General features: G+C 72.0%; 57 protein-coding genes (2 of these 57 running past the window's edge). 33 read left to right on the top strand and 24 right to left on the bottom strand.

Going from position 1 to position 55,860, the window contains the following annotated elements; translation table 11 throughout:
- The 3 genes from BXA11_RS33575 to BXA11_RS33565 all read right to left on the bottom strand — a co-directional run.
- Positions 1-129, bottom strand: partial view of a cellulose-binding domain-containing protein gene (locus BXA11_RS33575; RefSeq protein ID WP_083744768.1) — the 5' portion only. The gene continues 1,206 nt to the left of window position 1, outside the view; only the first 129 of its 1,335 coding nucleotides appear in the window; it begins with the start codon at positions 127-129; its stop codon lies beyond the left edge, outside the window.
- Between the two features lie 407 nt (positions 130-536).
- The gene (locus BXA11_RS45010; protein WP_076441046.1) at positions 537-2,795 is read right to left on the bottom strand and encodes a serine/threonine-protein kinase; all 2,259 of its coding nucleotides are present in this window, start codon (positions 2,793-2,795) and stop codon (positions 537-539) included.
- A gap of 173 nt (positions 2,796-2,968) precedes the next feature.
- A complete protein-coding gene (locus tag BXA11_RS33565; protein WP_076441044.1) occupies positions 2,969-4,252 on the bottom strand; it encodes an amidohydrolase family protein in 1,284 nt (427 codons plus the stop codon).
- Positions 4,253-4,328: 76 nt separating this feature from the next.
- On the opposite strand from BXA11_RS33565, the gene BXA11_RS33560 reads away from it, so the two are divergent.
- Positions 4,329-4,835 (top strand): MarR family winged helix-turn-helix transcriptional regulator, encoded by a 507-nt coding sequence (locus BXA11_RS33560; protein WP_076441042.1) that lies wholly within the window; start codon positions 4,329-4,331, stop codon positions 4,833-4,835.
- Between the two features lie 99 nt (positions 4,836-4,934).
- Here the strand turns inward: BXA11_RS33560 and BXA11_RS33555 are convergent, their stop codons facing one another.
- Entirely contained in the window at positions 4,935-6,368 is a 1,434-nt protein-coding gene (locus tag BXA11_RS33555; RefSeq protein WP_076441040.1) for an MFS transporter, read from the bottom strand.
- 29 nt (positions 6,369-6,397) lie between these two features.
- Entirely contained in the window at positions 6,398-7,075 is a 678-nt protein-coding gene (gene wrbA / locus BXA11_RS33550; RefSeq protein WP_076441038.1) for an NAD(P)H:quinone oxidoreductase, read from the bottom strand.
- Between the two features lie 77 nt (positions 7,076-7,152).
- Between wrbA and BXA11_RS33545 the strand changes: the two genes are divergently transcribed.
- Complete coding sequence (locus BXA11_RS33545) at positions 7,153-7,617, top strand: MarR family winged helix-turn-helix transcriptional regulator (RefSeq protein WP_076441036.1); 465 nt, start codon at positions 7,153-7,155, stop codon at positions 7,615-7,617.
- 211 nt (positions 7,618-7,828) lie between these two features.
- Here BXA11_RS33545 and BXA11_RS33540 read toward each other — a convergent pair whose 3' ends face one another.
- Entirely contained in the window at positions 7,829-8,248 is a 420-nt protein-coding gene (locus BXA11_RS33540) for an NAD(P)-dependent oxidoreductase (RefSeq protein WP_076441034.1), read from the bottom strand.
- Between the two features lie 83 nt (positions 8,249-8,331).
- Here BXA11_RS33540 and BXA11_RS33535 point away from each other — a divergent pair, with 83 nt between their 5' ends.
- On the top strand, positions 8,332-8,679 hold the full coding sequence (locus tag BXA11_RS33535) for a hypothetical protein (protein WP_076441032.1): 348 nt from the start codon (positions 8,332-8,334) through the stop codon (positions 8,677-8,679).
- A gap of 142 nt (positions 8,680-8,821) precedes the next feature.
- A complete protein-coding gene (locus BXA11_RS33530; RefSeq protein WP_076441030.1) occupies positions 8,822-9,478 on the top strand; it encodes a ThuA domain-containing protein in 657 nt (218 codons plus the stop codon).
- Between the two features lie 4 nt (positions 9,479-9,482).
- Here the strand turns inward: BXA11_RS33530 and BXA11_RS33525 are convergent, their stop codons facing one another.
- Together BXA11_RS33525 and BXA11_RS33520 are read right to left on the bottom strand one after the other, a co-directional pair.
- Positions 9,483-10,163, bottom strand: coding sequence for a DNA alkylation repair protein (locus BXA11_RS33525; RefSeq protein ID WP_076441028.1), 681 nt, complete (start codon positions 10,161-10,163; stop codon positions 9,483-9,485).
- Positions 10,160-10,840, bottom strand: coding sequence for a TetR/AcrR family transcriptional regulator (locus BXA11_RS33520; protein WP_036408200.1), 681 nt, complete (start codon positions 10,838-10,840; stop codon positions 10,160-10,162). The genes BXA11_RS33525 and BXA11_RS33520 overlap by 4 nt, the downstream gene beginning before the upstream one ends.
- An 86-nt stretch (positions 10,841-10,926) precedes the next feature.
- Between BXA11_RS33520 and BXA11_RS33515 the strand changes: the two genes are divergently transcribed.
- The 3 genes from BXA11_RS33515 (at position 10,927) to BXA11_RS33505 (ending at position 14,754) form a co-directional block, all read left to right on the top strand.
- Complete coding sequence (locus BXA11_RS33515) at positions 10,927-12,303, top strand: alkaline phosphatase D family protein (RefSeq protein ID WP_083744767.1); 1,377 nt, start codon at positions 10,927-10,929, stop codon at positions 12,301-12,303.
- A 92-nt stretch (positions 12,304-12,395) separates the two neighbouring features.
- On the top strand, positions 12,396-13,883 hold the full coding sequence (locus BXA11_RS33510) for a glycoside hydrolase family 3 protein (protein WP_076441024.1): 1,488 nt from the start codon (positions 12,396-12,398) through the stop codon (positions 13,881-13,883).
- 46 nt (positions 13,884-13,929) lie between these two features.
- On the top strand, positions 13,930-14,754 hold the full coding sequence (locus BXA11_RS33505) for an ATP-grasp domain-containing protein (protein ID WP_076441021.1): 825 nt from the start codon (positions 13,930-13,932) through the stop codon (positions 14,752-14,754).
- On the opposite strand, the gene BXA11_RS33500 is transcribed toward BXA11_RS33505, so the two are convergent.
- The 3 genes from BXA11_RS33500 to BXA11_RS33490 are packed head-to-tail and all read right to left on the bottom strand — an operon-like array spanning position 14,744 to position 16,566.
- Complete coding sequence (locus tag BXA11_RS33500; protein ID WP_076441019.1) at positions 14,744-15,235, bottom strand: TIGR00725 family protein; 492 nt, start codon at positions 15,233-15,235, stop codon at positions 14,744-14,746. The two genes, BXA11_RS33505 and BXA11_RS33500, sit on opposite strands and share 11 nt — an antisense overlap.
- 10 nt (positions 15,236-15,245) lie before the next feature.
- A complete protein-coding gene (locus BXA11_RS33495) occupies positions 15,246-16,001 on the bottom strand; it encodes an SDR family oxidoreductase (RefSeq protein WP_076441017.1) in 756 nt (251 codons plus the stop codon).
- 31 nt (positions 16,002-16,032) lie between these two features.
- Complete coding sequence (locus BXA11_RS33490) at positions 16,033-16,566, bottom strand: flavin reductase family protein (RefSeq protein ID WP_076441015.1); 534 nt, start codon at positions 16,564-16,566, stop codon at positions 16,033-16,035.
- Positions 16,567-17,095: 529 nt separating this feature from the next.
- Between BXA11_RS33490 and BXA11_RS33485 the strand changes: the two genes are divergently transcribed.
- From BXA11_RS33485 to BXA11_RS33475, 3 genes are all read left to right on the top strand, one after another.
- A complete protein-coding gene (locus tag BXA11_RS33485) occupies positions 17,096-17,848 on the top strand; it encodes a GntR family transcriptional regulator (RefSeq protein ID WP_030510734.1) in 753 nt (250 codons plus the stop codon).
- Positions 17,849-18,064: 216 nt separating this feature from the next.
- Positions 18,065-18,718 (top strand): GNAT family N-acetyltransferase, encoded by a 654-nt coding sequence (locus tag BXA11_RS33480; RefSeq protein ID WP_083744766.1) that lies wholly within the window; start codon positions 18,065-18,067, stop codon positions 18,716-18,718.
- Positions 18,719-18,769: 51 nt separating this feature from the next.
- Positions 18,770-19,450 (top strand): copper homeostasis protein CutC, encoded by a 681-nt coding sequence (locus BXA11_RS33475; protein ID WP_030510732.1) that lies wholly within the window; start codon positions 18,770-18,772, stop codon positions 19,448-19,450.
- Between the two features lie 35 nt (positions 19,451-19,485).
- Here BXA11_RS33475 and BXA11_RS33470 read toward each other — a convergent pair whose 3' ends face one another.
- Positions 19,486-21,072: an FAD-dependent oxidoreductase gene (locus tag BXA11_RS33470; protein WP_239104942.1), complete on the bottom strand. Its 1,587-nt coding sequence runs from the start codon at positions 21,070-21,072 to the stop codon at positions 19,486-19,488.
- Positions 21,073-21,192: 120 nt separating this feature from the next.
- Positions 21,193-22,383: a DUF6986 family protein gene (locus BXA11_RS33465; RefSeq protein ID WP_076441012.1), complete on the bottom strand. Its 1,191-nt coding sequence runs from the start codon at positions 22,381-22,383 to the stop codon at positions 21,193-21,195.
- A gap of 210 nt (positions 22,384-22,593) precedes the next feature.
- On the opposite strand from BXA11_RS33465, the gene BXA11_RS33460 reads away from it, so the two are divergent.
- Entirely contained in the window at positions 22,594-23,238 is a 645-nt protein-coding gene (locus tag BXA11_RS33460) for an NYN domain-containing protein (RefSeq protein ID WP_159454889.1), read from the top strand.
- Between the two features lie 55 nt (positions 23,239-23,293).
- Here BXA11_RS33460 and BXA11_RS33455 read toward each other — a convergent pair whose 3' ends face one another.
- Complete coding sequence (locus tag BXA11_RS33455) at positions 23,294-24,616, bottom strand: FAD-dependent oxidoreductase (RefSeq protein WP_076441010.1); 1,323 nt, start codon at positions 24,614-24,616, stop codon at positions 23,294-23,296.
- A 250-nt stretch (positions 24,617-24,866) separates the two neighbouring features.
- On the opposite strand from BXA11_RS33455, the gene BXA11_RS44085 reads away from it, so the two are divergent.
- Both BXA11_RS44085 and BXA11_RS33445 read left to right on the top strand, forming a co-directional pair.
- Positions 24,867-25,394: a hypothetical protein gene (locus BXA11_RS44085; protein WP_204053597.1), complete on the top strand. Its 528-nt coding sequence runs from the start codon at positions 24,867-24,869 to the stop codon at positions 25,392-25,394.
- A 188-nt stretch (positions 25,395-25,582) separates the two neighbouring features.
- Positions 25,583-27,325 carry a proline--tRNA ligase gene (locus BXA11_RS33445; RefSeq protein WP_204053598.1) on the top strand — a complete coding sequence of 581 codons (1,743 nt, stop codon included), beginning with the start codon at positions 25,583-25,585 and terminating at the stop codon, positions 27,323-27,325.
- Between the two features lie 131 nt (positions 27,326-27,456).
- On the opposite strand, the gene BXA11_RS33440 is transcribed toward BXA11_RS33445, so the two are convergent.
- Positions 27,457-28,053, bottom strand: coding sequence for a ferritin-like domain-containing protein (locus tag BXA11_RS33440; protein ID WP_239104943.1), 597 nt, complete (start codon positions 28,051-28,053; stop codon positions 27,457-27,459).
- On the bottom strand, positions 28,046-28,570 hold the full coding sequence (locus BXA11_RS42645; RefSeq protein WP_159454888.1) for a hypothetical protein: 525 nt from the start codon (positions 28,568-28,570) through the stop codon (positions 28,046-28,048). Before BXA11_RS42645 ends, BXA11_RS33440 begins: the two co-directional genes overlap by 8 nt.
- Positions 28,571-28,746: 176 nt before the next feature.
- On the opposite strand from BXA11_RS42645, the gene rimP reads away from it, so the two are divergent.
- The 13 genes from rimP to dapB all read left to right on the top strand — a co-directional run bounded on the left by rimP (position 28,747) and on the right by dapB (position 43,037).
- Positions 28,747-29,274 (top strand): ribosome maturation factor RimP, encoded by a 528-nt coding sequence (gene rimP, locus BXA11_RS33430; RefSeq protein ID WP_076441006.1) that lies wholly within the window; start codon positions 28,747-28,749, stop codon positions 29,272-29,274.
- A gap of 22 nt (positions 29,275-29,296) precedes the next feature.
- Positions 29,297-30,286: a transcription termination factor NusA gene (gene nusA, locus BXA11_RS33425; RefSeq protein WP_204053599.1), complete on the top strand. Its 990-nt coding sequence runs from the start codon at positions 29,297-29,299 to the stop codon at positions 30,284-30,286.
- A complete protein-coding gene (locus tag BXA11_RS33420; protein WP_076441002.1) occupies positions 30,270-30,572 on the top strand; it encodes a YlxR family protein in 303 nt (100 codons plus the stop codon). The genes nusA and BXA11_RS33420 overlap by 17 nt, the downstream gene beginning before the upstream one ends.
- 187 nt (positions 30,573-30,759) lie before the next feature.
- The gene (gene infB / locus BXA11_RS33415; RefSeq protein WP_076441000.1) at positions 30,760-33,843 is read left to right on the top strand and encodes a translation initiation factor IF-2; all 3,084 of its coding nucleotides are present in this window, start codon (positions 30,760-30,762) and stop codon (positions 33,841-33,843) included.
- A gap of 68 nt (positions 33,844-33,911) precedes the next feature.
- Positions 33,912-34,211: a DUF503 domain-containing protein gene (locus BXA11_RS33410; RefSeq protein ID WP_030510720.1), complete on the top strand. Its 300-nt coding sequence runs from the start codon at positions 33,912-33,914 to the stop codon at positions 34,209-34,211.
- Between the two features lie 48 nt (positions 34,212-34,259).
- Positions 34,260-34,745 (top strand): 30S ribosome-binding factor RbfA, encoded by a 486-nt coding sequence (gene rbfA, locus BXA11_RS33405; RefSeq protein ID WP_076440997.1) that lies wholly within the window; start codon positions 34,260-34,262, stop codon positions 34,743-34,745.
- Positions 34,742-35,758: a DHH family phosphoesterase gene (locus BXA11_RS33400; protein ID WP_076440995.1), complete on the top strand. Its 1,017-nt coding sequence runs from the start codon at positions 34,742-34,744 to the stop codon at positions 35,756-35,758. The genes rbfA and BXA11_RS33400 overlap by 4 nt, the downstream gene beginning before the upstream one ends.
- A complete protein-coding gene (gene truB / locus BXA11_RS33395; protein ID WP_076440993.1) occupies positions 35,755-36,657 on the top strand; it encodes a tRNA pseudouridine(55) synthase TruB in 903 nt (300 codons plus the stop codon). The genes BXA11_RS33400 and truB overlap by 4 nt, the downstream gene beginning before the upstream one ends.
- Before the next feature lie 125 nt (positions 36,658-36,782).
- On the top strand, positions 36,783-37,727 hold the full coding sequence (locus BXA11_RS33390) for a bifunctional riboflavin kinase/FAD synthetase (RefSeq protein WP_030510716.1): 945 nt from the start codon (positions 36,783-36,785) through the stop codon (positions 37,725-37,727).
- 192 nt (positions 37,728-37,919) lie between these two features.
- Positions 37,920-38,189 carry a 30S ribosomal protein S15 gene (gene rpsO, locus BXA11_RS33385; RefSeq protein ID WP_030510715.1) on the top strand — a complete coding sequence of 90 codons (270 nt, stop codon included), beginning with the start codon at positions 37,920-37,922 and terminating at the stop codon, positions 38,187-38,189.
- Positions 38,190-38,502: 313 nt separating this feature from the next.
- Complete coding sequence (locus BXA11_RS33380; protein WP_030510714.1) at positions 38,503-40,824, top strand: polyribonucleotide nucleotidyltransferase; 2,322 nt, start codon at positions 38,503-38,505, stop codon at positions 40,822-40,824.
- Positions 40,821-42,131, top strand: a complete 1,311-nt coding sequence (locus BXA11_RS33375) for a M16 family metallopeptidase (RefSeq protein WP_076440991.1) — start codon at positions 40,821-40,823, stop codon at positions 42,129-42,131. Before BXA11_RS33380 ends, BXA11_RS33375 begins: the two co-directional genes overlap by 4 nt.
- Positions 42,132-42,296: 165 nt before the next feature.
- Positions 42,297-43,037, top strand: a complete 741-nt coding sequence (gene dapB / locus BXA11_RS33370; RefSeq protein WP_076440989.1) for a 4-hydroxy-tetrahydrodipicolinate reductase — start codon at positions 42,297-42,299, stop codon at positions 43,035-43,037.
- A gap of 83 nt (positions 43,038-43,120) precedes the next feature.
- On the opposite strand, the gene BXA11_RS33365 is transcribed toward dapB, so the two are convergent.
- From BXA11_RS33365 to BXA11_RS33335, 7 genes are all read right to left on the bottom strand, one after another.
- Entirely contained in the window at positions 43,121-43,579 is a 459-nt protein-coding gene (locus BXA11_RS33365; protein WP_076440987.1) for a GNAT family N-acetyltransferase, read from the bottom strand.
- Between the two features lie 94 nt (positions 43,580-43,673).
- Complete coding sequence (locus BXA11_RS33360) at positions 43,674-44,519, bottom strand: hypothetical protein (protein ID WP_076440985.1); 846 nt, start codon at positions 44,517-44,519, stop codon at positions 43,674-43,676.
- A 17-nt stretch (positions 44,520-44,536) separates the two neighbouring features.
- Positions 44,537-45,409 (bottom strand): 1,4-dihydroxy-2-naphthoate polyprenyltransferase, encoded by an 873-nt coding sequence (locus tag BXA11_RS33355; RefSeq protein WP_076440983.1) that lies wholly within the window; start codon positions 45,407-45,409, stop codon positions 44,537-44,539.
- 143 nt (positions 45,410-45,552) lie between these two features.
- On the bottom strand, positions 45,553-46,155 hold the full coding sequence (locus BXA11_RS33350) for a GNAT family N-acetyltransferase (protein ID WP_030510708.1): 603 nt from the start codon (positions 46,153-46,155) through the stop codon (positions 45,553-45,555).
- A gap of 38 nt (positions 46,156-46,193) precedes the next feature.
- On the bottom strand, positions 46,194-46,739 hold the full coding sequence (locus tag BXA11_RS33345) for a CGNR zinc finger domain-containing protein (RefSeq protein ID WP_076440981.1): 546 nt from the start codon (positions 46,737-46,739) through the stop codon (positions 46,194-46,196).
- Between the two features lie 220 nt (positions 46,740-46,959).
- Positions 46,960-47,730, bottom strand: coding sequence for a hypothetical protein (locus BXA11_RS33340; protein ID WP_143734672.1), 771 nt, complete (start codon positions 47,728-47,730; stop codon positions 46,960-46,962).
- 64 nt (positions 47,731-47,794) lie between these two features.
- A complete protein-coding gene (locus BXA11_RS33335; protein WP_076440976.1) occupies positions 47,795-49,210 on the bottom strand; it encodes an aminotransferase-like domain-containing protein in 1,416 nt (471 codons plus the stop codon).
- On the opposite strand from BXA11_RS33335, the gene BXA11_RS33330 reads away from it, so the two are divergent.
- Together BXA11_RS33330 and BXA11_RS33325 are read left to right on the top strand one after the other, a co-directional pair.
- The gene (locus tag BXA11_RS33330) at positions 49,209-50,147 is read left to right on the top strand and encodes a DMT family transporter (protein ID WP_076440973.1); all 939 of its coding nucleotides are present in this window, start codon (positions 49,209-49,211) and stop codon (positions 50,145-50,147) included. The genes BXA11_RS33335 and BXA11_RS33330 overlap by 2 nt on opposite strands.
- Before the next feature lie 81 nt (positions 50,148-50,228).
- A complete protein-coding gene (locus BXA11_RS33325) occupies positions 50,229-51,251 on the top strand; it encodes a hypothetical protein (RefSeq protein ID WP_030510703.1) in 1,023 nt (340 codons plus the stop codon).
- Here BXA11_RS33325 and BXA11_RS33320 read toward each other — a convergent pair.
- Positions 51,235-52,161 (bottom strand): LysR family transcriptional regulator, encoded by a 927-nt coding sequence (locus tag BXA11_RS33320; RefSeq protein WP_239104944.1) that lies wholly within the window; start codon positions 52,159-52,161, stop codon positions 51,235-51,237. The two genes, BXA11_RS33325 and BXA11_RS33320, sit on opposite strands and share 17 nt — an antisense overlap.
- A 78-nt stretch (positions 52,162-52,239) precedes the next feature.
- Here BXA11_RS33320 and BXA11_RS33315 point away from each other — a divergent pair, with 78 nt between their 5' ends.
- From BXA11_RS33315 to BXA11_RS45530, 5 genes are all read left to right on the top strand, one after another.
- Positions 52,240-53,106, top strand: a complete 867-nt coding sequence (locus BXA11_RS33315) for a 4-hydroxy-tetrahydrodipicolinate synthase family protein (RefSeq protein ID WP_030510701.1) — start codon at positions 52,240-52,242, stop codon at positions 53,104-53,106.
- A 53-nt stretch (positions 53,107-53,159) separates the two neighbouring features.
- Entirely contained in the window at positions 53,160-53,645 is a 486-nt protein-coding gene (locus tag BXA11_RS33310) for a MarR family winged helix-turn-helix transcriptional regulator (RefSeq protein WP_030510700.1), read from the top strand.
- A 75-nt stretch (positions 53,646-53,720) separates the two neighbouring features.
- Positions 53,721-55,151 carry an MFS transporter gene (locus BXA11_RS33305; protein WP_076440967.1) on the top strand — a complete coding sequence of 477 codons (1,431 nt, stop codon included), beginning with the start codon at positions 53,721-53,723 and terminating at the stop codon, positions 55,149-55,151.
- 114 nt (positions 55,152-55,265) lie between these two features.
- The gene (locus tag BXA11_RS42640; RefSeq protein WP_143734671.1) at positions 55,266-55,643 is read left to right on the top strand and encodes a hypothetical protein; all 378 of its coding nucleotides are present in this window, start codon (positions 55,266-55,268) and stop codon (positions 55,641-55,643) included.
- 120 nt (positions 55,644-55,763) lie between these two features.
- Positions 55,764-55,860, top strand: the beginning of a protein-coding gene (locus BXA11_RS45530; protein ID WP_076440961.1) for a ClpX C4-type zinc finger protein. 269 nt of this gene lie beyond the right edge of the window; the window shows 97 of its 366 coding nt (coding positions 1-97); it begins with the start codon at positions 55,764-55,766; the stop codon falls past the right edge of the window.

Here is a 55,860-nt window from a genome sequence, read left to right as displayed (position 1 = left end):
GTCGACGTCGCATCCGGCCGTGGCCGCCGACGCGACATGGGCCGCCGTCACCGTGACGCCGGCCGTCAGCAGCACGGCGGCGGCAGCCGCCAGCCTCGGCCGCCGGCGGAAAGAACTGTCAAGTCGCACGGGCTTTTCCCTTTCGACATGGTGTTATCGCTAACATCTTCAGGACGCCGATGTCGACGGGTGGTGCGTTCCTGGAGTCGGGAGTCAATCCCGGCACAAAAGCTATGTCAAGTAACTTGATATAATGGCTGTTTTCCTCGTGCTGCGGAATCTCCGGGTGAGCAGGCGCTTCGGGGACGCGCCCGAAAGACCGGCCGTCAGGGCGGCGGTGAATATTTCACTCTCCTGCTCGTGGTCGCAGGCTCAGGAGCTCACCGGCCGTCCTGCGGATCGGGGCTCTTCGACCCTGGGGCCGAGCGGCCCGGGAACGCGGATCATGAGTTCCTCGTCGCCGGAGACGCCTACGGTTCGGGACTGTCTGATCCGGCGCTGTCTGATCCGGCGCTGTGTGATCCGGCGCTGTGTGATCAGGCGCTGTGCGCTCCGGCACTGCGCAACTCAGGACTGCGCAAGTCGGAACTGTGCGATTCGGAACTGTGCGATTCGGGACTGCGCGGTTCGGGACTGTGCGGCTCCGGATCCTTCGGTTCGGGACTGCGGGACGCGGGCGGCTCGGGGCTCGTCGCCGGGCCCGGGTCCTTCGCCGGCCCCGGACTCTCCTTCGCCGGGCCCGGACTCTCCTCCGCCGGCTCCGAGGGCGATTCCTGCGGCTTCGGGCACCGGGGACCGGCGACCCGCACCTCGGCCCGGCGGGGCCCGCCGGGATCGGCCGGCTCGGTCGTGACGCGCACCCCGAATACGGCCCTCTTCCCGCACTCCACGACGCCGAGGCCGGCGGCAACCGTGAACGAGTAGGACGTGCGGCCCGAGAGCGTGCGGGTGTCGGCCGTCGCCTCGCGGCCGTCGCGGGTGAAGACGCTGGAGACCCTGACCGGGCCCCTGCCGGAGGTCCGCACCGTCAGGGCCGCCGTCCTGCCGTCCCAGTCGTCGATCGCCACGCTCTCGACCGCGGGGGCCGGGCAGGGCGGCCCGGTGAGCCTCCGCGTGCGCGTACGGGTGCCTCCCTGTGCGGCGGGGACCGTGGACACCTCGACCCGCCGATAGACGACGGTGCCGCAGGCCGGGGAGGGGAAGGGCTGCTGCAGCCCGATGTGATAGGACGTCGCGCCCCGCAACCCGACGGTCTGCGCGGGCGCGGCGGCCAGCGCGTCCGGCGACGGCCCGGAGGCGAAACGCGCGGTGAGCAGGACCCTGGCCGTGGTGCTCGCCCGTACGTCGGCCGTGACCGCCTGGCCGTCGAACTCCGCGATGCCGAGATCGGTCACCCGCGCCGGCGACGGCGACGCGGTCGCGCCCATGTGGGAGGGAGTGGCGCTCCCCGGCCCGGAAGGTCCCGGCGGCACGGCCGGCCCGGTGGACACCGACGACACCGGCGTGCCGGACAGGTCGGGCGGGGTCGTCCCGGCGTTCTCGTCCGGACCCGCACCGGAGGATCCCGCAGTGTCCGGTCCCGCATCGGACGGCCCCGCATCGGACGGCCCCGCATCGGACGGCCCCGCATCGGACGGCCCCGCATCGGACGGTCCCGCATCCGACGACTCGTCCGGCGCCGTCTCGCCGGGTGCTGCCTCGCCGGGTACGGCAGGCGGGGGAAGCGCCGCCGGGGCGCTGTGCGGCGGCGGGGTGAGCAGGGTGTCCCGAGCCATCGGGGTCTGCCGGTTGGCCGCGACCACCGCCGCGATCACGACGGCCGACAGCACGGCCGCGCCGATGGCGAACCGGGGCGCGAAGCGCGACAGCCGCTCGGACAGCACGGTCTTGGCCAGGGACGTGGACGCCTCGACCGGCTCGGCCGGGGCGGCCAGGGGAAACGTCAGGGCCAGCAGGGTGGCGAGTTCGGCCAGGTGCCGGCGGCCCCGCTGCTCCCAGTCGGACCCGTACGCGGCGGTCGCGGCGGTCTCCAGGTCGGCGATGAACGCCCGTGCGGTGGGCGGCCGGTCCGCCGGGTTCTTGGCCATGCCGCGCGTGACGAGGCTCCGCACCGAGCCGGGCACGTCGGTCGCGGGGATGGGGGCGCTGCGGTGCAGCATGCGCAGCGCCGTCAGGTCGTCGGCCCGATATGGCCGGCGCCCGGTGAGGCACTCGTAGAAGACGCAGGTGGCGGCGTAGACGTCGGCGGCCGGACCGGCGGGCCCGCCGTACCACTGCTCGGGGGCCATGTAGGGAGGCGTGCCTGCGGGGGTCTCCGGCGAGCCGCTGGGCGTCGCGATGCCGAAGTCCGACAGTTTGCTGTTGCCGTCGGCCTGGATCAGCACGTTCTCCGGTTTGTAGTCCCGGTGCACGATGCCCGCGGCGTGCGCGGCCGACAGGCCCGCCAGCGAGCCCTTCAGCACGACCAGCGCCGCCTCCGGGCTGGTCGAGCCGTGCTCGCCGAGGATCCTGCGCAGCGAGACCCCGTCGACGAGTTCCATGACGATCGCCGCGCCCTCGCGGGCCTCGACGTACTCGTACAGGCGCACGATGCTGGGATCGTTCAGCTCCACCATGATCCGGGCCTCGTGCCGGAACCCGGCGAGGAAACGCCGATCCTGCCGCAGCTCCTCGCGCAGGTACTTGATCGCGACGTAGGCGCCGGTGGTCACGTAGGTCGCCAGCACGACCCGCCCGGCGCCGCCCGCGCCGAGTTCACGCACCTCGCGGTAGCCCGGTACCGACCAGGCGTTCATGCCGCCGCCCCCTCGGATCAGGTCGTCTCTGACCACTCAAGCCCTGCCGCGCAGGCGGCGCCTCGCTGCGTTGCCGCCCCACCCGTCGCTCGCGACGGCGGCATCTGCCAGACACTTCCTGGCCCTGACTCAAGGTCTCATCCGAAAGGGCGGTTGTCACCGGAGCAAAAAAGTCACCTTGCGGATGTAGTCCTGGCCTGCGTGGTCACGTGGCGGGCCGCGCGTACGGCGAGGTCGCGGGCGCGGTCCACGTCGACGCTCACCAGGCGGCCCCCGCGCTTGACGATCCGCCCGCCGACCAGCACCGTGTCCACGGTGGCGGTGCCGGCCGCCGTGACGACCGCGGCGACCGGGTCGTGCACGGGCGCGAGGCCGGGGGCTCCGGCGTCCAGGATCACGATGTCGGCCTGCTTGCCGGGGCGCAGCGAGCCGATCCTGTGGTCCATCCCGATCGCGGCCGCGCCCTCGATCGTCGCCATGCCGAGCACGTCGGACGCGGTGAGCTCCGGCGCCGCCTGCCCGGCGCGTCCGGCGGCGAACGCCGCGCGCATCACCGAGAACATGTCGCCGGGGACGTCGGTGACCGTGTCCACGCCGAGTCCCGTCGCGATGCCGGACGAGCGCAGCCTGCCGGTCTCGGGGTGGCCGTGCCCCATCTGCGACTCCACCGCCGGGGCCACCGAGGCCGTGCCGCCGCTGCCGGCGACCAGCTTCAGCGACTCGTCCGGTATGCCGTTGCAGTGCACGAACAGCACGTCGGGGCCGAGCAGGCCGGCGTCGTGCAGCCGTTCGACCGGGCCCGCGCCGGTGGCGTGCAGGCTGATGCGCAGGCCGAGGTCGCGGGCGAGTGCCCAGTCGGCCCGCGCCGCCTCGACCGAGCCGTAGACCGGGCCCCAGGCGGCCAAGGCGGGGGTGACCAGGCCGTCGTCGGACGGCAGGAGCGCCGAGCGGACCCGCCGCACCTCGTCCTCGGCGCGGTCGGCGTCGCCCGTTCCCCGATGGGCGTACCCGAAGACCGCCCGTACGCCGGACTCGCGTAAGGCCGCCACGGCCGCGTCGGTGTGGCCGGGGGTGAGCTGGATGTGCGACCAGTCGTAGACGGTGGTGACACCGGCGTCGAGCGCCTCTATCGCGCCCCAGAGGTTGGCGGCGTACACGTCCTCCGCGCGGAACGCCGGGGTGAGGGCGCCGAGGACGAGGTCGAGGTAGGCGCTGAGCGTCGCGTCGGCCGCGATGCCGCGCAGCACGCTCTGCCAGACATGACGGTGGGTGTCCACGAAGCCGGGGAGCACGATGCCGCCCCTTGCGTCGATGATCTCGGTGCCCTTCGCCAGGTCGTCCGGCTGCGGGCCGACCGACACGATGACGCCGTCCTCGACGACGACGGCCGCGTCCGGCACGACCTGCGGACGCGGTTCCGTGTCGACGACGGTGCCGTTGACGATGATCGTTTTCATGGGCGAACCTCTTTCCCGAATGCTTTTAATAAAGCTTTTTGGAAAGCTATCAGAGTGAGGGACTAGGCTCAACCCCATGCGACAGCGGGACCGGGTCGACGAGATGATCGACGGGTGGCGGGCCGAACTGCCGGAGGCGGCCACCGTCCAGTTGGAGATCGTCAAGCGCGTCAGCCGGCTCAAGGCCCGCATCGAGGAGGTCACGCAGGCGGTGCTCGGCCGTCACGGCCTGACGTACGCGGAGTTCGACGTGCTCGCCACCCTCCGCAGGGCCGGCCGGCCGTACCGGCTCAAGCCGAGCAGGCTCGCCTCCCATCTGATGCTCACGACCGGGGGGACGAGCAACATCCTGCAGCGGCTGGTCGCCGCGGGGCTGGTGGAGCGGGAGCCCGATCCGGCGGACGGGCGCAGCTCCTGGGTCCGGCTCACGCCGCTCGGCGTCGAGAAGGCCGAGGAGCTGTCGCTGGCCACGACAGAGGCGCACCGGGAACTGCTGGCCGACGTGCCGGAACCGGCCGCGCGTGCCCTGGCCGACCAGCTCAGGGACGTCCTGCTCGCGCTGGGCGACCGCGCCCGGCCCTGACCGCCGTGGCCGTCGCGGGCGCGGTGTTCCGGTGTGCGCTGCCGGTGGCGGCGGGCCGGTGACCGCAGGACGATGTCCGTGGGGCGCTCGACCACATCATCACTGTCGGTCGCGGCGGTGCCGCGGCAGCAGCATGCCGACCACCGCGATGGCGAGGCCGAGTCCGGCCGCTGTGAGGAAGACCAGATCGTAGCCGGTGGCGAGGGCGGCGGGCGAGGAACTCCCGCCGGCCTGCGACGCGGCTCTGGCACCGGCGGCCGTCGCGAGCACCGCCAGGCCTGCCGACCCGCCCACCTGGCTCGCGGTGGTGGCCAGACCGCCGGCGATCCCCGCGTCACCCTCGGCGACGTCCGCGGTGGCCGCCGCCATGAGGGTGGGGAAGGTGAGCCCGATGCCGGTCGCGATGAGCAGCGTAGGCCCGAGCACGCCGGTGGGGTAGCCGCTGCCGGCGTGGGCCTGGGCGAGCCAGCCGAAACCGGCCAGGAAGCAGGCGCTGCCGGCCAGCACCAGCGGTCGCGCACCGGTTCGCGGCAGCAGTGGGGCGGCCCACCGCGCGATCACCAGGAACGTCATCGCCGCGGGCGTCTGCCCGAGCCCGGCCCGCAGGGCGCTGTAGCCGAGGACGTTCTGCAGGAAGAGCGAGGTGAAGTACCACATCGCGATGGGAATCGCGCCGAACAGCAGCAGCATGCCGTTGCCGACGGCCACCCCGCGCGTTCGGAACAGCCGCAGGGGCATCATCGGCCGGGTGGCGAAACGCGCCTCCACCACGGTGAAGACGACGAGGAGGAGCAGGCCCGCCACGATCGGCCCGACGACCGGCACCGACCTCCAGCCGTGATCGGCGCTCTGCATGACCCCGTAGATCAGCGCGGCCAGCCCCGCCGTCCCGGTGACCGCGCCCGCGAGGTCGAGCGATTCCCTCCGGCCGGTACGCGTGCCGGCCAGCGCCGTCATGGCCACGACGATCAGCACGGCGCCGATCGGCACGTTGATGAGGAAGACCCACCGCCACGACAGGCCGGTGGTGATGGCACCGCCCGCGATCGCGCCGGCCGTCCCGCCCACTCCTCCCGCGGCGGACCATGCGCCGAACGCCTTGGCGCGGGCGTTCGGTTCGGCGAAGGAAGTGTTGATCACGGACAGCGTCGCCGGGGCCATCAGGGCGGCTCCGACGCCCTGCGCGACGCGGGCCGCCACCAGGACCTGCGGAGTGCTCGCCAGGCCACCGGCCAGACTCGAGGCGGAGAACAACGACAGCCCGGCGACCAGCATCCGCCGCGGGCCGAACAGATCGGCCGCGCGACCACCCGGCAGCATGAAGCCGGCGAAGGTGAGCAAGTAGCCGTTCACCACCCAGGCCAGGCCGGTAGATGTGAAGCCGAGTTCTTCGCCGATCGAGGGAAGGGCGAGATTGACGATGGACGAGTCCAGGATGACCATGAACTGGCAGGCGCACACCAGCGCCATGATCATCAGCGTGGGGGCGGTGCGGGGCCTGGCCGGCTGAGGTGCGGCATCGACGCTCGTCATGACCTTTTTCCCCTGCCGGACGCCGCCGCTCACGCGCTCGGCGAGGTCGTCGCGGCCAGGTCGTCGCGGGCGTTCCCGTCCGGTGCGATGGCATCGGCGGGGCGGTCGCCCTTGAGCAGCCGGATCGCGATCCGGGCCAGCCTCCGTCCCTGATACCTGGCCGCTTCCAGCGCCGCGGTGTCCGGGCCGTCCGAGGCCGGGCCGGTCATCGACGTGCCGTAGGGGTTGCCGCCGGCGGCGTACACGGCCGGGTCGGTGAACCCGGTCGGTACGATCAGCGCTCCCCAGTGGTAGAAGACGTTGGCTAGAGAAAGGATCGTGGCCTCGCTGCCGCCGTGCCGGTTGTAGGCCGAGGTGAAGGCCGTTACCGGCTTGTCCGCCAGTCTTCCTTCCCGCCAGAGCCCGCCGGCCTGGTCGATGAACTGCTTGAGCTGCGCGGCCGGCGCGCCGAACCGGGTCGGCGTACCGAACGCGAACGCGTCGGCCCACGCCAGGTCCTCGACCGACGCCTCGGTGATCGAAGCGGTGGCATCGGCGTGCTGCCGCCACGACGGGTTCCGGTCGATCGCGCTGTCGGGCGCCAGTTCGGCGACCCGCCGCAGCCGCACTTCGGCTCCGGCCGAGACGGCGCCCTCGGCGACGGCCTGCGCGAGTGAGTGAACACTGCCTGTCGCGCTGTAGTAGACGACGGCGACCTTCACGGTCATGTCTGAGCTCCTCGATGTCCTAGGATTAGTTATGCGGATAATAGTTATGCGCATAACTGATCTGTCAAGGAGAGCCCATGGACTTCGAGCAAGCCGACGCCCTCAACCAGGCAATCCGCCTGCTGAGCCTGCGCCACCGGGCCAGGGCCGCCGCGCTGCTGGCTCCGCTCGGCCTGCATCCCGGCCAGGAGGCGCTCCTGCTCGAACTCGCACGGACCGGCCCGGCGATCCAGTCCCAACTCAGCGAGGCGCTCGGCTGCGAGCCGCCCAGCGTCACGCTCATGACCCGCAAGCTCGAAGCCGGCGGCCACATCCGCCGCAGACCCGCCCCCTCCGACCGGCGTGCCAGCATCGTGGAACTCACCGATAGCGGCAGAGCGCTGGCCGACCAGGTCAAGCACCTGTGGTGCGCCCTCGCGGAGGAGACCGTGGCCGGCCTTCCCGCCGAGACTGTGGCGGAGCTACCCGGCATCCTCACAACCTTGACCGGCAACGTGGACACCAGGCGCTCCCGCCGCCTACAGGGCGACAGCGCGGTTTAGCGCGCCGTACGCTCACCGAGGTCTTCCCGGATGACCGCGGCTATCCGGCACGATGGTGATCATGCAGACGCGACCTGGACCGCCGTCGTCCAGCGTGGAGCGGTTCGTCTGCCGGCTGTCGGCAGCGCGCGTCAGCCGAAGGCGGAACGGCGGCTTTCCACACGTCAGGACGCATGAGCGTGGGACGCCCGGCCGCGGCGGCGCCGAGAGGTCAGTAGGCGATGCCGATCATGCTGTGGACGGTGCCGGGGTCCTCCAGCGCCTTCAGCATGTATCCGGCCAGGTCCGCCCTGGAGATGCGCACACCGCCGCGGACGGCGTCCCCGGCGGCGGTGCGGTAGGCGCCGGTCGCTGCTCCGTTCGTGAGGCGGGGCGGCTGTACGACGGTCCAGTCGAGGTCGCGGGTGCGGATCTCCCGCTCAAGCAGCCGGGCGTCCCGGCACGCCGCCTCCAGGAAGATCCTCCGTACGAGCCGCTTGAGCAGCCGCTGCGGCGTCGTGTCCGAGGGCTGGTCGCCCAGCGCGTTCGTCACGACGACGATGCGGCGCACGCCCTGCCGGGCCATCGCGTCCATGACGTTGCGACCGCACTCCGAATAGAGGTTCGTGGGACCGCCCCCGCTGGGGCCCACGACGTAGACGACGGCCCCGCCATGTCCCGGTTGCGCGCGACCGCGGGGAGGGGGATCCGGCCGCGAGCCTGGAGGAGTTCGCCGTGGCCGCGATCCGCTTCTTCGGCAGGTCGCTGCCCCTCATCGCCGGCCTGCTCGCGGAGGCCACGCTGCGGGAGGGCTTCCGGCAGATGCTCGCCGGCAACGGCGGCGGCCCGCATGTGCCGGTCGCGGTCCTCGGCCGTCACCTCGCCGAGGAGCAGCGGCTGGGCAGGTTCCCGGCGGGGACGAAGCCCCACGCGGCGGCGGCGCTCTTGCTGGGAGCCTGCTTCCACCGCGCGTTCGTCGTGAGCCTCGTCGGCGGCTCCACCGACCTCGGCACGGACGAGGACGCCGCCGCCGACCTGGTGGCGGCGGTCCTGGGCGGCACGGGCGGAGGGCCCGCGACCTGACCGGCCGCGTGCGGGCGCCGCGCACGCCTGCGCACGGGGAACCCCGAGGCGTCGCGGGGCAGGGCCCGAGGGCGGCACAGGGCCCAAGACAGGGCCCAAGACGGGGGAGGGCCTGAGGGCGCCCAGGGCCTAGGGTGCTTCCATGCCGCGCAACCTCATCGTGTCCGGAGGAGTGGCCCACGACTTCCCGGCCACCTCGGCCGCCCTGGCGGACGTGCTCGCCGAGATCGGCGTCGAGTCGGAGATCACCGAGGACGTCTCCGGAGCCCTGGCGGCGCCTCCGCCGGTCGGCCTGATCACGGTCAACGCGTTCCGATGGAGGATGGACGGCGGCGACTTCGCGGAGGAGCGGGACCGCTGGCGTTTCGAGACGCCGGACTCCGTCAGGCGGACGGTGCTCGATCACCTCGCGAGGGGCGGCGGGCTGCTGGCCGTGCACACCGCCTCGCTGTGCTTCGACGACTGGCCCGAGTGGGCCGAGATCCTGGGTGGCGCCTGGAGGTGGGGCCGGTCGTACCACCCCCCGATCGGCCCGGCCAAGATCCGGCTCGGCGACGGTCACCCGATCGTCGAGGGCCTGAGCGGCTTCGAGGTGACCGACGAGGTCTACACCGACCTCGACGTCCTGCCCGGCGTGGAGCCGCTGGCGTACTGCGGAGACCAGCCGCTGTTGTGGGCGAGAACCGTGGCGGGCGGCAGGGTCGTGTACGACGCGCTCGGCCACGACACCCGGTCGTACGAGAACCCGGTGCGCCGCGCCCTGCTCCGGCGGGCGGCGCGGTGGCTCCTGGGGGACTGACTCCCTACGCGCCGGGGATGTTGCGCAGCGCCTCGCGGCGGCTCAGCCCGCTGATGCCCTGGTGCTTCACGTAACGGAGCACCTCCTGCGGGTTGGTCTTCGCGTACTCCCGCAGCGCCCAGCCGATCGCCTTGCGGGCGAAGAAGTCGGTGTCCGACAGGCTCGGCTCGATGCAGGCGTAGAGCAGGTGGACGTCGGTGCGGTCCTTGAAGGAGTTCTGGCACAGGATGGCGGTGCGCCGCTTCCACAGGTCAGGGTCGTGCGCCCACTCCAGCACCATGCGGCGCATGCTCTCGGGATACAGCCGCAGCAGCGTGCCGATCCGGTGCACGGCGATGTCGTCCACCAGGTCCCACCACGCCCCGGTGACGATCATCTCCTCGTACATGGGGATCGTGTAGAGCGTCTGCCAGGACCGGTAGAAGCGGTGCGCGGACAGCTCGATGGCGGCGTAGCGCTCCTCGCGGTATTCCGCCTCGCGCCACAGCACCAGCACCGCCCTGCGCCACTCGGGGGCGCTGTCGAGCCGGTGCTCGGCGAAGACCTTGCGCAGCGCGGCCCGCCGCGGCACGGCCGTCACCCCGAGGAAGGGCATCTCCGACTTCATGTACGAACGCATGCCCTCGGCGCGCGCGGGGTCGGCCAGCTCGGTCAGCGCGAGCCGTACGGCCTTGAGTAGCGTCATGACGGCTGGCTCGCCCGCTCGCCGGTCGCCAAGCCGTCGAACAGCAGCTTGACGAAGTGGTCGGCCAGGGCGTCGGTGTCGAGCCTGCCGCCGGGGCGGAACCAGCGCACGGTCACCCAGATCGTGTCGCGGATCATCCGGTAGGTGAGCTTGGGATCGACGTCGGGGCGGAACTGGCCGGCCGCCTGGCCGCTCGTGATCTGCTCCACCCACATGCGCTCGACCTCGTCCTCGGCCCGCACCAGGTAGTCGAACCGGTCGCCGGGCAGCGAGCGCAGGTAGTTCCAGTCGTTCTGCATGACGGTGATGGCCGCCCGATGGTCCTCCAGCGTGCCGAAGCCGATGCGGACCATCTCCGCCAGGATCGAGCGCGGGTCGGGGTGCGTGCCCAGCGCCGCGCGGTAGCGGGTGATCAGATCCTCGAGGAAGGTGCGCAGCACCTCGTCGACGATCGTCTCCTTGGAGTCGAAGTGGTGGTAGAGGCTGCCGGACAGGATGCCGGCCTCCAGCGCGATCTCCCGCACGGTGGTGGCCTGGAAGCCCTTGCGTGCGAACAACTCGGCGGCGAGCTTGACGAGGTGGTCGCGCCGTTCGGACGCCGAACCCGCCGTCCCCCGCTTCGCCTTGACCGGCGCGGCCGTACCGCCGGAGTCCTTACGCTGGTTCACGGCTCCCATTATGGCCGTCGAGCAAGAGCTTGTTCACATTCTCGCGTCGCCCGACCTTCCCGCATGGATCGGATCGGTAGGGCAGGATCGAACTCATGGCGAAAATGGGGTATCCGTTCACCTTGGGGGTGGCGTCAGGCGAGCCGTTACCCGACGGCGTGATCCTGTGGACCCGTCTGGCCCCCGAGCCGCTGCATCCGACACAGCCCGGCGGCATGCCCAACCGGGCGATGAGCGTACGGTGGGAGCTCGCCGAGGACGAGGCGTTCACGAAGGTGATCCAGTCGGGCGCCGCCCCCGCGCAGCCGGACTGGGCGCACAGCGTGCACGTGCGAGTCTCCGGGCTGCGGCCCGCGGCCGACTACTTCTACCGCTTCTCCATCGAGGGGCACGTCAGCCCGGTGGGCCGCACCAGGACCGCGCCCGGCGCGGACTCGACCGCCCCCGTCCGGTTCTGCTTCGTCTCCTGCCAGCGTTACGAGCACGGCTACTTCACCGCGCTGCGCCACCTCGCCGCCGAACGCCCCGACCTGGTCCTCCACCTCGGCGACTACATCTACGAGTACGGCAAGCCGAAGAACCCCAAGCCGGGCCGCTGGGTGCGCCCGCTCGAGTCGACGGCCGAGTGCACGACGCTCGGCGCCTACCGCAACCGCTACGCCCGCTACAAGATGGACCCGGACCTGCAGGCCGCCCACGCCGCCGCGCCGTGGGTCGCCATCCCCGACGACCACGAGGTCCGCGACAACTGGGCGGGCGCGCTGCCCGGCGACGGCGGCAGCCCCGCCGCCTTCCTCAAGCGCAGGACCGCCGCGTTCAAGGCCTACTACGAGCACCAGCCGCTGCGCGTCCACCCGTCCGGCTCCGCCCTGCAGAACTACCGCCGGCGGCCGTACGGCCGGGTGGCCGACTTCATGCTCGCCGACACCCGCCAGTATCGCGAGGGGCGCGACATGCTCGGCGCCGAGCAGGAGAAGTGGCTGAAGGAACGGCTGCACGGATCGACGGCCCGGTGGAAGGTGCTCGCGCAGGCGGTCTTCTTCTCCCGGCGCACGTTCCCCCTCGAACCCGTCAGCGCCGACGCCTGGGACGGCTACCCGGACTCGCGCGCCCGCGTGCTCGCCGCCGCCCCCGACGGGCTGGTCGTGCTGAGCGGCGACGTGCACAGCGCGTACGCCTGCGACGTGCGCGAGGACTGGGCGGATCCGGCCTCCCGCGCCCTCGGGGTCGAGTTCGTCGGGCCGTCGGTGACGAGCATGCCGGGCATCACCGACGGCAGCGGAATCCTCTCGCTGAACCCGCACATCGCGTTCTTCGACAGCCGCCACGGCTACGTGTCCTGCGTGGCGGACATGGAGAACTTCCGCGCGGACTACCGGGCCGTGGCCTTCGTCGACCGTCCCGGCGCGCCGCTGACGACCATCGCCGGCTTCGAGGTGAAGGAGAACAGGCTCCACCGCACGGACGTGTGATCGGGGCGACAACCGAGGTCTGCCCCCTAGCAAATAGGAAACTTTCCTATTAGATTGCGGGGCATGCCTGAGCGATGCCCTGCGGGCGCAGCATGAAGCGAAGCCCTGACCTGCTCCGTCTGGCCGACACGGTCCTGTTGCCCGGCTTCATCGGGACCACCGCTCCCGACTGGGTGCGGCGGCGGCTCGCCTGCGGGCTCGCCGGTGTGGTGCTGTTCTCCCGGAACGTCGACACCCCCGCCCAGCTCGCCGCGCTCACCTCGGCCCTGCGCGCGGACAATCCCGAGATCCTGATCGGCATCGACGAGGAGGCGGGGGAGGTGACGAGGCTGGAGGCCCGCACGGGCAGCTCGCGGCCGGGCAACTACGCCCTCGGCGTCGTGGACGACGTGGAGCTGACCGAGCGGGTGGCCCGCGACATCGGGCGCGACCTGCGGGCGGCGGGGGTGAGCATCGACTTCGCCCCGGCCGCCGACGTCAACTCCAATCCGGACAACCCGGTCATCGGCCTGCGGTCCTTCGGGGCCGATCCAGTGCTTGTCGCGCGGCACACGGCCGCCTGGATCCGCGGCCTGCAGTCCACCGGCGTGGCGGCCTGCGCCAAGCACTTCCCCGGGCACGGCGACACGTCGGTCGACTCCCACCACGGCGTGCCGCGCGTCACGGCCTCCCGCGACGAGCTGGCCGAGGTCGAGCTGGAGCCGTTCCGGGTGGCCATCGGCGAGGGCGTGCGCTCGATCATGACCGGCCACCTGCTGGTCACGGCGTACGACGAGGAGTTGCCAGCGACGCTCAGCCCCCGCGTCCTCACCGGCCTGCTGCGGGAGGAGCTGGGCTTCGACGGCCTCGTCGTCACCGACGGCATCGAGATGGCCGCCGTCTCGGGCCGGTACGGTCTGGGCGGCGCGAGCGCGATGGCGGTGGCGGCCGGGGCCGACGCGGTCTGCGTGGGCGGGGAGAACGCCGACGAGGCGACCTACGAGCACATCCGCGACGCGGTGGCGGACGCGGTGACCGAGGGCAGGCTGCCGGAGGAGCGGCTCGCCGACGCCGCCGCGCGGGTGCGCGCGCTGACCGCCTGGCAGGCCCAGGCCCCGCCCGTGGACGACGTACGGGACGAGGTCGGGCTGGTCGCCGCCCGCCGGGCCGTACGGGTGACCCGGCGCGGCGCGGACGGCCTGCTGCCGCTGGCGGCCGCCCCGCACGTGCTGGAGCTGGCGCCGGAGACCAACCTCGCGATCGACAAGGGCATGCCGTGGGGTGCGGGGGAGCCGCTGAGCAAGCTGCTGCCCGGCACCACGGTCGCCCGGCTGCGGCAGGACGACGTCCACAACGAGGTCGCCGGCATGGTGCTGCGCCAGGCCGCCGACCGGCCGCTCGTGATCGTGGTGCGGGACGCCCACCGGCACCCGTGGCAGACGGACCTGCTGGAGCGCCTGCTGGCCGCCCGGCCGGACGGCGTCGTGGTCGAGATGGGGCTGCCGGGCCGCACGGACCTGGGCGCGGTGCACATCGCCACGCACGGCGCCGCCCGGGTCTGCGGTCAGGCGGCGGCCGAGGTGCTCGCCGGCCTCGCCTGACACTGCCCATAGCATTGGTCACTGCTGACATGCGAACGGGAGCGTAATGAAGGTCGCCTACGTCACCACGGACCATCCTGCCGCCGAGCAGGACGACGAGCGGGAGATCGCCCTCACCGCCTGGCTCGGGGCCGGCATCGAGGGCTCGCCGGTGAACTGGAAGGATCCCCACGTCGACTGGTCGGACTTCGACGCGGCCGTGGTCCGCTCCCCCTGGGACTACATCCTGCACCGTGACGAGTTCGTCGCCTGGGCCCACCGGGTGGAGTCGGCGACGCGGTTGTTCAACCCGGCGAGGGTGATCGAGCGGAACACCGACAAGACCTACCTGCGCACACTCGGTGTGCCCACCGTCCCCACCCACTGGGCGGAGCCGGGCACTGACCTGCCCGAATGGGACGAGTACGTGGTGAAGCCCGCCATCTCGGCGGGGGCGCGCGACACCATCCGCACCGCGGACCGGACCGCCGCCCAGAGCCACGCGGCGACGCTGCTCGCCGCGGGCCGCACGGTCATGGTGCAGCCGTACATCCCGTCGGTCGAGCAGGAGGGGGAGCTGTCGCTGCTGTACTTCGGCGGCCAGTTCAGCCACGCCGTACGGCGGCACCCGATGCTCACCGGGGTGGCGGAGACCGCGGACAACCGCGCCACGCTGCGCGACCCGGACGACGACCAGTTCGCCCTCGCCGAGCGGGTCCTGGCCGCCGTGCCGGAGACCCTGCTGTACGCCCGGGTGGACCTGGTGCGGATGCCGGACGGCGAGCCGGTCCTGATCGAGCTGGAGCTCACCGAGCCCTACCTGTTCCTGCGGGAGGAACTGGCCGCGCCCGACCTGTTCGCCGAGACCCTCGCCGAGATGCTCAAGGGCTGAGCGGGCCCGCCCGTCCCGCGGCGTCCAGCGCCAGCCGTACGGCGTCGGCCGGATCGGCGGCGGCCACCGGACCGGGCACGGGACGGCCCTCGGCGTCGAGGACCCGCCACCCGCCAAGGGCGATCACGGGCGTGCCGCCTCGCTGGGCGAGCGCCAGCTCGGAAAGCGTGCCCCAGGAGCCGCCGACGACGACCACCGCGTCGGCGGCCCGCACGATCAGCGCGTTGCGGGCCTCGCCCAGGCCGGTGGGCAGGGCCACGGTGAGGTCCGGGCTCGCCCCGGCGCGGTCCCGGCCGGACAGGACGCCGACCACGACGCCTCCGGCCTCCCGCGCGCCCGCCGCCGCGGCGGCCATCACCCCGCCGTACCCGCCGCACAGCACGACCGCGCCGCGCTCGGCCAGCAGGCGGCCCACGGCGCGGGCCGCCTCGGCCTCCTGCGGGGTGCACTCGCCCGGCCCGCACACCGCCACCTGCCACATACGCATGAATCTAGGCGGAGATGCCTCCGTCGACCGGGATCACGGCGCCGGTCAGGTAGGAGCCGGCGCGGGAGGCCAGGAAAACGGCCGCGCCGGCCATGTCATCGGGCCTGCCGATGCGGCCCAGTGGGACGTTGCTCTCGATCGCGCCGCGCGTCTGGGGGTCGTCGAGCGCGAAGGCCATCATCTTCGACTCGAACGGCCCGGGCGCGATCGCGTTGACCGTGATCGACTCCGGGGCGAGCCGGCGGGCCAGATGCCGGGTCAGCATGTGGACGCCCGCCTTGGCCGCCGAGTACGCGTAGTTCTCCATGAACGGCACCCGGAGCCCGTCGATCGACCCCACGTTGATCACGCGGGCCGGGTCGTCGGGCGACGCGGCGGCGCGCAGCAGGGGCAGAAAGCGGCGGGTGAGGAAGAAGACGCCCTTGACGTTGATGTTCCAGAGCTTGTCGAACGCGTGCTCCGGATACTCCTCCAGCGGCGCGCCCCAGCTCGCCCCGGCGTTGTTGACGAGCACGTCGAGCCGGCTCTCCCGCTCCGACACCGCCTGCGCCAGCGTCTCGACGCCGTCGGGGGTGGACAGGTCCGCCTGGACGGCGTGGCAGCCCAGCTCGGCGGCCGTGGCCTCCAGCTCGTCCTTCTTCCGCGAGGAGATGTAGACGGTGGCGCCCGCGTCGAGGAACCCCCGCGCGATCATCTTCCCGATGCCCCGGGACCCGCCCGTGACGACGACCGTCTTGCCTTCCACCGAGAACAGAGTCATACGGGCAGCATACCGACCGGTCGGTTCCGCGTCAGGCCCGGAAGCCTCCGTACGCTCCGCGGAAGAACACCAGCGGGCCGCCGTCGTCGTGGCGGTCGAGCCCGGTGACCCGGGTGACCACGATCACGTGGTCGCCGGCCGGGTGCTCCGCGTCCACGGTGCAGTCGATCCAGGCGAGCGCGCCGTCCAGCACGGGCGCGCCGCCGGGGGACAGGGCCCACGACAGCCCGCCGAACTTGTCCCCGCCCTTCGCGGCGAGCTGATCGCACACCTGCCGCTGGTGGTCGGCGAGCACGTTGACGCACAGGGCGGTCGCGGCCCTCAGCCGCGGCCAGCTCGTGCTGTCCCGCGAGACGCAGAACGACACCAGCGGCGGATCGAGGCTCACGGACGTGAAGGAGTTGACGGCCAGGCCGCACGGCTCCCCGGTCTCCGGGTCGATCGCGGTGACGGCCACGACGCCGGTGGCGTACCTGCCGAGGATGTTCCTGAAGTGCTGGGGATTGACGGCCGGAATCCTCCTGGCGCCGTCAGGGCCGACCCTCCGGGACACAGGGATGCTCATCGCACGTGCCTCCTCGGTCGCCTCCCCATGAAGTCAAGGAGGGCCGGAGCCGATGCATTCCCTGTGCGTGCCTAACGGTGGCGCGTCCTGGCGGGCGTGGGGGACCCGCCAGGACGCGCTCCGCCCCGGCGCGAGACCTCGACCCCGGCGAGGGTTGGGGTCGAGACCTCGTTCATTCGCACGGAGTCCGTGGGGAGCGGCCCTTCTCGACCGGCCGCTCCGGCGTGCGGTGGTACCGCGTGCTCGGGCATGTCACGCCGTTCCCGCACAAGGCGGTCATGTCGGTGGATACCGACAGCTCTGACATGTCGTTCCCGTCGCTCTGATAGGTCTGGGTCTGGGCCGGGGGCTCGCGCCAGGGCGACTTCGGCGTTCTCGCACCGACCGCCCTCACGTGCCCACCTCCATTGGATGGATTTGTACCAACGTTTGGATAATGCGCGGCTGGGTGGGCTCTGGTCAAGGGGTTGTTTCCCAGTAGACCGAGATCCTCTAGATTTGTTGGAACAAAAGGGTGGATTGAGGAAAGATGGCACGATCGTCGCTCTACCAGCAGGTGGCCGCGGAAGTACGCAGGGCCATCTACGCGGGCGAACTCGCGCCAGGCGACCAGATTCCGACCGAGGCCGACCTCATGGAGGCGCACGGCGTCAGCCGCAACACCGTACGGCTGGCCCTGGGTGAGCTGGAGAACGAGGGTCTCATCCTGCGGATGCGCCGGCGTGGAACGTTCGTACGCGAGCGCCGTCCGCTCCTCATGCGCCCCCAGGACGAGTTCCTCCCGTACGACCAGGAGGGGCGGCGGTTCGACACGTTCGTCCACGCCGTCCGCTCCGAGGGTCGTACGGCGGACCAGAGGATCGAGGTCTCGATCGTCGAGCCGCCCGAGGACGTGGCCACCCGGCTCGCCCTCGCCGACGGCGCCCTGGCCGTCGTGCGCCGCCGGCTGCGCTTCGTGGACGGCCAGCCGTACAACACCTTGGACTCCTACTTCCCCCTGGAGATCGTGGGGGACTCCGAGATCGCCCGGCCCGGCGACATCACGCGCGGGGCCAACCGGGTGCTGGAGGAGTTGGGCCATCTCCAGGTCCGTGTGATCGACGACCTGTCGGCCCGCATGCCGACCTCTGACGAGTCGTCACGGCTCCAGCTGGAGCCCGGCACTCCGGTCGTCGTCCACACCCGGGTCGGCTACGACGCCGACGACACGCCCGTCCGCGTCGCCGTGTCCGTGCTGCCCGCCGACAAGCATCTGATCCGATACGAGCTGGAACGTCATTGACGAGGCCCGGACGCCCCCTGGCCTGAGCGGGCGTCCCCGGCCGCCGGGCCCTCCTCCGGAGGGCCGCTCCCGCGATTCCCATCCTGACCCCGGCAGGGGACCGCGCCGCACCCGCGCGCCCTAGCGTGGCCCGCCGTCTCCGGACGGACGCTGTACGGCATCCAGCCGTCACTCTTTGTGATCAAATCGCCGCCGTCGGCACGAAAGGAATCAGGCATGCCCGCGAACACCCTGGATCTTGTTACGGAACTCACGCTGCGTCGCGCCACCCCGGCCGACCTGAAGGGGGTCCTCGCCCTGCTGACGCGCACCGCCGGGTGGCTGAACGGTCTCGGCGTGCGGCAGTGGCCCGCCGGGGGATTCCCCGCCGAGCGCATCGAACCGCTGATCGGTGAGGGCGTCATGTACCTCCTGGACGCCGGCTCCCCGCTGCCGGCCGCGACGATCGCAGTGGACGGCCATGCCGACCCGGAGTTCTGGACCCCCGCCGACCGCCCAGGCGACGCGCTCTACGTCCACAAGCTCGCCGTGAACAGGACCTGCTCCGGCCAGGGCCTGGGGGAGGTGCTGCTCGACTGGGCCGCCCTGCGGGCCGCCGCTCACGACCGGCCGTACCTGCGGCTGGACTGCGCCAAGGACAACGCCCGCCTGCAGTCGTACTACCGGAAGGCGGGCTTCCGGCACGTCCGCACAATCGACCTGCCGCACCGGGCCTCCGGCGCGCTGTTCGAGCGGGATGCCAGCGCCGTGATCCCGGCCGCGTTGTCCTATAACCGCACGCCGGCGGTGCCGGCCCAGCGCTCGGGACATGCGACGCAAGCCTGGAAAGTTCTTGACATCACCTCGCACAACGAGTTGATCGAGTGCTGAACAGGGCGGATGCCGTGAGGCGCCGCAAAGGGACCGGATACTGTTCACTTCATGACGGGATCCCTCCTTGAAGTGATCGCGCTCGACGTGCGTGACGCCGTGGCCGCCGAGGAGGGCGGAGCGGACCGCCTGGAAGTCGTGTCCGACATGGGCGCGGGCGGGCTCACCCCCTCGGCGGACCTCGTCGCCGCGATCGCGCGCGAGTGCGGGCTGCCGCAGATGGTCATGCTCCGCTGCAACGCCGGGTTCACCGTGACCCCGGAGGAGCTCGACCGGCTGCGCGGCCATGTCAAGGAACTCGCCGAGGCCGGTGCGGCGGGCTTCGTCTTCGGCTTCCTGTCCGGGGACGGGTCGGTCGACAGGGAGGCGACGGACGCGCTGATCCACGCGGTCTCGCCGCTGCCCTGGACCTTCCACCGCGCCGTGGACAACGCCGCCGACGTCCGGGCCGCCTGGCGTGCCGTACGGCTGCTGCCGAACCTGGCGACCGTCCTCACGTCCGGCTCGCCCGAGGGCGTCGGCAGCGGCCTCGGGGTGTTACGCGCGCGGGCCGAGGCGGGGGACGCCTCGCTCGTGCTCGCCGGTGGCGGCCTGCGCGAGGAGCACGTGCCGGTGCTGCTCGACTACGGCATCCGCGCCTTCCATGTGGGCACCGCCGTCCGGGGCTCGTGGCGGGAGCCGGTCGACCCGGACCTCGTCAGGCGCTGGCGCGGCATCGTGGACCGGCCCTGACCGCCCCACTCCGACCAGCCGGCCCACGCTGAGACTCAGGCGCGGCGGCGGGCGACCAGGACGGCGTCGCGGCTCGTGACCTCGCGGCCCTCCGGGTCCACGGCGGTGCGCGGCCGGGCCTCGGCCGCCGCGATCTCCCACTCGGCCGGATCGAGCGACGCCGCGACCTCCTCGGCGGTGAACATCATCTGCGGGAAGTGCATCTGCCGGACCCTGGTCAGCAGATCGGACGGGTGGTGCCCGACGATCAGCAGGGTGCCGCCCGGGGCCACCGCGGCCGCCAGCCGGGCGAACAGCGTCCGCCTGGCCTCATCCGGCAGGTGCATGTACTGCGCGGACACCAGGTCGTACGCGCCCTCGGGAACCGCGTGGTCGCGCAGGTCCGCGCGCACCCACTCGGTGCGGTCCGCGACGCCCGCGCCCGCGTCGGCGGCGTGGGCGGCGGCCCGCTCCAGCGCCGTGGCGGAGATGTCGACTCCCGTCACCCGCCAGCCCCTTGCCGCGAGCCAGACGGCGTCGGCGCCCTCGCCGCTGCCGACGTCGAGAGCCCGGCCCGCGGGCAGCTGCGCGGCCTCGGCGACGAGCTGCGGATTCGGGCGGCCGCTCCAGATCGCCGGCCGGGAACGGTAGCGCTCCTCCCAGGCGGCCTCCTCGAACAACGTGCGCATCTCGTCCCGGTAGGCCGCGACGGCCTCCCGGGTCTCCTCGGCGATGAGATCCATGTTGATCGCCGCGCCCGCGGCCAGGCCCGCGGCGGCGGACGCGATCACGACGGCGCGCACGTCCGTCACGTTCCCCGCCACATAGACACCGGGCACGGCGGTCGCGCCGGTCGGCTCCGCGGCGATCCTGGTCCCCGCCGGGTGGCCGCCGAGCTCCACCTCGACCGGCTTGAGCCCGAGCGATTCCAGCACCCCGGACCGGGCGGCGAGCGGCACGCCGACGACGAGCGCGTCGAGCGCGACGACCTCGCCGGAGGCCAGCCGCACCCCGCTGAGCGCGTCGCCGGTCACCTCGATCCCCGTGACGGGGCTGTCGGCGACCGGAATCCTGCGCGCGGCGAGCCGCTCGGCCTCCTCCTCCGACGGCGCGGGGCGGTGGTGGGTCAGGAACACCACGTCATCGCTCCACTGCCGCCACAGCAGGGCCTGCTCGACGGCGAGCGGCCCGGTTGCCAGCACGCCGATGCGCCGGTCGCGGACCTCCCACCCGTGGCAGTACGGGCAGTGCAGCACGTCGCGGCCCCACCGCTCGGCCAGGCCCGGCACACCGGGCAACTCGTCCACGGCCCCGGTCGCCACCAGCAGCCGGCGGGCCCGGACGGCACGGCCGTCGTCCAGCGTCACGAGGAAGTCGTCCCCGTCCCGGACGGCCGCCTCGGCCCGCCCGGCGACGACCTCGCCGCCGTAACCGATCACTTCCTCGCGCCCGGCCGCCCGCAGTTCCGCGGGCGGCGTGCCGTCCAGGCCCAGGTAGTTGTGCATGTGCGCGGCCGGCGCGTTGCGCGGCTCTCCCGCGTCCACCACCAGGACCGACCGCCGGGCCCGCGCCAGCGCCAGGGCGCCGCTGAGCCCCGCGGCGCCGCCGCCCACCACGACCACGTCGTACTTCTTCTCGTCCACCTCTGCCTCCCGTGTCGACATCTGCTGTCGGCGTCTGCTGTCGGCGTTTGCCGTCGACGTGGGGCAACAGTGCGGCACGGGCGGAGGAAGTGGCAAGGAACCTTGCCGATGTGGCAAATCTCAGCAGAGGGCGCGGTCGGCCCGCCCCAGAGCGGCGACCAGAGTCTTGATCGTCGCGGGCTCGTCCAGCACGCCTCCGGCGGCCTCGCGCCGCTCCTGCCAGGCGCGCACCCGGTCGGCGTACTTCTCGTAGCAGGTGAGGTGGAACGCGTAGACGGTCGTGAAGCGGCTGACGAGGTGAGAGGGGTGCATGTCCCAGCCCTGGTAGAAGCCGTGCGCCAGCGAGTGCGACACCAGGGCCGAGTGCCTGCGCAGCAGGGCGTGCACGTCGGCCGCCGCGTCCGAGGCCGGAGCCGCGGCCAGCGAGCCGTCCGACAGCTCCACCCCCGTCCCCGACAGCGCCGTCTGCATGACGTGCCGCGCGTGGTCGCAGGCCGGGTGGTCGAGCCGCTGCTCGTCCGGGGGCAGCCCGAGCGCCGCCGTGTAGTCGAACACGCCGAAGTGGGCGGCCGCCAGCCGGCCGCCCAGCGAGGGCACCAGACCGGCCGACCGCTGGAGCATGAGCACGGTCTGCGGGGCCTCCACCTGCATCTCGAAGCGCAGCGTGCCGGGGGCCAGGCGCAACGCGTGCTCCAGCGCCTCCAGGCAACGGGCGAACTGCCGCAGGTAGTCCTCCATCAGGACCTTGGGGAAGGTCACCGTGAACCCGTCGGGGAGCCTGCCGGCCCGTCGTACGACCCCGGTCAGGAACCCGTCGAGCGTGCGCACCGAGCGCAGGGGGTCGCCGTCGGCGAACGACTTCACCCGCAGCCCCCACCTGCGGGGCAGCGTGCCCGCCTCGTGCATCGCGGCCACGGCCGCCGCCGCCGACTCGGCGTGCCCGTCCTCCTCCTCGGGGGAGCGCGGGCCGTAGCCGTCCTCGAAGTCGATCCGCAGGTCCTCGATCGGCTCGGCGTGCAGCTTCCTGCGTACGCGGTCGTGCACGGGCTGGGCCAGCTCGGGGTCGAGCTCGAACAGCGCGGCCAGCTCGGCGGGGGTGAACAGGAGCCGGTGGAGGAGGTCGGTGGCGGCGTGCCGCCACTGCTGGACGATCTCCGCCGTCACCCGGTCCGCGGGCACGTACACGGTGTGCACCGGCTGCCACGCGGGCTCCCGGACGGGAAACCGGGCGAGCTGCTCGTCATGGGCGCCGGCGAAGCCGTCGAGCGGCCCGTCGAACAGTCCGTCTGGGCCGGTCAGCGTCGTCTCCATGGGGACGATCCTCGCAGACGTCCCCGCCACGAAGACGTCATCACCCAACGTCGCTGCACGACCACGTTCGGTTGGCTATTCTTTTCCTCGAACAACCGATCGAACAGGTGAGCGAATCGGTGGAGACAAAGAAACGGCCCCCTGTCGGGGGCCGTAGAGCCCGGGGACGTAGCCGCGGGCGCGGTGACTCCATGTTAGGAGATGATGGCGGTGCGCGACAACCCCGTTCCTCACGTCCTGCGTGTCGGGGTCTACGTCGACGGGTTCAACCTCTATTACGGACTGCGCTCCTTGCGGGGACGCCGCTACCTCTGGCTCGATCTCCACGCGTTGGCGTGCCGGCTGCTGAGGACCGGGCAGACGCTGACGGCCGTCCGCTACTTCACCGCCCCCATCCGGGGCGACGCTCGTGCCCTCGCCCGCCAGCAGACCTATCAGGCGGCCCTGGAGAGCCTGGGAGTCGAGGTGGTGCTCGGGCGGTTCCAGGAGCAGCGGGCCTCCTGCCGGGCCTGCGGCGTCTCCTGGCGGACCTACGAGGAGAAGCAGTCCGACGTCGCGCTGGCCGCCGCGATGGTCGGCGACGTCGCCCTCGACCGGGTCGACATGGTGCTGCTGCTGTCGGCCGACTCCGACCTGTGCGCGGCAATCGAGGCGGTGCGCCAGGTGGACGCCCGGCGCGGCGGCAAGACCCGGGTCGTCACCGTCTTCCCGCCCGGCAGACGGTCGGACGGCCTGCGCCTCGCGAGCGACGCCTGGTTTCCTCTCGGCGAGGCGCTCATCCGGCAGGCGCAACTGCCCGACCTCGTGCCCGGCCGCGACGGAGCGCGCTACCACCGGCCCGTCCACTGGTCCTGACCACGCCACCCCTCAGGATGCGACACGCGTCAGGACGCGACCCCAGCGAGCCGCGTCAGGACGCACCGTCCGGCCGGCCGAGCCGGCCGCACGCGCCCAGCATCGCGTCCCTGCCCACCAGCTTCACCCGCTCGCCCCTCCTGAGGCTGCCGGCCAGCGCGGCCTCCGCGGCCTCGATCGCGAGCCAGTCCTCGTACATCACGGGGCTCAGCCCGCGCGCGGCGAGCAGGTCGTCCAGCCGGGCGGTAGCCGTTCCCGGCACCACCTCGGCGAGCAGCGTGCGCACGGTCTCGGCGGCGTCGGACTTGTTGGTCCCGATCACGCCCGTCGGCCCCCGCTTGAGCCAGCCCGCGACGTACTGCCGGTCGGTCACCTTGCCGGCGACGTTCGGCACCGTCATCGACTCCGCGTCGAACGGCACCCCGGGCAGCGCCACGCTCTGGTAGCCCACCGAGCGCATCACCATGTCCGCCGGGATCGTCTCGAAGTCGCCGGTCCCGACGACCCGCCCGTTCTCCAGCCGGGTCCGCTCCAGCCGCACCCCCTCGACCCGGGACACGCCGAGGATCTCCACGGGGCGCAGCCAGAAGCGCACCTCCAGACGGCGGGGCCGGTCGGCCGGCTTGCGCTCCGACCACGACCGCAGCACGTCCACGTTGCCCCTGACCTGGCGCGACAGCGCGGTCAAATCATCGACCGCGATCTCGCCGGGGAAGGTGAGGACGTCGGCGTTCAGCAGCTCGCCGAGCTCCCGCAGCTCCTTCAGGGTGAACTTCGCGTGCTCGGGGCCACGCCGGCCGACCATGTGGATCCGCTTCACCTTGGAGGCGGCCAGCCGGTCGAGCACCTCCTCGGGCACGTCCGTGCCGCGCAGCTCGTCGGCCGTCTTGGCCATGATCCGCACCACGTCCACGGCGACGTTGCCGACGCCGATGACGACGACATCCTCCGCGTCGAGGGAGAACGCGTCCGGCGGGACGTCGGGGTGGCCGCAGTACCAGTTGACGAAGTCGGTCGCCGCGACGCTGCCCGGCAGGTCCTCACCCGGGACCCCGAGGTGCCGGTCGACCATCGCCCCCGTGCAGTAGACGACCGCGTCGTAGCAGGACAGCAGGTCGTCCGCCGAAAGATCGGCGCCCAGCTCGACGCCGCCCAGGAAGCGCACCCCCGGGGTCTCCAGCACCCTGCGCAGGTAGCCGGCGATCGACTTGATCGACGTGTGGTCGGGCGCCACGCCGTACCGGACGAGCCCGTACGGCGTCGGCAGGCGTTCGAGGACGTCCACCTCGACCGGGTCGCGCGACTGCTTGACCAGTGCCTCGGCCGTGTAGATGCCGGCCGGGCCCGACCCGACGATCGCGACGCGCAGTGTCACCATGGCCTCCAGCAGCGGCGGACTCGCGACGGGCGGCGCCCTCGGACGCTCCCTATCAGTGATTCTTTATCACCGCCGGTCGCCCTGCCAATGCAACGCCGTGCCGTGCACACCGGATTGTCATCCGTCTTGTGATGATTCGCGGGGTTGCGGCGACCAGCCGGCCACGATCAAAGTGATGCCCGTGGGCAGTGGGGCTAAAAGACGGGGAAACCCGCGGACGAGAAGGCCGGGCGGTGGCACCCTCCCTGACATGAGGGGACTCCGCGGGGGGCGGGACGAGTCCGAGGCCTCACCGGCCACGGCGCACGGCCCGCAGAACGGTCAAGAGGACGGCGACACGCCGCCGCACGGCTCCGGGCCGGACGGGCTCAGGTACGAGGCGCTGGGGCGGGTCATGGCCGCCTTATCCGGTGAGGCGGAGACGTTGGAGGCGTGCCGCGACCTCACGTGGTGGCGGGGCACCGACCGCTCCTGGCACATCGAGTGGCGCGACGGCCCGTACGCCGCCGAGGTGGCGGCGCTGCTCCTGGACCGGATCGGCGAGCCGGGCCAGGACGCCGTGCGGGCCGCGCCCGCGGGCCCGGCGACCACGTCGACGGCGATGCTGAACGTGATGGGCGTGACCTTCGTGCTGCGGGCCATCGACCCGTTCGGCATGGATCGGCTGCGGACAAGGCCCGGACTGTGGCGGCTGTCCGCGGCGCTGGACGGCCCGGCCGGCCCCGTCGGCACGGGCGGGAGGTCCCGTCAGCACTGGGAGGAACTGCTCGGCGGCTGATGCCGGCGGCCTGTATCGGCTCGCCCGTCGTTTACGTGAGGCGGTGGGGCCCCCGGAGTCGATAGCCTTGGGGGCACATCGTCTTCGTCTCGTCCCTCCGGTCGTCTCCGAGGGTCCGCGAGGAGATCCGCATCGCACCCCCCGAGGGGACGCCGCGGACGAGACCTCTCACGAGCCAAGGAGTAGCCGTGCTGCTGCGTATGTCGACCCTGTTCCTGCGCACCCTGCGTGAGGATCCGGCGGACGCGGAAGTGCCGAGCCACAAGCTGCTCGTCCGCGCCGGCTACATCCGCCGCGTCGCGCCCGGCATCTACTCCTGGCTGCCACTCGGCAAGATCGTGCTGGAGAACGTCGCGCGGGTCGTGCGCGAGGAGATGGACCGGATGGGCGCGCAGGAGGTGCTGTTCCCCGCGCTGCTGCCCCGGGACTTCTACGAGCCCACGGGCCGCTGGACCGAGTACGGCGACACGCTGTTCCGGCTGAAGGACCGCAAGGGCGCCGACTATCTCCTCGGGCCGACCCACGAGGAGATGTTCACCGACATGGTGAAGGGGGAGTACTCCTCCTACAAGGACTACCCCGTCACCCTGTACCAGATCCAGACGAAGTACCGCGACGAGGCCCGGCCCCGGGCGGGCATCCTGCGGGGCCGCGAGTTCGTCATGAAGGACTCCTACTCCTTCGACCTCGACGACGACGGCCTGAAGCGGTCCTACGAGATGCACCGCGAGGCGTACATCCGCATCTTCGAGCGTCTCGGCATCGACTACAAGATCTGCTTCGCGATGTCGGGAGCGATGGGCGGGTCGGCCTCCGAGGAGTTCCTCGCCCCCTGCCCGACCGGTGAGGACACCTTCGTGGCCTGCCACAACTGCGGATACGCGGCCAACGCCGAGGCGGTCGTCACGCCCGCGCCGCCCGCCGTGACCGCCGCGCAGCCGCCCATGAAGGTGCTCGACACGCCCGACACCCCGACGATCGAGTCGCTCGTCTCGTACGTCAACGAGAACCACGGCCTCGGCATCACCGCCGCGGACACGCTGAAGAACCTCGTCGTGAAGGTCCGCACGCCGGGCTCCGACGAGGTCAAGACGGTGATCGTCGGCGTGCCTGGCGACCGCGAGGTCGACTTCAAGCGGCTTGAGGCGGCGCTCTCACCCGGCGTGCCGGAGATCTTCGAGGCCGAGGACTTCGCCCGCCACCCCGGCCTGGTGCGCGGCTATATCGGCCCGCAGGTGCTCAGGGACCTGGGGATCACCTACCTTGTCGACCCCCGCGTGGTCGAGGGCTCCGCCTGGGTGACGGGCGCCAACGAGCCGGGCAAGCACGCCGCGCACGTGGTCGTGGGCCGCGACTTCCAGCCCGACGGCACCATCGAGGCCGCCGAGGTGCGGGCGGGTGACGCCTGCCCCCGCTGCGCGCATCCGCTGTCGATCGACCGGGGCATCGAGATCGGCCACATCTTCCAGCTCGGCCGCAAGTACGCCGACGCCGCCCAGCTCGACGCGCTCGGGCCCGACGGCAAGCCCATCCGCATCACCATGGGCTCGTACGGCGTGGGCGTGTCCCGGGCGGTGGCCGTGCTCGCCGAGCAGCGGCACGACGAGCTGGGCCTGGTGTGGCCCAGGGAGGTGGCTCCCGCGGACGTGCACATCGTCGGCACCGGCAAGGAGAACCAGATCGAGGTCGCGAGCACGCTCGCCGAGACCCTTGAGGCGCGGGGGCTGCGCGTGCTCGTGGACGACCGCCCCGGCGTGTCGCCCGGCGTCAAGTTCAAGGACTCCGAGCTGCTCGGCCTGCCCACCGTGCTGATCGTCGGCCGGGGCCTGGCCAACGGCGTGGTCGAGCTGCGCGACCGGGTCACCGGGACCAAGGAGGAGATCCCGCTGGACGAGGCCGTCGAGCGGGTGCTCGCCGCCTGCCGGGCCTGATCGCCGGACACCCCGATCCTCCACACGGCGCCGCCGTCCCCTCGCGCACAGCGCATATGCACAGCGCACAGCGCACTCGCGGGGGGCGGCGGCGTCGCCTTTTCGCCGGACGCCGTCGCGGGCCGCGCCGCCTACTGGCCGTCCTCGCCGGACGGCTCCGGCTGGGCCTCCTGCCCGGGCGCGCCTGCGGACCCGGCCGGTCCGGAGGAGGCCGCCGGCGGGGACTCGGCCCCCTGCGCGGGGACGTCGACGTCGGCGCCGTCCCGGCCCATGCCCGGGAACGGGTCGCCGATCCTCGGCTGCCAGCCGTACGCCCGGGTCGCGCACTCCTGCGCGGCCAGCGCGGCGAGCCGCCGCAGCGCCGGGTCGCGGTCGGCGGCGAGCTCCAGGTAGGCGGTGGTCACCCGCTGCTCCACCAGCAGGGCGAGGCGCACCGCGTCGGCCGGTCTGCGCACCTCGAAGGGCAGGCGGTAGGTGGGGCCCGGCTCGGCGGGCGTGCCGCCCCGCTGGGAGATGAGCGCCCGGAGCTGGTCGCGCCGCGCCCGGTGGGCGTCGAACCCCGCGGTGGCGCGCCTGAGCAGCGCGCCGCTCGTCTTCCCGCCGATCACCCCGTACGCGTACACGGCGGCGTGCTCGGCGGACAGGGCCCGGCCGAGCGCGTCGCCGACCGGCGCCCCGGCAGGCGTCCCGGTAGGTGCTCGGGCGGGCTCGGCTGAGGTCTCAGTCACGCACCCTCCCCAGGGCGACGACATGGACGGCCTCGCACGCGCCGATGCTCGCGAGGAGCTGGGAGAGCGCGGGGGAGGCCGTGGCCATCTGCGCGGGACGCCCCGACGCCGCGCGCCGTTCGGCGTCCCTGAGCGCCTCGACCGAGGCCGCGGACGGGCTCTGCGGCGGGGGAGCGGAGGACGAGGGCGGCGGCGTGGAGCTCGCGGGGAACGTTCCCGCGCCGCCTCCGGCGGGCAGGAGCGCGCGCAGGGCCTGCAGATGGGCCGCGTGACGCCGGCGGAACGGCTCCAGCGCGGCGGCCCGGGCGGGCTGGGCGGCGACCGCGCGCCCGTAGAGCGAGACCAGCTCTTCCTTGCCCGCGATGAGAGAGGTGAGCAGCACGGTCTGCGGATCCGGGGAGGCCGGAGCGGCCGGTTTCTCCGGAGTCGAGGAGCAGCCGGCCGCGGCCAGACCGGCCGCGGCGGCGGAGCCCAGCAACGCACGTCTCGTCACTCGTGCCCCGCCGCTGTGTCTCACGACACAGCATCGTACGGCGCGGCGCGCACTGGTCATCGCCCGTGACCATGATGATCGTGCACGTGTCGGACCGCCGCCCGGGTGTGGCGATGTTTCCACCTCCCGGTGTCGATAGGCTGTTGGCACATCGGGCTTGGGCACTACGGTCACAGCCACACGGTCATAGGGAGGTCGGCATGGGCAGCGACGCTCGACGCGGCCGCCTGGTTGAGCTGCTCGGCCCTGTGGTCGCCGCCGAGGGCTTCGACCTGGAGGACGTCACGGTCACCCCGGCGGGCCGCCGGCGGCTGGTGCGCGTCGTGGTGGACCGGGACGGCGGCGTGAGCCTGGACGACGTGGCCGACGTGAGCCAGTCCGTCTCCAAGCGGCTGGACGAGGTGGACGTCCTCGGCGGCAGCGCGTACGTCCTCGAGGTCACCTCTCCCGGAGTCGACAGGCCGCTCACCGAGCCGCGCCACTGGCGCCGGGCGCGCGGGCGGCTGGTGAAGGCGGAGCTGCGTGACGGCACCTCCGTGGAGGGCCGGGTGGCCGAGGCCGACGAGACCGGTGTGGAGCTGGACGGCGCGCGCCGCATTGCGTACGGCGAGCTGGTGCGCGGCCGGGTGCAGGTCGAGTTCAACCGGCGCGACGCCGGGCTCGACGACGAACTTGATGAGGGCCTCGATGTCGACGAGGACATCGCCGACGCCGACGACGAGGGCTAGGGGGAGCCTTGTGGACATTGACATGAGCGTCCTGCGCAGCCTGGAGCGGGAGAAGGACATCTCCTTCGACCTGGTCGTCAAGGCGATCGAGGACGCGTTGCTGATCGCGTACTTCCGCACGGAGGGCGCGGCGCAGAAGGCGCGGGCCGAGCTGGACCGCGACACGGGCCATGTGATCATCTGGGCCGCCGAGCTGGACGAGAACGGCGAGGTCGTGCGGGAGTACGACGACACCCCGTCGAACTTCAGCAGGATCGCCGCCACCACGGCCAAGCAGGTGATCCTGCAGCAGCTGCGCGACGCCGAGGACGAGGTCAACTTCGGCGAGTTCGCCAGCCGCGAGGGCGAGCTGGTCGCGGGCGTCATCCAGCAGGGCAAGGACCCGCGGGTGGTGCTGGTCGACCTCGGCAAGATCGAGGCGATCCTGCCGCACAACGAGCAGGTCCCCGGCGAGGAGTACGCGCACGGCGAGCGCATCCGCTGCTACGTGGTGCAGGTGAAGAAGGGGCCGAAGGGGCCGTCGGTCACCTTGTCGCGCACGCACCCCAACCTCGTGAAGAAGCTCTTCGCGCTGGAGGTGCCGGAGATCGCCGACGGGACCGTGGAGATCGCGGCCATCGCGCGCGAGGCCGGCCACCGCACGAAGATCGCGGTGCGGTCGCGCAAGCCCGGCGTCAACGCCAAGGGCGCCTGCATCGGCCCGATGGGCTCGCGCGTGCGCAACGTCATGACGGAGCTGCACGGCGAGAAGATCGACATCATCGACTGGTCGGAGGATCCGGCCGAGTTCGTCGGGAATGCCCTGTCGCCGGCGCGTGTTTCCCGTGTCGAGGTGGTCGACGCCGACAGCCGCACCGCGCGGGTGATCGTGCCCGACTACCAGTTGTCCCTGGCGATCGGCAAGGAGGGCCAGAACGCCCGCCTCGCCAACCGTCTGACGGGCTGGCGGATCGACATCCGGCCGGACACCGAGCAGGCACCTGCTGATCCCGCTGATGCGTCGGCAAGGTAAGCTGGAATATGGTTACCAGGCAGCCCCGCTGAGAACGTGTGTGGGCTGCCGGGTTCGCACGGTAAAGTCCGAGTTGCTCCGCCTGGTCGTGGTCGAGGGCGTGATCGTCCCCGATACGCGAGGACGGCTCCCGGGACGTGGTGCCTCGTTGCATCCGTCCCCGCGCTGTCTGGAGCTCGCTGAGCGTCGCCGGGCGTTCCCACGCGCGTTCCGCGCGGAGGGACCGCTTGACACGTCGCTCTTGCAAGCTCACTTGGAGGGGTTGACGCCGGGGCGGTCCGGGTGAATGGTTACCGCTGGCCCTCGGTATCGGCTCCGGGAGCCAGGGCACGACGAAATTGTCATGTAGGACGCCGAGTTGATGGGCGGAGTCAGATTGCTATGAGCGCCTGATGAGCACGCGGCGATGAGTACGTTCAGGTAGCGACGGTCCGGCGGCACTGCGAGCCTCCCGGGCCGAGTTAGGGAGTGCAGTGGCGAAGGTCCGGGTATACGAGCTCGCCAAGGAGTTCGGAGTCGAGAGCAAGGTCGTCATGGCCAAGCTCACCGAAATGGGCGAGTTCGTGAGGTCGGCGTCCTCAACAATAGAGGCGCCGGTCGTCCGCAAACTGACCGAGGCGTTCAAGGGTGACGTCTCCAAGGGCGGGGGGAAGCCCGCCCGTCCGGCGCAGCCGAAGCCTGCGCCGAGGCCGGCAGAGAGCCAGGCCAACGGGGGCGCCCCGCAGGCGCCCGTTTCCCAGTCCACCGGCGCGGTGGCCAAGCCGGGCCCGAAGCCCGGCCCGCGGCCCGCTCCGCGTCCGGTTCCGATGCCTCACCCGCCGGTAGCACAGCCGGACGCGGCGCGCCCCGAGGCCGCCCGTCCGCAGGCGCCTCGTCCGGAGGGACCGCGTCCCGCGGCCGCCGGTCCGAGGCAGGGTGCCCCCGGTGCCGGTGGGCCCAAGCCGGGTCCCAGGCCGGCTCCGGCTCCGCGCCCGGGTGGCGCACCCGCCGGTCCCGGCGCGCCCACAGGCGGCGCTCCGCGTCCCGGTGGGCCGAAGCCGGGTCCGCGCGGCCCGCGTCCGGGCAACAATCCGTTCTCCTCGACCGCCAGCGGCATGGGCCAGCGCCCCGCGCGGCCCGGCGGCCGTGACGGCGGTCGTCCCGACCGCGGGGACCGTCCCGACCGTGGCGACGGCGCCCCTCGTGAGCCGCGTCGTGACGGCGCGCGCGACGGGGGCATGCCGCGTCCGCCGGGCGCGCGTTCCGGCGCTCCGGGCGCCGGCGGTCCGCGTCCCGGACCCGCGGGTCCGCGTCCCGGGCCGGGCATGGGCGGTCCGCGTCCGGGTCCCGGCGCCGGTGGTCCGCGTCCCGGTGGTCCGCGTCCGAACCCGATGATGATGCCGCAGGGCCGTCCGGCCGCGCCGGGCGGCGGTGGTCCGCGTCCCGGTGGCGGCGGCGGTCGTCCCGGTGGTCCCGGCGGCGGTGGCCGTCCGGGCGGCGGCGGCGGTCGTCCCGGTGGTTTCGGCGGTCCGCGTCCCGGCGCCACGGGTGCCGGTCGTCCCGGTGGTCCCGGCGGCGGTCCCGGTGGTGGCGGCGGCGGTGGTTTCGCCGGTCGTCCCGGTGGAGGCGGCGGTCGTGGTCGCGGTGGCGGCACGGCGGGCGCGTTCGGGCGTCCGGGCGGACGTCCGGCCCGTGGCCGCAAGTCCAAGCGCCAGAGGCGCCAGGAGTTCGACAACATGCAGGCCCCGGCGATCGGCGGCGTGCAGGTTCCGCGTGGCGGCGGCCAGACGATCCGCCTCCCGCGTGGTGCGTCCCTGTCGGACTTCGCCGACCGGATCGGCGCCAACCCCGCCTCGCTCGTGCAGATCATGCTGCACCTCGGCGAGATGGTGACGGCGACCCAGTCGGTCAACGAGGAGACGCTTCAGCTTCTCGGCGCCGAGCTGGACTACGAAATCCAGGTCGTCAGCCCGGAGGAGGAGGACCGCGAGCTCCTCGAGTCCTTCAAGATCGAGTTCGGCGAGGACGAGGGCGACGAGGCCGACCTCGCGCCGCGCCCGCCGGTCGTGACCGTCATGGGTCACGTCGACCACGGTAAGACGAAGCTGCTCGACGCGATCCGCCACACCAACGTGGTGGCCCGCGAGGCCGGCGGCATCACCCAGCACATCGGCGCCTACCAGGTGGCGACGACGCACGAGGGCGAGCACCGGAAGATCACCTTCATCGACACCCCGGGTCACGAGGCGTTCACCGCCATGCGTGCCCGTGGTGCCCAGGCCACCGACATCGCGGTGCTGGTGGTCGCGGCCGACGACGGTGTGAAGCCGCAGACCATCGAGGCGCTGAACCACGCCCAGGCGGCGAACGTCCCGGTCGTGGTGGCGGTCAACAAGATCGACAAGGAGGGCGCGGACCCGACCAAGGTGCGGGCCCAGCTCACCGAGTACGGCCTGGTGGCCGAGGAGTTCGGTGGCTCCACCCTGTTCGTGGACATCTCGGCCAAGCAGGGCATCGGCATCGAGAACCTTCTCGAGGCCATCCTGCTGACCGCGGACGCCGAGCTCGACCTGCGGGCCAACCCGGAGATGGACGCCCAGGGACTCGCGATCGAGGCGCACCTCGACAAGGGCCGCGGCCCGGTGGCGACCGTGCTCGTGCAGCGCGGCACGCTGCGGGTGGGCGACTCGATCGTCTGTGGCGAGGCCTTCGGCCGCGTCCGCGCCATGCTGGACGACAGCGGCGAGACGGTCGAGGAGGCCGACCCGTCGCGTCCGGTCCTGGTCCTCGGTCTGACGGCCGTCCCGCGTGCCGGTGACAACTTCATCGTCGTCACCGACGACCGCATGGCCCGCCAGATCGCCCAGCAGCGGGCGGCCAGGCAGCGGATCGCCGACATGGCGAAGTCCGGTCGCCGCCGCACTCTCGAGGAGCTGTTCAAGGACCTCGAGAAGGGCCAGGTCGACGAGCTCAAGCTCATCATCAAGGGTGACGTCTCCGGTTCCGTGGAGGCCCTGGAGGACGCGCTGCTCAAGATCGACGTCGGCGAGGAGGTGCGCCTGCGGGTGCTCCACCGCGCGGTCGGCGCCATCACCGAGCACGACGTCAACCTGGCGATGGGCGACGACAACGCCGTCATCATCGGCTTCAACGTGCGTCCCGAGGTGCGGGCGCGCGACCTGGCCGAGCGCGAGGGCGTGGACATCCGGTACTACTCGGTCATCTACCAGGCGATCGAGGAGATCGAGGCGGCCCTCAAGGGCATGCTCAAGCCGGAGTTCGAGGAGGTCAGGACCGGCACCGCGGAGATCCGCGAGGTCTTCAAGGTTCCCAAGATCGGCAATGTCGCCGGTTCGATCGTCCGCTCGGGCGTCATCACCCGCAACAGCAAGGCCCGGCTCATCCGCGACGGCGTCGTGGTGGCCGACAACCTCACCGTCTCGTCGCTGCGTCGCTTCAAGGACGACGCGACCGAGGTCCGCGAGGGCTTCGAGTGCGGTATCGGTATCGGCTACAGCGACATCAAGGTCGAGGACGTCATCGAGACGTTCGAGATGCAGGAGAAGCCGCGCGTCTGACGCGCCGTCCCGCCGCCCCCGCCACGCGCGGGGGCGGCGGCCGGACGTCCGTGACGTGGTGACGACCCATGTTCATCGGTGCTCTTACTCTTGACATCCTGCTCGGCGACGTCCGTTCGCTGAAGCAGAAGCGCTCGGTGGTCCGGCCGATCGTCGCCGAGATCCAGCGCAAGTATCCCGCCGTCGCCGTCGCCGAGGCGGGCCACCTCGACCTGCACCGGCGCGCCGAGATCGGCATCGCCGTGGTGTCGGCGTCCGCGGCCAACTGCGACGAGGTGCTCGACGCCTGCGAACGCCTGGTCGCCTACCATCCCGAGATCGAGCTGCTGTCCGCGCGGCGGCGGCTCTTCAACGACCACGAGGAATAGACGGCCGGGGCCCGCGCGTCAGCCGTACAGATACGAGGGAGCGTGAGCATGGACGCAGCGCGTGCCAGGAAGCTGGCCGATCGCATCCAGCAGGTGGTCGCGGAGATGCTGGAGCGGCGGATCAAGGATCCGCGGCTGGGGTTCGTGACGGTGACCGACACCCGGGTCACCGCGGACCTGAGCGACGCGACCGTCTACTACACGGTTTTCGGCTCCGAGGCGGAGCGCGCCGACACGGCCGCCGCCCTGGAGAGCGCGAAGGGCATCATCCGCTCCGAGGTCGGCCGGCAGACCGGCCTGCGGCACACCCCCGGCCTCACGTTCGTGCACGACCCGCTCCCGGACAGCGCCCGCCACATGAACGACCTGTTCGAGCTGGCGAAGGCCAAGGACGCGGAGATCGCCCGCCAGGCGGAGGGCGCGAAGTTCGCCGGGGACGCCGATCCCTACCGCTTCGAGGAGGACCTCGACGCCGAGGCGGCCGAGGAGGGCGAGGACGAGCCCACCGGCCGCGCGGAACACCCCGCCCGGTGACCACCAACGAAAGCGCCGCCGGTGAGGCGGACTGGCGGCGTGCGACCGAACTGATCCGCTCCGCCGGCACGCTGGCGCTCGCCTGTCACGTGTCCCCGGACGGGGACGCCCTCGGCTCGATGCTGGGACTCGGGCTGGCGCTCGCGGGCACCGGCAGAAGGGTCGTCGCGTCCTTCGGCGACCGCGTGTTCGCCGTGCCCCGGCTGCTGCGGTTCCTGCCCGGGCAGCACCTGCTGGTGGAGCCCTCGGCCTACCCCGCCGAGCCCGACTTGATGATCACCTTCGACGCCTCCACGATGGAGCGGCTTGGCCTGCTCGCGCCTCACGCGGGCAAGGCCGGCGAACTCGTTGTGATCGACCACCACGTGTCGAACACCCGCTTCGGGACGGTCCACCTCGTGGATCCCGGCGCGGCCTCGACCACGATGGTCGTCGAGGAGCTCGTCAACCGCCTCGGCCTCCCGATCGACCGGGAGGTCGCCACCTGCCTGTACACGGGACTGGTGACCGACACCGGCTCCTTCCGGCACTCCATCACGACCCCGGCCGCGCACGCCATGGCCGGCCGGCTGCTGGCCACGGGGCTGCGCCCGGAGGAGATCGCCAGGGACCTGTGGGACCGCTCGCCCTTCGCGTACCTGCGGGTGCTCGGCACGGCGCTCGGGCGGGCCACCCTGGAACCGGACGCCGTGGGCGGCCTGGGGCTGGTGTGGACCTACGTGAGCCGCGCCGACCGCGCCGCCGAGGGTCTGCCGTACGAAGAGGTGGAAGGCATGATCGACCTCGTGCGCCGAGTCGACGAGGCGGAGGTCGCGGTCGTGCTCAAGGAGGACGACGAGGGCGGCTGGAACGTCTCGACCCGGTCGAAGGGCGCGGTGGACGTGGCCCGTGCCTGCGCCGCGCTCGGCGGCGGCGGCCACATGCGTGCCGCCGGGTTCTCCTCGGCGCTGTCCGTGGGGGACACGATGGCCGCCCTGCGTCCTCTCCTCGCTCCGGAAGGGAGCCGGTCATGAGCACGACGGCCAAGGCGAGAAGGACGCCGCCGCCGAGCGGCCTGATCATCGTGGACAAGCCGGCCGACTGGACGTCGCACGACGTGGTCGGCAAGATGCGCGGCATCGCGGGCACCCGCAAGGTCGGCCACGCGGGCACGCTCGACCCGATGGCCACCGGTGTGCTGGTGATCGGGGTGGAGAAGGCGACCCGCCTCCTCGGGCACCTCGCGCTGACCGAGAAGGTCTACGAAGCGACGATCCGCCTCGGCGTGACGACGAACACCGACGACGCCGAGGGCGAGGTGGTCGCCACCACCTCCGCCGGGCACGTGGCCGACGAACAGGTGCACAAGGGCGTCGCCGCGCTGACGGGCGAGATCATGCAGGTGCCGCCACAGGTGAGCGCCATCAAGGTCGACGGGCAGCGGGCCTACAAGCGGGCCCGCGCCGGCGAGGAGGTGACGCTGGCCGCCCGGCCCGTCACGATCCACGCGTTCGAGGTGGGGGAGATCCGGCGCACTCCGGAGACGGTGGACCTCGACGCCGTGATCACCTGCTCCAGCGGCACCTACATCCGGGCGCTGGCCCGGGACCTCGGCGCGTCGCTCGGCGTCGGCGGCCATCTCACCCGGCTGCGCCGCACCCGGGTCGGGCCGTACGGCATCGAGGCGGCGCGCACCATCGAGGACCTCGCCCGGGAATGCGTGATCATGCCCATGGCCGACGCGGTGTCGGCGGCCTTCCCCCGCAGGGACGTGGGCGAGGACGAGGCGCGGCTGGTCGCCCACGGCGGGCGGCTGCGCGCGGCGGGCCTCGGGCCCGGCCCCATCGGCGTCTTCGGGCCGGACGGCGCGCTGCTCGCGCTCGCCGAGGAGCGCGGCGGGACGGCGAGGCCGCTGGTGGTCTTCGTCTCCTGACGCCGGGGGCTGGTGCCCCGGCACCCCCCGGGGCATGGCAGTCTTGTCTACTGCGCGGTTCCCAGGCGAGGCGATTCAGCCGCCTCGCCGACGGCACGGCAATCGGACACAGAAGCGAGGTCGAGGTGCAGAGCTGGCACGGGCTGGACGAGGTCCCGAAGGACTGGGGCAGGTCCGTCGTCACGATCGGCGTGTTCGACGGCGTGCATCTCGGTCACCAGCAGATGGTGGCCCGCGCGGTCGGCATGGCCCGCGATCTGGGGCTGCCCGCCGTGGCGGTCACCTTCGACCCGCACCCGGACGAGGTGGTGCGGTCCGGCAACCACCCGCCGCGGCTCAGCACCACCGACCGCAGGGTCGAGCTGCTCCACGCGCTGGGCGTCGACGCGGTGTGCGTGCTGCCGTTCACGCTCGAGTTCTCCCGGATGTCGCCGGACGAGTTCGTCCAGACGGCTCTGGTCGACCGGCTGCACGCGGCGGGGGTCGTGGTGGGGGAGAACTTCCGCTTCGGCCACAAGGCGTCGGGCGACCTGGAGACCCTCCGGACGCTGGGAGAGAAGTACGACTTCACCGCCGAGGGCGTGCCCCTGGTCAGCGACGGCGACGCCATCTCCTCCACGGTGATCAGGGAGCGGCTGGCCGCGGGTGACGTCGCCGGTGCGGCCGTCCTGCTGGGCCGCCCCCACCGTGTGGAGGGCGTGGTGGTCCGCGGCCACCAGCGCGGCCGGGCGCTCGGCTTCCCCACCGCCAACGTCGAGTCGCCGCCGCACACCGCCATCCCCGCCGAGGGCGTCTACGCGGGGTGGCTGCAGTGCACTCAGAGCCCCTCGCCGTACGAGGGGGAGCGCTGGCCGGCCGCCATCTCGATCGGCACCAACCCCACGTTCGACGGGGTGGAGCGCACGGTCGAGGCGTACGCGCTGGACCGCGACGACCTGGACCTGTACGGCGCGCACGTGGCCGTGGACTTCGGCGAGCGGCTGCGCGAGACGCTCAGGTTCGACTCGATCGAGGCGCTGATCGAGCAGATGCACGACGACGTGGCCCGGGCCCGCGAGTTCACCTCCTGAACCCGCCTCGCCCGAACGTGCTGCGTGGCGCGTCGTGACAGCGTGTGTCCGACGAGCTGGTAGGGTTGTATGTCAGCCATGTTCAGGTGGTGTTGAGCCACCCGGCTGTCCTGTCACGGCGACTGTAGGCACGCACGGTCGTTCGCGGGATGGGAATCGTTGCGCGTGCCATTTCACCAGAACGGAGAAGCAGTGTCGCTTGACGCCGCTACCACCAAGTCCATCATCGGCGAGTACGGCACCAGCGAGGGTGACACCGGGTCGCCGGAGGTCCAGATCGCGCTTCTGAGCAAGCGGATCAGCGACCTCACCGAGCACCTCAAGACCCACAAGCACGACCACCACAGCCGTCGTGGTCTGCTCCTGCTGGTGGGCCGCCGGCGCCGGCTGCTGAAGTACCTGCAGGCCAAGGACATCACCCGCTACCGCTCGCTCATTGAGCGGCTGGGCCTTCGCCGATAAGGTGAGGAAGGAGCGGCGATTCTTCGCCGCTCCTTTTCCATAACCGGCCACAATGGAACCGGCCCAGCGGGCCGAGTGAGACAGCCGAGTGGCCGAGACAACTGAATAGCCGAGACACAGTGCCCCGCGTCCGCAAGCAAGCCGCAGCGCGATCCCGCGGCGTGAGAGGGCCGGTCCTCGGTAGTGGCCCCCGGTAGGCACGGCGACAGCCGTGCGGACGGACCGGGCGCTTCGATCGAAGACCGGCACTGCACCTGAACGGGGAGCCCGGCGAAAGAGGACGCGGGAGACCGACCCGAAGAGGAGGTCCCCCGTGGAGGGTGTCCACAGCACAGAGGCCGTTATCGACAACGGTCCCTTTGGCACGCGCACGATCAGGTTCGAGACCGGGCGGCTGGCCCGGCAGGCGGCGGGCAGCGCCGTCGCGTACCTGGACGACGAGACGATGATCTTGTCGGCGACCACCGCGTCCAAGCATCCCAAGGAGAACCTCGACTTCTTCCCGCTGACGGTGGACGTCGAGGAGCGGATGTACGCGGCCGGCCGCATTCCCGGCTCGTTCTTCCGCCGCGAGGGCAGGCCGTCCGAGGACGCGATCCTGACCTGCCGCCTGATCGACCGGCCGCTGCGCCCGTCGTTCGTGAAGGGCCTGCGCAACGAGATCCAGATCGTCGCGACGATCATGGCCCTGCATCCCGAGCACCTGTACGACGTGGTCGCGATCAACGCCGCGAGCATGTCCACGCAGCTCGCCGGGCTGCCGTTCTCCGGCCCGATCGGCGGCGTGCGCGTCGCGCTGATCGACGGCCAGTGGGTGGCGTTCCCGACCCACACCGAGCTCGAGCGCGCCACGTTCGACATGGTCGTCGCCGGGCGCGTCCTGGCCGACGGCGACGTCGCGATCATGATGGTCGAGGCCGAGTCGACCCGCGACACGCTCAAGCTGGTCGCCGACGGCGCGGTCGCCCCGACCGAGGAGGCCGTGGCGCAGGGCCTGGAGGCCGCCAAGCCGTTCATCAAGGTGCTCTGCGAGGCCCAGTCGAAGCTGGCCGAGGTCGCCGCCAAGCCGACCGCCGAGTATCCGATCTTCCTCGACTACCAGGACGACGCCCTGGAGGCCGTGACCGCGGCCGTCAAGAGCGAGCTCGCCTCGGCGCTGACGATCGCGGGCAAGCAGGAGCGCGAGCTGGAGATCGAGCGCGTCAAGGTGCTGGCGGCGGAGAAGCTGCTGCCCGACTTCGAGGGCCGTGAGAAGGAGATCGGCGCCGCGTTCCGGTCGCTCACCAAGAAGCTGATGCGCGAGCGCGTCATCAGCGAGGGCGTCCGCATCGACGGCCGTGGCCCGAAGGACATCCGGCAGCTCAACGCCGAGGTCCACGTAGTGCCCCGGGTGCACGGTTCGGCCCTGTTCGAGCGGGGCGAGACGCAGATCCTCGGCATCACGACGCTGAACATGCTGCGCATGGAGCAGATGATCGACACGCTCAATCCCGAGCGGACCAAGCGCTACATGCACAACTACAACTTCCCGCCGTACTCCACGGGTGAGACGGGCCGCGTCGGCTCGCCGAAGCGCCGCGAGATCGGCCACGGCGCGCTGGCCGAGCGGGCGCTCATCCCCGTGCTGCCGTCGCGCGAGGAGTTCCCGTACGCCATCCGCCAGGTGTCGGAGGCGCTCGGGTCGAACGGCTCGACCTCGATGGGGTCGGTCTGCGCCTCCACGATGGCCCTGCTCGACGCGGGCGTGCCGCTCAAGGAGATGGTCGCCGGCATCGCGATGGGCCTCATCGGCGAGGGCGAGACCTTCGTCACGCTGACCGACATCCTCGGCGCCGAGGACGCCATGGGCGACATGGACTTCAAGGTCGCCGGCACCAAGGACCTGATCACCGCGCTCCAGCTCGACACCAAGCTGGACGGCATCCCGGCCCACGTGCTCGCCGCCGCGCTGAAGCAGGCGAGGGGCGCCCGGCTGGCGATCCTCGACGTGATGCAGGAGGCCATCGACTCCCCGGCGGAGATGAACCCGACCGCGCCGCGCATCATCACGATCAAGGTCCCGGTCGACAAGATCGGCGAGGTCATCGGCCCCAAGGGCAAGATGATCAACCAGATCCAGGACGACACGGGCGCCGAGATCACCATCGAGGACGACGGCACGATCTACATCGGCGCCACCGACGGCCCGTCCGCCGAGGCGGCCCGTACGCTGATCAACGGCATCGCGAACCCGCACATGCCGGAGGTCGGCGAGCGTTACCTGGGCACGGTCGTCAAGATCGCCGCCTTCGGCGCGTTCGTCTCGCTGCTGCCGGGCAAGGACGGTCTGCTGCACGTCTCGCAGATCCGCAAGCTGCACGGCGGCCGCCGGATCGAGAACGTCGAGGACGTCATGAACGTCGGCGAGAAGATCCAGGTGGAGATCGCCGAGATCGACTCGCGCGGCAAGCTCTCTCTGGTCCCGGTCGAGGTGGTCGAGAAGGAGGCCGCGGAGAAGGACGCCGCCGCCGAGAACGGCGAGGCCGCGCCCGCTCCGGCCGAGTCCGCCGCCGCGCCGGGGGATGAGGAGCAGCCGCGGGCTCCGCGCCGGAGCCGCAGCCGCACCCGGGGCGGCCGGGACGAGCGCAACTCGTGACGACCGAGACACTGTTCCCGGGCAAGGACGGCGCGGGGGTCATCCGCCGCACCGTCCTGCCCGGCGGCCTTCGGGTCGTGACCGAGACGATGCCGACCGTGCGCAGCGTGGCGGTCGGCCTGTGGGTGGGCATCGGTTCACGCGACGAGGCCCCCGAGCACATGGGGGCCACCCACTTCCTGGAGCACCTGCTCTTCAAGGGCACGCCCACGCGCGACGCCATGGAGATCTCGGCGTCCATCGAGGGCATCGGCGGTGAGATCAACGCGTTCACCGCCAAGGAGTACACCTGCTACTACGCCCGGGTGCTCGACGAGGACCTGCCGCTGGCGATCGACGTGCTCGCCGACGTGGTGACCTCTTCGCTGATCACCGAGGAGGACGTGGAGTCGGAGCGCGGCGTGATCCTGGAGGAGATCGCCATGCACGACGACGACCCCTCCGACGTGGTGCACGAGCAGTTCTCCGCGGAGCTGTACGGCGACACGCCGATCGGCCGCCCGATCCTCGGCAACGAGGACTCGATCAACGCGCTCACCCGTGACCGCATCCGCGAGTACTACCAGCGGTTCTACGTCCCGCCGCGCACGGTCGTGTCGGTGGCGGGCAACGTGGACCACGAGCGGGTGGTCGCGCTGGTCGCGGCGGCGTACGAGCGGGCGGGCGCGCTGGGCGGCTCCGCCGCGCCCGCGCTCCCGCGCATCGGGGGCCCCGGCGTGGACGTCAGGACCGGCGTCCGCGTGGTCGACCGGCCCACCGAGCAGGCCAACCTGGTCCTCGGCATGACCGCCTTCGACCGCAACGACGACCGGCGCTTCGCCCTCGGCGTCCTGAACGCGGCGCTCGGCGGCGGCATGTCGTCGCGCCTGTTCCAGGAGATCCGGGAGAAGCGCGGCCTGGCCTACAGCGCCTACAGCTACACCTCGCAGTACGCCGACACCGGCCAGTTCGGCATCTACGTGGGCTGCCTGCCCTCGAAGGTGGACGACGTGCTGAAGATCTGCCGTGACGAGGTGGCCAGGGTCGTGGCCGAGGGGATCACCCCCGACGAGATCGCCCGTGGCAAGGGCCAGATGCGCGGCGGGCTGGTTCTCGGCCTTGAGGACACCGGCTCGCGCATGTCCAGGATCGGCAAGAGCGAGCTCGTGTACGAGCGGCTCATGACGGTCGACGAAGTGCTCGGGCGGATCGAGGCGGTCACCCCCGAGGAGATCGCCGCGGTCGCGGAGGACATCCTCAACCGGCCGCTGACTCTCGCCGTGATCGGGCCCTACTCCGACAAGGACTTCGGCTCCGCCATCGCCTGACCGTGCCGTACGAGGCCGCGCCGGTGCCCTTCCGCACGGCGCGGCCTCGTCGTTTCATCCCCTACGGCTCTCGCCCGGGGCGGCGCCTCCCGCCGCACGGGAATCGGCCGCGTCGGACCGCTCCTCGCCGTCCCGCCTCCCGCCGTCACGTATAGCCTTGGGCGCGTGATTAAGGTCGGTGTTCTGGGCGCCCGCGGGCGCGTGGGTGTGGAAGTGTGCAAGGCCGTCGCGGCGGCCGATGACCTGGAGCTCGTGGCGGAGGTCGACAAGGACGATCCGCTCGACGCGCTGACCGGCGCCGAGGTGGTGGTGGACTTCACCCACCCCGACGTCGTGATGGGCAACCTCGAGTGGTGCATCTCCCACGGCATCCACACGGTCGTGGGCACGACCGGTTTCGACGCCGGACGACTGGAGACCCTGCGAGGCTGGCTGGCCGCCAACCCCGGCACGAACTCGCTCATCGCCCCCAACTTCGGCATCGCGGCCGTGCTGATGATGCACTTCGCCGCGCAGGCGGCCAAGCACTTCGAGTCTGTCGAGATCGTCGAACTGCACCACCCGCACAAGGCCGACGCCCCCTCGGGCACCGCCCGCCGTACGGCGGAGCTGGTGGCCCGGGCGCGGCGCGAGGCGGGGCTCGGCCCCTCTCCCGACGCGACCACCACCGCGATCGACGGCGCCAGGGGCGCGGACGTCGACGGCGTCCACGTGCACGCCGTACGGCTCGCCGGGCTGATCGCCCACCAGGAGGTCATCCTGGGCGGTGAGGGGGAGACCCTCACGATCCGGCACGACACGATGAACCGGGCGTCGTTCACGCCGGGCGTCCTGCTGGGCGTTCGCCGTGTCCAGGAGCTCGACGGCCTCACCGTGGGCCTGGAGCGCCTTCTCGACCTGCAGTAGTCGCGCCGCCCGGCTTTATCCGTCGATGCACGACAGGGCCGGGCGGCCTCTCGCCACCTCGCGCCGCCCCGCGTACGCCCGGGTCACCGCGGCGGCGGGGTGGAGCGCATTCTGATCTTGATGTCGCCGTCGCCGTGACGTGCGACGTCCTTCAGGCCCAGCCGCCGATAGAGGGCGTGGGCGCGGTGGTTGACCGTCAGCACGTCCAGGAGCAGGTCCTGACCCCGCCGATGCGCCTCGTCCAGCAGCGCGGTGATGAGGCGGGTGCCGATGCCGCGCCCCTGATAGGCGGGGTCGATCTCGATACGGCCCAGGTAGATCTCGGTGGGACGATAGTCGACGCTCAACATGCCGGCATCGACGCCCTCGACGGTGACGATCCGCGTGCCGCCGGGATCGAACCCGCGCTCATGATGGCCCCGCTGGTCCTGCTCGTCCCAACCCCAGATCGCCGCGACGTACTCGCCCAGGGCGGCCTTGTGCAGCCGGAAGCAGAACTCGCTGTCGGCCGGTGTCGCCGGCCGTAACCCTACGACGGTCATACGACCTCCCTACCGGATCGCAGGAGGCTTCGCGACCGATGCCGACCCCGTGAGCCCAGGCGAGACCCGGCGGCAACGTCACCCCCCGCGAAGGTCAGCGCGGCTCGACGGTGACGTCCACCTCGGCGAACATGCCGAGCAGATCGTCCAGGGTGGTGGCCGGGCCCCAGGAGCGCAGGTCGTACGCGGGCCGGTCGTAGCCGGGGAAGCCCTCGATGCCGGTGACGAACCGGCCGTCGAGGTGATAGGTGCGGCCCGGCGGCCGATCCGGCTGACCCTCGGCATGATGCCACAGTGCCGCGCCGGCCCACTCGTGCCGCAGGCCGCGGTCGTACCGAGCCCAGAGGTTGCGCCGGGAGGGCCGCCCCGCGTGCCAGAGGTCGTAGATCTCGTGAGCGCCGTCGGGGAACGGCTTCTCGAAACCGCCGTCGAGCGTGATGTCGAGGAGCCTGCTGTCCAGCCGGGAGGGGGTCGCTCCGGTGACGACGGGTCGGTCCATGCGGCGTGGCCGGTGGCGTCCACGGCATGGACCGTCGCCTGAAGGCACCGCTTCCTGGCGGACCGCCGCCTCAGCCCCCCCTCCACGTCGAACAGCTCCTCCGAGCAGGAGCAGCCAATGTCGTAGTGCTGACAACCGCGCGGCGGGGGGCCGCTGCGGATCGTGCACCGGATCGAGCATGACGGTCGGCAGCCAGGCCCCACCGGGTCCGCCGTGAGGAGCCGGCGCCGCGTCCAGGGCCTCCCGCAGGGGACCGGCCGGGTCGCAGCCGAGCAGCGTGAAGCGCTCCGGCTCCGGCAGCGGCTCTGGTGCGACGAACAATCCGTCGATGTCGGCGCAGACCCCCATCGCGACGTCCGGGTCGCCTGGGTTGCCCGTGTACTCGTCGACCAGCAGCCACCGCAGTGGCAGGTGCCGGTTCCAGGTCCACACGTGGTCCATCCGGGATCCGGACGTGGTCAGAACAGGGCCAGGCCGAGGGTGAACAGGGCGCCGAAGACGAGTTGCAGGCGGCCGGTCTGCTGGAGCGTCGCGATGAGCGCGGGACCGGTCGCCCCCGAACGGACCGTTCTGATCGGGCTCACCACGAGGGGGAGCGCCAGCACGGTCAGCGCGGCGAAGGGCCGCACGGGCACCAGGGCGAGTGCGAACACGAAGGGCAGCACCAGGGTCGCCGAATAGGCCAGGCGCGTGCGGCTGTCACCCAGCACGACGGCGAGCGTGCGCTTGCCGGAGGGGCCGTCGGTCACGATGTCGCGGAGGTTGTTCACCATGAGGAGCGCGCAGGCGAGCAGCCCCACGGGCACGGCGGCGGCCAGCGAGAGCCAGGTCAGCCGGTCCACCTGGACGTACGTCGTCCCGGCGACGGCCACGATGCCGAAGAACACGAAGACCGAGATCTCCCCGAGCGCGCGGTAGCCGTACGGGCGGGAGCCTCCGGTGTAGAACCAGGCCGCGAGGATGGAGGCGAGGCCGACGAGCAGCAGCCACCACGCCTGGGTCGCCACCACCAGGACGAGCCCGGCGACCGCGGCGGCGAGAAAGCAGCCGAGAGCGGCGGCGAGCACCTGTTTCGGGGCCGCGACGCCCGAGCCGACGAGCCGCAGGGGCCCCACGCGGTCCTTGTCGGTGCCCTTGATGCCGTCGCTGTAGTCGTTGGCGTAGTTGACTCCGACCTGCAGCGCCAGCGCGACGAACAGCGCGAGCAGCGCGCGCCACCAGTTCGCGCCGTCCTCCGCGAAGGCGGCTCCGGTGCCGACGGCGACCGGGACGACGGCGGCGGGCAGCGTACGGGGGCGTGCGCCCGCTAACCAATGAGCTGGGGTGGCCACGTGACTCCCTTTTCCTACCTGTGCGTAGCCGGTGAAGGCGTACCTAGTTTGGCCAATCCCCCATCTTCTCGTGACAGCGGGGTTGGCGGAGGCGACGCCGCCGGGGGCGGAAGCCGTACGGACGGGCAGGAGAAGGACGTGAGTCAGCTGATGTCGGTGGTGAGGCGGATCATCCTGATCGGGCGGCCCATGTCGAGAACGCGCTCGGCCTCGTCCTCGCCCCAGCCTGCCGACTCCAGGAAGCCGATCATCGGGTGGTTGTCGGCGAAGACCCAGGTGACGACCGTGTTGTAGCCGTCCTCGCGCAGGTGGTCGACTGTCGCGTTGAGCAGCCTGCTGCCGTGTCCGCGCCTGATGTGGTTGGGATCGACGAGCAACGTCATCAACTCGGCCGTCGTGGCCGGGTGCAGGTCGGGGTCCTCGGCGGGTCCGTGCGACGCCAGCCCCACGACCCGGTCGGAGGCACGCTGCGCCGCGGTCGCCAGGATGCCGCCGGGGCCGAGCGCGGTGAACGCGTCGGTGTCGGGCACCACCCGCTCGACGGCGACGAGCAGACGGTGGCGGGGCGTGGGCGGCGAGAGGATCGCCTCCTCCCACTGGCGGCGCCACATCTTCTCCGCCGCCGGCCCCGTCATCTGCTCCAACGGGATCGGTGGCAGGAAGTCGCGATAAACCGCCTTCCACGCCCGGATCTGGGTGCTGGTCACCGCGTCGACGTCTTCGAGGCGGGCAGCTCTAACACCCATTCGGCGGGCTCCTTTCTTAGCGTGTAACACCGTACTGGTCAGGAGGGCCTCGGCGTACCTTCCGCCTGGCGTCGTGCCCGATATGCCCGGGTTTTTGTGCGGTTTCCGCAGACGCGCATAGAGCACCAGGAGCGAGACCGGTTTTTCGAGGAGTCGATGAACGCCCATTGACAGGTGCTCTCGGCGCAGACCTTCAGCCGTGCCCAGGTGCCGTCGGCGTGGGCGGCCGGGATCAGCGCGGCCAGCCGCGCGAGCCCGCCCGCCACTCCGGACCCCACGGGCTCGAGCGCCGGCGTCCCCGCCGTAAGCGTCACGTGCACCGGCAGTCCCGCCAGGGCCGCGTCCAGTCCCTCCGGAACCTCGTACGGACCCCCGTCGTGGTTGCCGCGCAGCGCGGCCCGCAGTCCTTCGCGCAGCTGGGTCGCCGTCGCGAGGTCCTCGTCGGCGGCGCGGTCGTCGTCGCCGATCAGCCCTCGTTCGCGCAGCCAGACAGACAGCTCGGCCGGCGAGGCCAGCTCGTCGGCGTCTCCCTCGACGTCGTAGGTGTTCACGAAGTCGCGGAGCAGCTCCGCCGGGCCCGTCATGATCGATCACCCCTCGTGACCACTGTACGACAGTCGGAGGTCGTGAAATAACAACACCACCGCAAGCGTTTCACTGGTGTTTGCTATTCCGGGGAGGATCCCATGCGCGTCAGCTACCTGGCCTATCTCGCACTGCGGAACAAGGAGCGTCGCGAGCGCCTGTCGGAGGAGCACCGGCGGGAGGGGCGTCGGCGGGAGGGACGCCGATGACCCCGGGGGTCTAGAGACCGAGCTGCCGCACCGCGGTCCGCCAGTTCTTGGCGATGGCCTGCTGCGCCTTGGCGAGCGGCACCTCGCCGTGGCACACGGCCCTCCACAGCGTGAGCTCGACCGCGTCCTTGGCGGCCGGGGTCCTGCCCTTGCCCGCAAGAACCGGCTGAGGCCATAGGTTCTTCGCGCTCTTGGGCGAACCGCCCAGGGACAGCGGGATGAGGTGGTCCTCCTTGTAGTGCGACGGCTTCCTGTCCGCGTAGCCGTACTGGGCGATCTGCGTGAGGCGCAGGGCGCCGGCGTAGCTCGCCGGCGGCGCGACCTTCCTGCTGTAGCCGGGGGTGCAGATCGTCGACTTGATCGTCTTCTGGGTGACGGCGGGGTTGCGCGTCCCCGGCTGGCACTTCGGGTCCGGCAGCGGCAGGTACTTCTGGGAGCACTTCTGATGCGACGGCTTCGGGGTCGGCTTGGCCGTCGGCTTCGGCGTCGGTTTCGGCGTCGTGCCGCCGGAGGAGCCGGCCGGCTTCCACCTCCAGTAGGAGCCGTCCTGCACGCATCGGTAGGAGGCGCCGCTCTGCGAGGTTCCGTTCCTGCCATGGGCCGCCGCCGGGCAGAACGCGCCGGGCGTGACGCACTCCCAGTGGTCACCGACCTGGCGGTAGCAGCCCGCCGACACGGAGGCTGTCCCGGCGGAGGCGGCCTCGGCGGCGAACGGGACGACGAGCAGGCCGGCTGACGCGAGCACGGCGCATAACGCGGTCAACAGAGAGCGGACGCGCACGGTGTCTCCTCTGTGAGGGGGTTGAAGGGCGACAGAGAAGAGACGGTTCAACCGGGGCAAAGGTTCACTGGTGGGACTCGTGTGGCTGATGGGACAGAGCCGGGGCGAGGCGGCGGATCCCCTCTTCCAGCTCGGCCAGGCCGGTCGCGGCCGTGTGGGTGAGCCGCAGCCGCGGTCCCGGGGGCTCGGAGGGGTAGTAGATGCGCCCCGGGCTCACCAGCACGCCCTGGGCCTGCGCCGCCTCGACCACCTCCGCCTCGTCGGCGCCGGACGGCAGCCGCACCCAGACGTGCAGGCCGCCGGACGGCACCAGGTGCACCTCGGCGGCGGGCGCGTGGCGGGCGAGCCCCGCCAGCAGCGTGGCCTGCCGCACGCCGAGCTCCTGCCGGACCGTCCCGAGGTGACGCCGCCAGGCGGTGGAGCCCACGAACTCGGCGGCCGTCTCCTGCAGGGGCCGGGCGACGAAGAACGACTCCACCACCTGGCAGGCGCGCAGCCGGTGCGCGGCCGGGCCCCGCGCGGTCAGGCCCGCCACCCGCAGGCTGGGTGACGTGATCTTGCTAAGCGACAGGATGTGGACCACTGTGCCGTGGGTGTCCATGGTCACCATGGGCGGCGGGACGGGTCCCGTCGTCAGATATCGCGCGTAGTCGTCCTCGATCACGAACGCCCCCGCAGCCCGGGCCACCGCGAGCACCTGCTCCCTGCGCTCGCGGGTCAGCGTCGCCCCCGTGGGGTTCTGCAGCGTCGGCTGGCAGTAGAACACCCGCGCCCCCGTCATCGCGAAGGCCTCCGCCAGCAGGTCGGGCCGCACGCCGTCCCGGTCGAGCGGCACCGCGCTCGCCCGCAGCCCGGCCGCCTTGGCCGCCGCGAGCGCCCCCGGATAGGTGGGGGTCTCGACGAGGATCGGCGAGCCGGGCGCCGCCAGCGCGCGGAACGCGAGGGTGAGCGCCGACTGGCCGCCGCTCACCACGAGCACGTCGTTCTGCGTCACCGCGCCGCCGACCTCGGCGGCGAACCACCGGCGCAGCTCCGGCAGGCCGTTCAGCGGGGGCATGCTCCACGCCTCCGGCCGGCGTACGGCCCTCGCGGCCGCCGCGGCCAGCGCGTTCACCGGGCGCAGTTCGGGGTTGAGATAGCCGCCCGTGAGCGGCACGACGCCGTCGGGGGGCTGGGCCAGCAGGCTCGCCGTCGCCGAGTCGTCCACCACCCGGTCCCCCAGGGCCACGGTCTGCCACGACAGGTCGGGTGTCTCGGCGACCGGCCGCCGGGCCGGGGCCACGAACACGCCCGAGCCGGGACGGGTGACGACCCGGCCCTCCGCCGCGAGCTGGGCGATCGCCCGCGAGACCGTCACCGGGCCCACGCCGTGGAGCCGCATGATCTCCCGGCTGGACGGCAGCCGTTCGCCCGGCCGCGACCGCTCCGTCTCCTCCCGGAGCATCGCGGCGAGACGGGCGATACTGCTATCGTCATTCATGAAAATCGACAATAGCGCTATCGATGTCCTCCCGATAGCGGAGGCCCCGCACCGTTCGGCCTGGCGGGGCAGCCTCCTGGCCGGCGTGGGGGTCCTGTCGTTCTCGGGGTCGTTTCCGGGCACCGTGTTCGCGATGCGGGGATTCGATCCGTACCTCGTCGCGATCGGGCGTGCCGCGCTCGCGGCGCTCGTCGCGGTGATCTGTCTCAAGGCCGCCGGGGCTCCGCTGCTGCCGCCCCGCGCCCACCTGCGGTCGTACGCGTTGATTTCGCTGGGCGTGGTCCTCGGCTTCCCGCTGTTCAGCGGCCTGGCTCTGGACGGCGGCGCGAGCACGGCCCACTCCGCCGTCGTCATCGGCCTGCTCCCGGCCGCCACGGCCGCGTTCGCGGTGCTGCGGGCGGGGGAGCGGCCGAGACCGCTGTTCTGGGCGGCCTGCGCGGCGGGCGCGTTGTCGATCACCGTGTTCACGCTGACCCGGGGCACGGGCCGCCTCGCCGGGGCCGACGTGCTGCTCGTGCTCGCCCTGCTGTCGGCCGCCGTCGGCTACACCGAGGGCGGGCGTCTGGCCAGGGAGACACCGGGCTGGCGCGTCATCTCGTACGCCCTGGTGCTCTCGGCCCCGCTCACCGTGCCCGTGACGGCGGTGCTGGCGGTCGCCACGCCCATGGAGCCCTCGGCCGAGTCGCTGGCCGGGTTCGCGTACGTCGGGCTGGTGTCGATGTTCCTCGGCTTCATCCCGTGGTATGCCGGGCTCGCGATGGGCGGGATCGCCCGTGCCGGGCAGATCCAGCTCGCGCAGCCGCTGCTCACGCTGGTGTGGGCCTGGCTGCTGCTCGGCGAGGAGATCGGCGCCGCGACGATCGCGGCAGCCCTGGCCGTGCTCGTGTGCGTGGCGGTCACGCAGGCCAGCCGACGGCGGCGCGGTGTGGGCACTTGATTGGTGTGACGGCTCGGCGCAGGATGGGGCTGACAGTGTTACAAGGTGAGGCGGGTCACACGCACGCGGGATGGTGAGGCGATGTCGGACGTCGTGGTTCCTGAGGGTGGTTTCTGGCCGGCGCCCGAGATTCCGCAGCCCAACATCTACCCGATGGAGTGGCGGGTGGAGACCGAGAAGCTCGCGGCCATCTACGAGAAGTCCAAGCGCATGGTCTGGAACCCCGCCGACCTGCCGTGGGACACGCTCGACCCCCGGGAGTTCACGGCCGAGCAACGGCTGGGGATCATGTACTGGTTCTCCGTGCTGGCCAACTTCGACGCCTCGGGCCCGGCCGTCTTCGCCCGCGCCACGATCCAGGCGTTCGAGAAGCACGAGGAGGATCCCGTACGCAAGTGCTTCTTCTCGATCACCCGTGACGAGATGAACCACGAGGAGTGCTGCCAGCGCGCCATCGCCCGGCTCTGGCCCGGCGGCCCGCTCGACTGGCAACCCTCCACCGACCTGGAGCGGGCGGCGCACAACAACATCGGCTGGCTCTACCACAACGGCGGGCGCTACTGGAACGGCTACAACACGGCCGTGGGCAAGTATTCGCTCGCCGTGCTGTTCACGAGCTTCATGATGGGGGAGATGGCGGCCTCGACGCTGTTCCGGGGGATGGCCTCCGGCACCGAGCACCCCCTGTTCTCGGACATGTTCCACAAGATCGGCCGGGACGAGTCGCGGCACCTCCAGATCTGCATGACGATCCTGGAGAACGAGTGGCCCGGGCTCACCGACGACGTACGCGGCCTGATCACGCGTCAACTGCGTGCCGGGTTCGTGTTCCTGTCGATGATCCTGTGGGAGCCGCCCGAAGGCTTCTGGGAGCTCCCGCCGTACTTCCTGCACAACCACCGCGTGCTGATGGACCACGCGCGGGAGGGCGGCCTCGGCGTGCTGTCGTACGAGGAGCAGGCCGGCAACTGGCGGCTGGCGATGGCCCGCGTACGCGCGATCGTCGAGCGGTGGGGGATCGAGTTCCCCGCGATCCCCGAACTCGACATCGACGGCGTGGACGTCGACGTGATCGACCCGGAGGACATCATCCCGGTGTTCTGACGTGTGATGTCGCGACACGCAGCGCCGCGATCAGCGCGACGACGGCGGGGTGACCGCCGGCGCCCCGGCGGAAGGCCACGCGGGTGCGGCGGCGCATCGACAGTGCGGTCAGCGTGACGTCCTCGGGCGGGTCGGCGGCTCCCAGTTCCGGCACGAGCGCCACGCCCTGGCCGACGGCGACCATCGCCAGGACCGTGGCGAAGTCGTCGATGTGGTGGCGTACGCGAGGGGAGAATCCGGCGGCCTGGCAGGCGCGCACGGTCATCGCGTGGCAGAGCGTGCCCGGAGTGGAGGCGATCCACGGCTCCTCGCGGCAGGCGAGGAGCCTGGCCGCGTCGCCCTCTCCACCGACCGGGCGGATGGTGGCCAGGTACATGGGTTCGTCGAGGAGGGGGACGGCGTCGAGGGCGAGGTCGGGCTCGGCCGGGACGAAGTCGTACTCGTGGACCAGGGCGACATCGAGTTCGCCGGCGCGAAGGCGCGGCGCGACCTCGGCCGGGTCGACCTCGTCCACCATCGGATCCAGGCCCTGGTGGCTGTGGGCGAGCGCCGCCAGGGCCGAGGGGAGGATGGCGCGGGTCGCGGTGGGAAAGGCGCCGATCCGCACGGTCCCGGACAAGTCCCCCCTGGCCGCGGCGAGCTCCGCCGCCGCCTGCTCCAGCCGTTCGAGCACGGCCTCCGCGTGCCGCACCAGCGCCACCCCGGCGGGGGTGAGCGCGACCCGGCGTCCGGTGCGCTCCAGCAGGGCGACCCCCGCTTCGCGCTCCAGTGCGGCGAGCTGCTGGGAGACGGCCGAGGGGGTGAACGTCAGCGCCTCGGCCACCGCCGCGATCGTGCCCCGGTAGGCGAGCTCACGAAGCAGGCGAAGCCTGCGGACGTCAAGCATCGGAGCGGCCGGAGCCGGTGACATCGAGCATCAGTTCACCTTAACGGTTTCGACAGAAACGCGAACTGGACCTTCACGGTTACTCGCCGGAAGGATCGCGGTATGACTCTTTCCGGCGTTCATGTCCCATTGATCACTCCCTTCGCCGAGGACGGCGAGATCGCGTTCGACGCGCTCGAAGACCTGGCCCGCAGCGTGCTCGACGACGGCGCGTCCGGGCTCGTCGCGCTTGGCACCACCGCGGAGGTCGCCACGCTGGCGGAGGAGGAGCGGCGCGCGGTGATCGAGGTCTGCGGCCGGGTCTGCCGTGAGCGGGGCGCCACGCTCACCGTCGGTGCGGGATCGGCCGACACGCGGAGCACGGCCGAGGCGCTGCGCGCGCTCAAGGGGGAGGCGGACGCGGCGCTGGTGACGGTTCCGGCGTTCGTCCGCCCGTCCGAGGCCGGCGTGCTCGCCCACTTCACCGCGCTGGCCGAGCAGACCCCGGTGCCGCTGATCGTCTACAACATCCCGTATCGGACCGGGCAGCAGGTGGGCGCGGCCACGCTGCGGCGGCTGGGCGAGCTGCCCATGGTGGCCGGGGTCAAGCACGCGGTCGGCGGCGTCGACCTCGACACGGTCGCCCTGCTCGCCGATCCGCCGGCGGACTTCGCGGTGCTCGCCGGGGACGACCCGTTCCTGTCCGCGCTGCTCGCGCTGGGGGCGCCCGGCGGCATCCTCGCCTCCGCACACCTGCGCACCGGCGAGTTCGCCGAGCTCGTCCAGGCGTGGCGGGCCGGAGACGTCGAGCATGCCCGCGCCCTCGGTCACCGGCTGTCGCTCATGTCGGCGGCCATGTTCGCCGAGCCCAACCCGACCGTGCTGAAGGGCGTCCTGCACGCGCGGGGCCGCATTCCCACCGCCGCCGTACGGCTTCCGCTCGTACCGGCGAGTCAGGCGTCGATCGAGGCGGCCCTGCGGATGCTCTGACATCCGGTCCCTTGGAGATAATCCGCATACGGACGAATTGATAGCCTGGACGCATGACCGCCATGGCGCCCTCGCGTGACGAGCCCGACCTGTCCTTCCTGCTCGACCACAGCAGCCACGTGCTGCGAACGCAGATGGCGGCGGCCCTCGCTGAGATCGGCCTCACGGCGCGCATGCACTGCGTGCTCGTCCATGCTCTGCAGGAGGAGCGCACGCAGATCCAGCTCGCCGAGCTGGGCGACATGGACAAGACCACGATGGTGGTCACCCTCGACGCCCTGGAGCAGGCCGGTCTCGCCGAGCGCCGCCCGTCCAGCACCGACCGGCGCGCCCGGATCGTCGCGGTCACGGAGAAGGGCGCGCAGGTGGCGAAGCGGAGCCAGGAGATCGTCGACGGGGTCCACCGGGCCGCCCTCGGATCGCTGCCCGAGGAGGAGGCGGAGGTGCTCGTGCGCGCGCTCAACCGGCTGGTCACAGGGCACCTGGCCACGGCGGTCGAGGCGCCGCAGCCGGTGAGGCGGGCGCGTCAGCGCGGATGATCGATCTATAGGGGATCGTCTACAACAAAACTATCTGCTACGGTTCTTCTGTTCCTATGAACAGGAGGCGACCCCATGTCGTGGATATCCCGATCCCGTCTGCTCGTGCTGGGCGTGCTGTCCGCCACGATGCTGATGACGGTGCTCGACGGCAGCATCGTGACCGTGGCCATGCCCGCCATCCAGCGGGACCTCGGCTTCGCGTCCGCCGAGCTGAGCTGGACCGTCAACGCCTACCTCATCGCGTACGGCGGACTGCTCCTGCTGGCCGGCCGGCTGGGCGACCTGATCGGCCGCCGGGCCATGTTCCTGGCGGGCAACGCCGTCTTCGTCGCCGCGTCCCTGCTGGCCGGAGCCGCCACCGGCCCGGGGATGCTGATCGGCGCCCGGTTCCTCCAGGGCGTCGGCAGCGCCATGGCCTCGGCGGTCGTGCTCGGCATCCTGGTGACGACCTTCACCGACGCGGGGGAGCGGGCGAAGGCCATCGGCGTCTTCAGCTTCACCGGCGCCGCGGGAGCGTCGCTGGGCCAGGTCATCGGCGGGGTCCTCACCGACGCGCTGGGCTGGAACTACATCTTCTTCATCAACGTGCCGATCGGCGTGGTCACGATCGTGCTGGCGCTCCGGGCGCTGCCGGCCGACCGGGGGCTCGGCCTGTCGGCGGGCGCGGACGCCGTGGGCGCCCTGCTGGTCACGGCCGGACTCATGCTGGGCATCTACGCAGTGGTCCAGATCGAGCGGTATGGGCCGCGCTCCCTGTGGTTCGGCGCGGCGTCGCTCGTGCTGCTGGCCGCGTTCCTCGTCCGGCAGGCGACCGCCCGCACCCCGCTCATGCCGCTGCGGATCCTCCGCTCGCGCGCCGTCGCCGGGGCCAACCTGGTGCAGGTCCTGACGCTGGGCGCGATGTTCGCCTTCCAGGTCGTCGTGGCGCTGTTCATGCAGCAGGTGCTCCGGTATGGCGCGCTCGACACCGGGCTGGCCATGCTCCCCGCGGCGCTGTCCATCGCGGGGGTGTCGCTGTTCGCGTCCCCGCGGCTGAGCACCCGCTTCGGCGCGCGTGCCGTGCTGCTGGGCGGCCTGGTGCTGCTGATCGGCGCGATGGCCTGGCTCACCCGCGTCCCCGTCGACGCCCGTTACGTCACTGATCTGCTCCCCGTGATGGTGCTCATCATGGGCGGTGGACTGGTGCTCCCGGCGCTGACCACGCTCGGCATGTCCGACGCCCGCTCCGACGACGCGGGCCTGGTCTCGGGGGTCTTCAACACCACCCAGCAGGTCGGGATGGCGGCCGGCGTCGCGCTGCTGTCCACGGTCGCCGCCTCCCGTACGGAGGGGTTGCTGGCGGGCGGGGCGAGCGAGGCGGTCGCGCTGACCGGCGGCTACCGGCTGGCCTTCACGGTCTCTCTCGCCCTGCTGGCCGGCGCCCTCGTGGTCGCGTACGTTGTCCTGCGGCGGCCCCGGGCGGGCGCGGAGCAGGCGGTGGAGCCCCAGCCCGAGCGGGTCTGAGGGCCGCCGCCGCGGCTCAGGGCCCTGTGACCCCAACGAAAGGGCATCCGGCTGTCACCGGCCGCAGGCCCTGCGGCGTCCTCTCCCGTGCGACCAGTGTCCACGGAGGCGGCGATGCGTGTTCCCTCGCAGGCCATGCGCGCACCTGCGGTGCGGGTGAGGATCCGCGCCCGCCTCCGGCACTGGCTCGCCCGGCCGGTGAGTGACGGTGACCGCGCCCCCGCGCGACCGGCTTCCGCAGGCGGCGCGTTCGTCGCCGGTCCGTCCCCCGACCACGGAGCCACAGTGGATTCCCAGACCTTTCTCGTCCTCGCCGGGGCCTTCTTCGGCGTCTGGCTCGTCTTCGACTACGTACGCAACTACCTGTCCAGATGCCCCAAGTGCAAGGGAAGCGGCACGCTCAAGGCCACCTGGTGGTCCGGGCGGTACCGGCCCTGCCCGCGCTGCGGCCGCAAGGGAGAGGTCCCGCACGCCTTCGGCCCCAAGAGCTGAGTCGTAGGGCGCGGGGAAGGCCGACTCCCGGATGATCGGTTGTCAGGCTGCTCCTGACGGCGTAGCCTTTGGCGCGTGCGCGTCAGGAACAGCCTGACACGTTATCCCCCTGGAGGCATCGTGCCTGCTCCTTCCCTGGCGGATCAGGACATCCGTTGCTCGTTCTGCTCCAAGTCGAAGACCGGCGTGGCCAAGATGATCGCCGGGGCCGGCGTGT

It is taken from the genome of Microbispora rosea (assembly GCF_900156315.1).
GTDB classification, from domain to species: Bacteria; Actinomycetota; Actinomycetes; order Streptosporangiales; family Streptosporangiaceae; genus Microbispora; species Microbispora rosea.
Note: the sequence above shows the minus strand (reverse complement) of the source record. Positions and strands in the feature narration are given on the sequence as shown.

Excerpts from the sequence above, each read along its gene's own strand:
- BXA11_RS33525 (WP_076441028.1), bottom strand. The coding sequence starts at position 10,163 with ATGACGCTACTCAAGGCCGTACGGCTCGCGCTGACCGAGCTGGCCGAC.
- BXA11_RS33495 (WP_076441017.1), bottom strand. The coding sequence starts at position 16,001 with ATGACTCTGTTCTCGGTGGAAGGCAAGACGGTCGTCGTCACGGGCGGG.
- BXA11_RS33560 (WP_076441042.1), top strand. The coding sequence starts at position 4,329 with ATGCGACAGCGGGACCGGGTCGACGAGATGATCGACGGGTGGCGGGCC.
- BXA11_RS33305 (WP_076440967.1), top strand. The coding sequence starts at position 53,721 with ATGTCGTGGATATCCCGATCCCGTCTGCTCGTGCTGGGCGTGCTGTCC.
- BXA11_RS33545 (WP_076441036.1), top strand. The coding sequence starts at position 7,153 with ATGGACTTCGAGCAAGCCGACGCCCTCAACCAGGCAATCCGCCTGCTG.
- BXA11_RS33455 (WP_076441010.1), bottom strand. The coding sequence starts at position 24,616 with ATGGTGACACTGCGCGTCGCGATCGTCGGGTCGGGCCCGGCCGGCATC.
- BXA11_RS33565 (WP_076441044.1), bottom strand. The coding sequence starts at position 4,252 with ATGAAAACGATCATCGTCAACGGCACCGTCGTCGACACGGAACCGCGT.
- BXA11_RS33500 (WP_076441019.1), bottom strand. The coding sequence starts at position 15,235 with ATGTGGCAGGTGGCGGTGTGCGGGCCGGGCGAGTGCACCCCGCAGGAG.
- wrbA (WP_076441038.1), bottom strand. The coding sequence starts at position 7,075 with ATGACCGTGAAGGTCGCCGTCGTCTACTACAGCGCGACAGGCAGTGTT.
- BXA11_RS33485 (WP_030510734.1), top strand. The coding sequence starts at position 17,096 with ATGGCACGATCGTCGCTCTACCAGCAGGTGGCCGCGGAAGTACGCAGG.
- BXA11_RS33520 (WP_036408200.1), bottom strand. The coding sequence starts at position 10,840 with ATGGGAGCCGTGAACCAGCGTAAGGACTCCGGCGGTACGGCCGCGCCG.
- BXA11_RS33360 (WP_076440985.1), bottom strand. The coding sequence starts at position 44,519 with ATGGACCACGTGTGGACCTGGAACCGGCACCTGCCACTGCGGTGGCTG.
- BXA11_RS33365 (WP_076440987.1), bottom strand. The coding sequence starts at position 43,579 with ATGACCGTCGTAGGGTTACGGCCGGCGACACCGGCCGACAGCGAGTTC.
- truB (WP_076440993.1), top strand. The coding sequence starts at position 35,755 with ATGAGCACGACGGCCAAGGCGAGAAGGACGCCGCCGCCGAGCGGCCTG.
- rbfA (WP_076440997.1), top strand. The coding sequence starts at position 34,260 with ATGGACGCAGCGCGTGCCAGGAAGCTGGCCGATCGCATCCAGCAGGTG.
- BXA11_RS33530 (WP_076441030.1), top strand. The coding sequence starts at position 8,822 with ATGCCGCGCAACCTCATCGTGTCCGGAGGAGTGGCCCACGACTTCCCG.
- BXA11_RS45010 (WP_076441046.1), bottom strand. The coding sequence starts at position 2,795 with ATGAACGCCTGGTCGGTACCGGGCTACCGCGAGGTGCGTGAACTCGGC.
- BXA11_RS33510 (WP_076441024.1), top strand. The coding sequence starts at position 12,396 with ATGAAGCGAAGCCCTGACCTGCTCCGTCTGGCCGACACGGTCCTGTTG.
- BXA11_RS33410 (WP_030510720.1), top strand. The coding sequence starts at position 33,912 with ATGTTCATCGGTGCTCTTACTCTTGACATCCTGCTCGGCGACGTCCGT.
- BXA11_RS33315 (WP_030510701.1), top strand. The coding sequence starts at position 52,240 with ATGACTCTTTCCGGCGTTCATGTCCCATTGATCACTCCCTTCGCCGAG.
- BXA11_RS33335 (WP_076440976.1), bottom strand. The coding sequence starts at position 49,210 with ATGAATGACGATAGCAGTATCGCCCGTCTCGCCGCGATGCTCCGGGAG.
- BXA11_RS33465 (WP_076441012.1), bottom strand. The coding sequence starts at position 22,383 with ATGGAGACGACGCTGACCGGCCCAGACGGACTGTTCGACGGGCCGCTC.
- BXA11_RS33320 (WP_239104944.1), bottom strand. The coding sequence starts at position 52,161 with ATGTCACCGGCTCCGGCCGCTCCGATGCTTGACGTCCGCAGGCTTCGC.
- BXA11_RS33555 (WP_076441040.1), bottom strand. The coding sequence starts at position 6,368 with ATGACGAGCGTCGATGCCGCACCTCAGCCGGCCAGGCCCCGCACCGCC.
- BXA11_RS33480 (WP_083744766.1), top strand. The coding sequence starts at position 18,065 with ATGCCCGCGAACACCCTGGATCTTGTTACGGAACTCACGCTGCGTCGC.
- nusA (WP_204053599.1), top strand. The coding sequence starts at position 29,297 with ATGAGCGTCCTGCGCAGCCTGGAGCGGGAGAAGGACATCTCCTTCGAC.
- BXA11_RS33350 (WP_030510708.1), bottom strand. The coding sequence starts at position 46,155 with ATGGGTGTTAGAGCTGCCCGCCTCGAAGACGTCGACGCGGTGACCAGC.
- BXA11_RS33490 (WP_076441015.1), bottom strand. The coding sequence starts at position 16,566 with ATGAGCATCCCTGTGTCCCGGAGGGTCGGCCCTGACGGCGCCAGGAGG.
- BXA11_RS33475 (WP_030510732.1), top strand. The coding sequence starts at position 18,770 with ATGACGGGATCCCTCCTTGAAGTGATCGCGCTCGACGTGCGTGACGCC.
- BXA11_RS33310 (WP_030510700.1), top strand. The coding sequence starts at position 53,160 with ATGACCGCCATGGCGCCCTCGCGTGACGAGCCCGACCTGTCCTTCCTG.
- rimP (WP_076441006.1), top strand. The coding sequence starts at position 28,747 with ATGGGCAGCGACGCTCGACGCGGCCGCCTGGTTGAGCTGCTCGGCCCT.
- BXA11_RS33345 (WP_076440981.1), bottom strand. The coding sequence starts at position 46,739 with ATGACGGGCCCGGCGGAGCTGCTCCGCGACTTCGTGAACACCTACGAC.
- BXA11_RS33505 (WP_076441021.1), top strand. The coding sequence starts at position 13,930 with ATGAAGGTCGCCTACGTCACCACGGACCATCCTGCCGCCGAGCAGGAC.
- BXA11_RS33420 (WP_076441002.1), top strand. The coding sequence starts at position 30,270 with ATGCGTCGGCAAGGTAAGCTGGAATATGGTTACCAGGCAGCCCCGCTG.
- BXA11_RS44085 (WP_204053597.1), top strand. The coding sequence starts at position 24,867 with ATGAGGGGACTCCGCGGGGGGCGGGACGAGTCCGAGGCCTCACCGGCC.
- BXA11_RS33515 (WP_083744767.1), top strand. The coding sequence starts at position 10,927 with ATGGCGAAAATGGGGTATCCGTTCACCTTGGGGGTGGCGTCAGGCGAG.
- BXA11_RS33325 (WP_030510703.1), top strand. The coding sequence starts at position 50,229 with ATGTCGGACGTCGTGGTTCCTGAGGGTGGTTTCTGGCCGGCGCCCGAG.
- BXA11_RS42640 (WP_143734671.1), top strand. The coding sequence starts at position 55,266 with ATGCGTGTTCCCTCGCAGGCCATGCGCGCACCTGCGGTGCGGGTGAGG.
- BXA11_RS33330 (WP_076440973.1), top strand. The coding sequence starts at position 49,209 with ATGAAAATCGACAATAGCGCTATCGATGTCCTCCCGATAGCGGAGGCC.